This window comes from Bdellovibrio sp. ArHS, assembly GCF_000786105.1.
Classification (GTDB): Bacteria; Bdellovibrionota; Bdellovibrionia; order Bdellovibrionales; family Bdellovibrionaceae; genus Bdellovibrio.
On record NZ_JTEV01000034.1, the window covers coordinates 1 to 41817 of the forward strand.

Below are 41817 nucleotides of genomic sequence, written 5' to 3' on the forward strand. Positions count from 1 at the left end.
TCAGAAGTTAAGTCCTCTTGCGGCGATGGTATTGCACGGGCGACCGTGTGGGAGAGTAGCACGATGCCAGCTCTATTTTACTTGAACCCGGGTTACGAAAGTAATCCGGGTTTTTTATTTTCTGCATACTGATTTCTTTCTTTCTTTCTCCTTGAACACCCGCAATCCCACTAATCCCTATAAAACTCAGACACTTTTAGATCCGGCGCTGCTCGCACGACCTAAACGCTTGCGCTTCATATTAACTTCTCCTCATCACAGATGATTCCACTGCCACCGTGGCAGTAAGAAGATGCGTTAAAACAGAGAAGCAATTTTTGACAGGAAAATTTACTAATTGCACGCAAGATTCCCTAGGCCGATCTATTGCGGACAATGGCTATTCGAAGAACGTTGTCGCTGACCTTTTCTGCTTAAATTATGAATTTGAAGTTTGCTATACTCACAGCATGAAACAAAATGTGGAAATTTGTTCTGGCTGCGTAGTCAGGTCTTCCCAGCAGACTGAAGAAAGTACCTTTCTGATCAAAAAGAAATTTTTGGAAGAGTTGAATGCTCGGTTAAGAGAACTCTGCCCGGAGGTCGAATGGAATGTTTCTTTCACGCCCTGCATGCGCTTTTGTCCCGAGGGTAAAATATCATTGGTCGTGAAGAATCAGATGGGTATGTCCGGCGGGACGGATATCGATATCGTCGCTCGTAATATCATTGCGCGGGGCACGCTGAACTGACTATAAATTTTTACTCAGTGCTCTCCAGAATGCTTCGAAATCCTCGATGAAAGGCATATGTCCCAAGCCTTTTAACTCGACTAGTTTCGCTTTCGGAATCATCTTTGCGACCTGTCGGCTGATGACGGGATAGTTGCCCATTTTCTTTTTCATGTCTTCGTTGGCCCAGGCCTTGCCGATAGCTGTTCGATCGCGATCTCCAATAATTAAGACGGTGGGGGATTTGATATTTTTAAACTCGTAATAGACCGGTTGTGTGAAGATCATGTCTGCAGTAAGTGCCGCATTCCAAGCGATAAGCGGATAGTCAGGGCCTTGCAACCAGCCTGTTGGAATTTCCAGCCACTTGTCGTATTCGGGTTTCCATTTCCCATCATAGTAACTATCCAACTGATACTGTTTTATTTTTTCAGGTGTCGTGGCGAGTTCGGCTTTGTACCCTTCGTCGATATTTCGATAAGAGGTCATGGTCTTCCAGTCCTCAAGACCAATTGGATTCACCAAGAAGAGTTTGGTCACTCTTTGTGGATACATCAAAGCAAAACGGGAACCCACCATTCCTCCCATAGAGTGGCCAAGAAGATAGAACTTTTCCACTTTTAAACTATCTAAAAGATTCGCTGTGTTTTGTGCCAGAGTTTGGAAGCTATATTGGTACTTAGATGGTTTGGACGACTTCCCGAAGCCCACTTGGTCCGGGACTATTACTCGGTAGCCTTCTTGATTTAAACCTAAAATCACTTGTTCGAAATATGCTCCCGGAAAGTTTTTTCCATGTAGAAGGACTATGACCTTCTCGCTCGGTTTTCCTGCGGGAATGTCCATGTAGGCCATCTTCAAATCTTGACCCTGAGATTTCAAAGAATGGTATTGAACGTGAAAAGGGTATTGATAGCCTGAAAGTTCCGCATCGAATCCCTTAACTAAGGATGCGCTTGCGGAATTTTCTTTTATGCTTTTACCAGCACAAGCAGTAAGAGCCAAAAAACCGGCAGTAGCTAACAAATACTTCATATTCGACACTCCTATTTCGCAGGGGCCGCGGGCGTGGCAGAGTTCGATTTTACATTCGCGGCTGGCGCTTGTTGAGCATTGTTGCTTTGACCTTGAACAGTCTCGGTCTTGGTATGCTGTCCCTGGGCAGGGCCGCCATCGGTGGTGTCAGTTTCTGCAGGGGCCACAGAATCGGCGTTGGCGCTCGGGGCCGGCGAGGCGATCGGTGTGGGAGCTGTCGGAACTTCCAAAGGGGTGATCTTATTCAGGTTGTCCATGGTGTAAGTGCGTCCCACTTCAAATATTTTATTTTTCGACTTTATATCAAAAAGGCTCGCCTGAATGATAATGCCCGGGTTTTCTTCATCCGGCAGATCCATGAACTCCATTTCTAGGAAAGCGGTGCCTTCTTTGACTCGCTGAATTTCGGGACGTTGTTTGCCTAAAATCGCTTTGGCGAGTTCCGAATTCATGCGGATTTCAACCGTGGCTATTGAATTCCATTGCGCAGGTAAAAGTTGGGCTTGAGCAAGAGCTTGAAAATCGGCATTGATCATTTGCGCTAATTGCTGAGCCGGTGTTAACTGCACGCACTCTGAAGCCTTTTTTTCGGGAGCTTTACCAAGAAGTCCGACATCCTCTTGCTGTAATGTGATGTAAGCCAGGACTCCCGCTGCCGCGATAATTAACACGCCTAAAATTTTATAAATCATTTAGCACCTCGCCTGACTATTATTGGAAAGTTTCAAGCCAGCCTCAAAGTCTTTCGGGAACAAGCTCAAAATCGCTTCTTCGGGCTAGGTGCCGGGAAAGGGATAAGTACTCGAAATATAAAGGCAAAAAAGTGTCCTTCGCGGGCTCTTGTCTAAGACTTCGACAATTGGGAAGTGCCACCATGAAAAATAGGTAAAGAGTAATTACAAGTAAAATCAAACACTTAGGGTTTTCATCTGAATCTGGCACTAGGCTTGGAAGTAATTGAGCGAGAGAGGTGTCTATGAATACGCTCACTAGAATGGCAGCATTGTCCTTTATGGTAGGACTTTATGTGGGATGTTCCCCTGTGAAGTTCTCTTTGGACGACAGCAAATGTAAAGATAGCGGCTGTGTGGTCGTTGATGGAAAGTATTCCTTCAACTATTCCGCGACGGCAGGCTATGGAAAAGTGGATATCTTGATTGTGAACGACAACTCTGCCTCGATGTCGTTTGAACAAGCACGCCTCGCTCCTCGCTTTCAAAACTTTATCTCGGACTTAGATAGTAAGAAAATTGACTACCGTATTGCTATGACGACTACGGATGTTTCAGGTTCTGGCGCAGGAGCGCTGATTCCCTTTAAGTCCGGTGTTAACTACATCACAAATCAGATGAGTGACCGCTATACTTTATTCTATTCAACGATTCAGAGACCGGAAACTTTGGCTTGTGAGAAATTCATTGCTAACTGGATCCGCAATAATGGTGGCAATACCGATTCTATTAACTCTTCCGCTTATTCCTCGGCGTACGCACAAAACTGTCCTTCGGGAGACGAGCGTGGCGTTTATGCTGCGAATTTAGTTGTGAACAACAATCCTTCTAGCTTTATCCGATCCGACGCGCACTTAGCAGTGATTTTTTTGGCGGACGAAGATGAAAGAAGTGGTCTGTATGGCAACCAAGGATATTACTTGGATCAAATGGATCAGCCAGCGTATTTGATTTCGAATGTGAAAAGCAGACTGGGTGATGATAAATACAACTCGCTCAGTGTTCATGCGATCGTGGTTAAGGACCCAAGCTGTTTGGCGCAACAAAACAGTCAAGCGTTGGACAATTATTCTGTGACGACGGGTTTGGTGACCGGCAGTATCGGAAGCGTTTACCTGGCTTTCACAAATCAAGGCTGGGGTAATGCCGCAGATATTTGTTCTTCTGATTATACGACTCAGCTTGGACAGATCCGCACGAAGATCACAGAGCGCATCAAGGATATTATCTTGAACTGTTCAAATCCGACAGATCTTGTTGTCACGGTTTCAGGAACCCCTGTATCGCACTACATGGATGGAAAGACGTTAAAGTTTAACCAGTACCTGACGCCAGGAACGAGCGTAAGCTTGTCTTATAAGTGTGAGTCTTTGCAATAAGACGGAACAAAATTAAATTAAGAACCACCCGGGGCTTCTTGCGAAAGAGGCCTCTTCTTTTTTTCGACATCAAGTCGTCCGTTCAACCACATACAAATTTTTTTATAATTGATCCCGCTATGAGACGTGATTTTTTTCGAGCAGATTTGAAAATGTGTCGCAATCTAGAACAAGAGGATTTGCCGCCGCACTAAATTCGGATCTCATCATATTTATTTTAGATCCTCCTTTAGTCCTGAAACTCAATTCCGATACATCTAAACATATGGGCATGTTAGACAGATACAAAAAAAAGGGCGGCTTTTATCAATTATTGCAGTTGTTGGAAACTTCACCGGCGGCAAAGCGGGAGCAGTTTCTATCACTTATTGCGGGGGAAAGTCCCGCATGGGAAGAAGCGCTTCGTAAGCGCATTCTTACTATCACCCGGGTTTATTCCTGGGACGGGCAGTATCTTGTCGAGATCTTCTCACGAGTGCAGCCTTTGACCTTGGCTAATGCAATGCATGGCAATCCTCCAGAGCAGGTGGAACAGCTCTTAGGCTGTTTGCCGCCGATCTCTAAGAGGAAGATCACAGATTTGATGGCAGAGTCTAATCCGACTCCGGCCGAAAAATCGACGTGTATTTCACGGATGCTTTCAGACGTTCGCGGGTTCATTTCGCAGGGGATTATTCGACTTGAAAAAATCGATCCCGAGCTTCACGTTCCCGAGAATATCGAGGAGATGCTGAACTTAAATGCATTCGCGGTTCCTACCTACGATTATGACGTGGCAAAAAAAGATGTTAAGCCTAATGTTGTTGGTGAGTCAGACGACGTGAATTCCCAAGAGGTTGATTTTCTGAAAAGGAAGATGAATCAGTTGGTGTCGGAAGTGAATGCGCTAAAGCATGAAAATTCCGTTTTAAAAGACAAGCTCGCACAGATTAAAAAAATTGCGTAGTAGTTGTATCAGCGAAATTTTTAGGAAAAGGTGAAGTGAATAACTTCACCTTTTTTGTTTTTGGCGGAATTGTTTTTTATGGGATGTATAACGGACTGGCCTTTGGTTGACTAGTGCTTGTGCTCCATTGCTTCCTAGGCGGCTGGTGGAAAGTTGCCTTTTTCCCTCTAGGAAAATGTGAAACAAACAAAAATCAAAGAGATCCAAGGGGATGAACTTCATTCCTGTAATAGCGGTGAGTCCGTCCTGATTTGAAACGAAATTCCATTAATTTCCAGCAAAAAGTCCCTTATTTTGTACAGTCTTTTGACGAATCTGATTTTTTCTAAACCTCGACGAAATCCTAGTCGATAGACCTCATGAAGTACGTGAGGTGTACAATGTCAGCTAAGATTTTCAGCATGTGTTTTGGAACGTTATTGTCGGCAACTGCGATGGCTCAAACTCAATCTGTCATACAGGTGGGAGTTGACGCTGAAGCTCGTTTTTACCAAGAGTTGGCCAAGGAGTCTGGGGAAGATGTGCCCAAGGTTCAAGGTTTGATGGACGAAGTGCCAAATGGCTTGAGCACGAAAGATATCAGTCCGGAGTGTGATCCGCGCCGCTTTGAAGACAGCGTCGTCGGCAAAAAACTGACGACGGGTCAATACTACGCAAACGTAAACAAATATTTTAAAAAATGTTCCTCGGAACTGACTCGTCGATCGACTTTGGGTATTTTGGGACTGTTGAAATACTCCAGCTATCAGTATCCTTTGCTTTCGCATCCGCAGGTGAAGCAGGTGACAATCAAGCTTGCTGACGGAACAAAGGTTCCCGCAATTTTGGCATTAAAACAGGATTCTCGCCCTCGTCCTCTGGTAATTGTTCGTTGTGGCGTATTCTGTTCTGCAGTTCAGTCGGCGTCGATCAAGGCCTATTCGATGATGCTCTTCGATCAAAGCCCATTCAACTTGCTCTTCTTGGCAAATCAGACCGGCATGGACTATATTTATACCAACAAGCGTGTGACTTTAGGCGGTTGGGATGAGGGCTATGAGTCGTTGCAAATTGGCAAATGGATGCTTGAAAAATGGGAGCATAAAGACCGCGTCTCGAGTGTTCACTTCATGGGGATCAGCTTGGGCGGCAATGCCGCTGTTTTAGGGGCGGCCTTCAATGACAGGTATCCTCTTCAGAGCGGCAAAAAAATATTTAACTCCGTCACCGCGATTTGTCCGGTGGTGAGCCTGCGTCCTACTTTGGATAAGCTCTATAGCGGTCAAATTGTTGGGCGTATCTTCACGAAGATGACGAAAGATCACTTCAATGAGGCTCGTCATTATGTCTCAGACGTTCCTGATTTGATCACCGATGACAATATTCCAGACAGTCGTCGTAATATGCCAGATTATATTGGATTGCTAGCGTCGACGTCTTTGCAGCGTCGGGGAATTGCCAGCACTCCGGATTCCTTTTTTAAGAGCAATAACTTCTGGAACTGGAAAGACGACGTGAAAACGCCGTTGATGTTGTGGGCTTCACGTGACGACATGGTTGTTAACAACAAAATCAATACTGAGGTAGTTGAATACAGCGATCGTTACGAAAGCTCCGATATTGTTGGAACTTTGAACTTGAACTATGGAAACCACTGCGGCTTTTCGTCAGCTTATGGTATGGCCGCTTCCGCGGCAGTTCTAAGAACTTTCGTTTTGAACCACAGTCCCGAGTTCGTGGATAGTTACAATCAAAAGAAAGAACTTCCTTGGACATTTGGCTTCAAAAAGATCGGAACGACTCAAGAACATGTGGGGCAAAGCTTCACTTTCTATTCTCAGTCTGAAGAAGTCAAAGTGACGTTCCGCTTATTCAACTGGAATGGTTCAGAAAACTGCTCTAGCGAGGGTCCTTGGAATGCATCAGGCTCGTGCGTGCAGGAGCGCGAGTATTGGGTGCCGATTTCCAGTTTGAAATCTCTGGGCGCGCGAGTGCCGCGCAATTCTGCGGAAGCACAAGCCTTAACACGTGAATTTAATACGAAAGTGGAATTCCGTATCAAAGGTCATCCGTTAAATGGTACAAGCAGTAATGATTTTTATATGACATGGAGAAATCACTTCGAATGAGTAAAATCCTGATAACGGGGTTTCGTCCCTTCTTAGGAGAAAAAGTGAATCCCAGTGAAATCCTTCTTGAGTGGCTCAAGAAGGATTTTGCCCATTTGACGGAGACGCTTTTGTTGCCAGTGTCTTTTTCGGAGGCTCCTCAACAGCTTCAGAGTCATTTACAGAAAAATTCCTACGCAGCCATTCTAATGTTGGGCCAGGCCGGAGGACGCAGTAAGGTTTCGCTGGAACGTGTGGCTTTAAACTGGACTGAAACAGAGCATCCCGATGAAGACGGATTTAAGCCGTCGCGAGGAGTGATTCAACAAGGGTCGGAAAGTGCTCTGTTTACTGCGCTGCCTGTCAGCGAATGGAAAGAGGACTTGCTACAAAAGAACCTTCCCGTCGAGATTTCCTTGAGTGCCGGTGGTTATGTTTGCAACTATACCTACTACCACACTCTGAACTGGCTTAAAATGCACGATAAGGCCCTGTCCGCTTGCTTTATTCACGTCCCCTACCTCAAGCAGCAGTTGGCAGACAAGGCTCAGACGACGCCGTCTATGGAGTTAGAGACGATGAAGACAGTTCTAGCTGAAATTCTTTTTAAGTTGGCATAAATATCAAATTGAGAAAAATTAAAATGAACCTTTCAGCCCCTCCGAGCGTCTAAGGGGCAAAGAGGAGGAACAATGAAGTTCAATCAATTTCTTGCGTCCGTCATGGTCTTAACGATGATTTCTACCACAGCCTTGGCCCGAAGTCCGGGAAGAGAGGCGCGTCACAAGGGCGATGAAATCCTGCCCATGGAAAAGCACTTTAATCCTGAGAAAATGAAAGAGTTAGGACTGACCGACGAGCAATCGGCAAAATTGAAATCGCTGCGGGAATCCAAAAAAGCCGAGTTTGAAAAGTTGCGTGAAGAGATGAAAGAGGCTCGTCATAAGTTTAAACAGATGATTCGTTCCAATGCTTCTCGGGAAGAAGTCCAAAAGGCCTTTCAGTTAATGTTTGCTAAGAAAGAGCAGTTGGCGCAAGGAAGATTGCAAAGCATTTTAGACGCGCGGGACCTCTTGACCGAAGAACAGAAAGTGAAACTTTTTAGCCAGGGAAAATAAGCGCCGTGAGTGTAAAGTCCTCGGAATCTTTTCAGCATTTCTATGAAGCTCACGCCGCAAAGGTGCGTGGGCTTCTGTTTCGTCTGGCGGGAGAGGATCCTTTAAAAGATCTGACGCAAGAAGCATTCATGAAAGCTTGGGAACACCGGGCTAAGTTTCGAGAAGAGAGCACGGCTTCCACCTGGATCTTTAGAATTGCCTACAATTGTGCTGTGGACTATCTGCGAAAAAACAGAAAGCTGGACGAACTTCCCACCATCGCAGTGGCCAACTCATTAGAGTCCGATCTTTCCAATCGCCAGTTAGTCGATTTGATGCTTTCCTCTTTGAGTGTCGAGAATCGGGCGGTGGTGGTTCTTTATTATTTGGAAGATCAAAGTATCAAGGAAATTTCAGAAGCTCTGAGTATTCCGGAAGGAACCGTTAAATCACGTTTAAGCCAGGCGCGGTCGAAAATGACAGAGCTATTGGAACGGAAAGGAGTACGACTATGAGTGACGACTCTTTAAAAAAGTTTTTGAAAGCCAACGCGAGCAGAACTCCTGAAGCGGATTTTGCGGAAGGACCTCGTATTTGGCGACATATTCAGGCGGGGGGCGCGCGCCGCTGGCAGTGGTTGCTGGTACCCGTGTTAGCGGCGTCGTTGGTGGCAGTGATCTTTTTAAAATATGAAAAGCCGGCGACATATCTCAACGACGAAGAACTTTATCTGCAACAAGAGTGGGCCGAGATGCAAAGCGAAGTCGACGCTGAGGTCGATCAGGAATTTGTCACGGTTTTTGAAAAATAAAAGATCTGGTTTTTATCCCAGATCTTTTATCCGTCATGTCTTCAATGATTATTCAATCGTTGAAAGGGCATCACGTAGCTTCGCTTCATCTTTGACACCAATGAATATGACTTCAGCGCGACGATCTGCCGCTTGCATGCCGGTTGAATCGGCTGTGCCTTTGCCGACGGCGGTCACATCGACGTCCTTAAGTCCATTTTGCTGTAAGATGGAACGAACTTGTTCGGCACGTTGTTTCGAAATTTGTTTGTTGAATTCTTCGCTGCCGGATGAATCTGCATAACCGCGAATTTCCACGCGATCATACAAGTCTTTATTTTCTTCGAGAACGGCAGCCATGCTTGCAAGTTTTTCCTTGTCGTCTGGCGAGACAGTGGCTTGCGCGGTTGGGAACTCAACGTTGTTTTCTCCGGGAACTAAAGCCGTCAGACCCACGGCCTCTAAAGCAGAGCTAGGTGCCGTTTTGGCGACGGGACGGGCTGGCTCGATGACTTCTGTTTCATCGACAATCATTTCTTCAGTTTGCATCGGATTTTCCGTGGTTCTGACTGAAGTACGGTACGCTGAAGGATTCCAACCGATTTGTAAGTCAATCAGGTACATGTAAACATTGTTGTCGACAGTATTAGTCATCGCCATGGCACGTGCTCCTAAGCGGGCTAGCCAACTTGCGGAAAGATTGAATTCTTTCAACGCCTGCAAGCCGACGAAGTGAGCATCACCTTGGTCTGCGCCGAAGTCGGGACCTTGCTCATATAATTGGTTGGCGACGATACCGCCTTGCCAGCGTGTGCTGTCCCAACGATAGCGAGCCGCAAATTCGAGAGCACCGCCGGTCATTGCGGTGTCTTCATTATTTCCCGCTTGTGTGAACTGCTGGTTGTTCACACCATAGCCCAGGTCAAAGACCACAGGTGCCTGTAGGTACCAAGAGCCTAACAGTTTAAGGGTTGCGGGGGTTCCTTCTACGGAGCCGTCTTCATCATATCCAGTGTAACCACCACCTAGCCCAATAAAGGGAAGGAGGCCTCGGGGGGCCGTTTCAGCTTCTTCTCGAGTGAACTCCATCGTACTGGATGTTGAATCTTGACGTGCTTGATTCGCGTAAGAAAAGGAACCAACACATAATATTGCAGTGAGGATCAGTGTTTTCATGGTAGTCTCCTTTTTTGTCAGCTCTAGTATTGACCTTGCATGCCCAGAAGCAAATTTTTGCAGGCCTAAAGAATGTGCGTTTGTTGGAATAAATGACGCAGACTAGGCATCGGTCCCAAATTGAAGTTACCGACACGTAATATCGATTCTGTATCATCCCGACACAGTTATGTCGCCTTGGTGCGTAGAACTTGAGCTTGAAATGACTTCTTGTCAGTTGGCCTGTTACAGTGAGTAAGCAAATCTGGTGGAGGATGTATGCGTAAGTTACTTTTGGCATGTGCTTTAATCTCGATGGCAGCTTGTTCTTCAAAACACAAAGCAAAGGACATTGATACCACTGTTGATATGTCATCACCCGTGCGTGGCGATTCTGTCGTCGGCGTTAAAGATGGGGATATGGTGTATCAACGCAAAGTTGTGATGAGCGAAGAGCTTCGTCGTCTGGAGCTGGATGTTTACGATCTAGAGGCCAAAGTTTTGGGCGGTCCTCGTTATCTGGACAATCGCGGGCTTTATGGTGTCTTGCGTGATTGCAGAGTGTCCCTAGGCAGTGTGGAAAACAGTGGGGATGGGAAGGTCCGCTGGACTGAATCCAGACAGTATGTGACTCCGGACGACGACTTTTCATCTATTGGCGTAGAAGATAAAAAACGTATCGTGGGTGTTTCCGAAGAATATTTGAAAGACCGTTTAGCCCGCTTTAAGGAATATAGAAATACCTTGGAAAAACGTCAGGACGAATACGAAACCAAGGTGAAGGTTTGTGAGCTTGAACTAGCGGCGCAAAAGAAAAAAGGCAAAGGTTCCGCCGCAAAGAACGAATAAGCGGCTACAGACGCGCCCATATCAAAATTCTTTTAAACGGATAGAAAAAGGGTTTATCATCGGGCAGTTCCTGAAAAAGGCTTTCGCGATATTCCGTCAGGAAGGTCGCGAAGTCCTCAGGGGAAAGTTGACTCTGGAAGTAAGTTAAAAGACTTCCTTGCACCCAACTGATTACATCCTCGCGCGAGGTCATGACGTGGGCATAAATCCGTTGAAGGACTTTCTGCTCTTTAAATCCCAACTTAAAAAGAAGAGTGGCGTAACCTTCGGGAGGCAGCATCGTCAGATGCTGCCGGTATGAGTTCCCTTGAAGAAGATTTTTCCAATGATTTTCCTCGCTCATCCTTACCGCCAACAGGTGAGTCGCATAGTCATGATTCATCGGCATTTGCACGGCAAGCTGTCCCTGAGGTTGTAACGAGTCTTTTAAATCATGGAAAAGTTTTGGATGATTCTCACACCATTGAAGAGCGGCATTTGAAAATATAAGATCAAATTTTCCATGCTGGCGGATATTTTCAATGGATTCTTTTGCAAAGTGAAGACCTTCCGAAGAAAGCTTCTGGGCTTTTTCCAGCATCGCTTCTGATGTATCAAAACCCCAGGTTTCTTGCGCATGCACTTTCTGATGAAGAACTTCAGTCAAGTCACCCGCACCGCAACCTAAATCCACGACACGTCTTAGGGAAGATTTGCTATCGATCATGTCCATAAGGTCAAAGAATGGCAGGGAACGCTCATTTAGGAATTTATGATATTGCTGGGGATTCCAAGTATCTTTACGCATAGACAATATCCTCGGTTTCAGTGATACTTCCATCATGCCTCATATCCGCACGCGTGCAATAAAAACAGAAGTTGTAAGTCAAATGAGTAAAGAACTGCCAAAGCTATTAGCGGCGGAAATGAATACCGCAGAAGATAACTTTACCTTTGAGGCGGTCTCAACTCAGTTTTTTAATCAGGGAGTGACCGAAGAATCGTACCCTTTTGTGGAAGTGCTGTGGTTCGCGCGTAGCCAAGAGGTTCAGGATCGCTGCGCGCAAATTCTAACAGAGAAAATCAAAGAACTGACGCCGGCCCCGGATGTTGTCGTTGTTTTTCAGGTTTTGGAAAAAAACGCCTACTACGAAAATGGAAAACATTTTTAAGGTGTTTTAATCCACGGCAAGGGACGTTTAGTTCCGGCATTTTCTTGCGTGACAAGAACTTCGGCGACGCCGATTTCGGATGTATAAATCACGACGCTACTGGCTCCGCCCGTGACCCAACTGAACCAATCGACGCCTTTGAATAAGACGGCTTCCAGCTCATGGGTCTTCATGAGTTTGCGCACAATTTCAATTTTTTTGACTGCCTCACTCCTATATTCAGTTTAGTCACACGTTCTTACAAACAATTCTTGAGCGATTTTTTGCAGAGATAAAGACGTGTGACTGTCAATTCGGGACTAAGTCTTTTTAGAATAGATAAACCAAAGTTCCCATAGTGCGGGATTCTTTGCCTTTCGCCGATGCCTGTCCATTGGCGGAGCCTTCGCGGACGATGGTTTCTTGCGAAAGCTGAAAGCTTAGATTTTTTGTCAGACGGAATCTTACGTAAATCTTATGCGAGACAAAGGAGTCACTAAAATCAGCGGGGTCTTGAATATCCTGCTGATTGCGGTGACGCGACTTTATGTCCGAGGCCTGGGATGATTGCAATTCATATCCGAACTTTACCCGGCCTTGTTCAGCGGAAAGGGCGGCTAACGTCGTCGTTCCCAGACCCCAATAGTAACCGCGTTTTTGTATGACGCCTGATTGCCCCGCAAGGGAGCCGCCATTTTGCGTTTGGAAGTCATTGAGGGCCCAGGATTTCACCATGGCGAAGTCTCCATAGAAACCGAACTCCGCCTGGATATTCATGCCTTTGTAATAGATGTTAGCGCGAGCTGTTGCGCCCAAAATGTTGATCGTTCCGTAGAAGTCTTCATGCCCCGAGCCTTTGTCTGATCCTCGATCATGAAATGTGGTGCCCGAGCCGACACCAAGAATTAGATCATAACCGCGCAGCTGCCCGCGAGCATCCAGTTCCACATTCTTTTTGTAATAAGCGGCCATCGTGACTTGGGCGATGAGTTTTAAATCGCCCATCCCGTCGCCGCCGTTGTTTTCCAAGATGGCTTTCACCATGGCTGTATCATAGACCATTTTGGCTTCGTGTCCGGGCTTTGCGTAGTTTTCAATATTAACAACATCGGCACTTAAACCGACGACGTAGGTGTTTTCAGCCGTGGGCTTAAAGGCTTTTTGATTTTTTTCCAGGCCAATGTACATAGAAATATCCGACCATCGTGGTTTTTTACAATCCGGCTGAGAGGCGTATTTATCGCCAGTTTTAATTTTGTCGATCGCATGATTCAAAGCCAAACCGGGATTGATTCCATAAGCCAAAACTTTTCCCGCAGTGGTGCCTTTGGCCAGCAAGGCACACGAGATTTGATAGGTCGCTTCGCCGATAACATAGCCACCGACCGGGGTCATAATCTGATCGTTTAAAGAAAAGACCTCGTGATACTCCATGAATTCCCAAACTGCGGAAGAGGCAAAGCTGACGAGGAAAGATTCCAGAGCATTATAGCCGTTAGAGCGCGCCACTTGATAGTAAAGCACTCCAGCAAAAATATGACCGACGTTGGCAAATTTATCATTGTCATCGAAAAGAATGGCTTCGCCGTTCAGCTTTTTGCGAAGGCCGTCACCCAGCGTGTAGTCGAAATCCTGTCGATTGTACGCAAGGTTTTTATAATAAAGCGCCAGAGCCGCGGAAAGAGTCACACCAATTTCAGTAGCGGTTCGTAGATAGTTTTTCTTGCGTGGACTTTCTCCTTCAAAGCGGCGATAGGCTTGATCGATCGTTAAGGGCTCGTTGGTCAGCTTGTCCAGGAACAGACCTTGCTTCTGATCATAGATGATCTCTGAGGATTCTGCAGCCCCATTGACCAAAAGCCCTGCCTTAAAACTTTCTTCATTGGTCGCATAAACGAAGAAATTTACGACGGCTTTTGCCAAGGCCTCACTTTGTATTTTATCGATCGTGGACTTTTTGAAACTCCAGCTCACGCTTTCAAAATCTGTTTCATAGTTGCGACGCCAGTTGGCCGCATCCATGCTGATGCTGCCATCTTTGTTTCGAGTCAGACGTAGGTGGTAGTCATTATGGCGACGCAGTTCTTCCAGTTCCTTGTCTAAAAAATCAGCCGTATCAAAACTACGGCAGGTGACATTGACGGCAACGTCACTGACTTGATTGGCAATGGTATGGATTAAGGCACAGGTTTCTTTGCGCCAGCGCAGACTGTAATTTTCTTGAATGTCGCCTACGGAAACCAGAATTTTTCTAGGCTCTTTCGAGGCTTGGGCTGCAAAGCTTGAAAAGCCGACGGTTAGAAAAGCAATAAGCATGACTATTTTTAATCTTTTCATCGACCGGCTCCTTTAAAAGACATTCCTGTAATCAAAATCGATTGCAATGAATTTGCCAGCCGGGGCGTCCTCATGAGCCATTTATTTCGCGCCCTAAGATCCAGATTGAAGCAAAGCCGAAAATTGCTCGACAGTTGCAAGAAGTCTTAAAAAGAGACAGGCGGAATATGGGCAATATTTCTTGTCAGAAATTATTCCCACGCGGCCCGAGTGACATCGAATCCATAATCCGTCACGCTTCCGTCAGAGGTAAAAACGATTTTGACATAGTCGCCGTCCACGGGAAGTGAATACTCACCGTCGTGTTTGCCAAATACTTCATAAACTCTCTCGCCCCGGCGATTCAAGAGTTCCACTTTGTCTAGATCCACTTCCGTCTTAAACTTGGCGAAATACAAAGCGATGCGTTTGGCTCCGGGAATATACACCGCAAATTCCTGAGAGGCGTTGTTAAGGTAGGGATGAGTTGTCGAGATCTTTACTGCAAGCTGCTTCCATGAGCGCGGATCATCGGGGTCGGGATTGGTGATGGCGTTTTGCAAAGCCGCTGGGGCATAAGCTAAACCACGGCGAATGCGGGCCCCGCCTAAAAGGTTTTTGGTCGTGCTCATAATCCGACTGCGAATAGTCGTGTTTTTAAGTTCGGGATTTTTGCTCCAGAGGAGGACCGCAATACCTGAAATATGGGGAACGGCCATCGATGTGCCTGATAGAATCGTGTATCCTCCATAGAGATCGGTTGAAAGAATATTTTCCCCGGGAGCCGCGACGTCCACGGAGTAGCGACCATAGTTAGAAAAGTCGGAAAGTCTTCCGCGATTGTTCATAGAACCTACCGCGATTACATTCGCCACGGGATAACTGGCGGGGTACTCAGGAATTTCATCGTTATTGGACGAATCATTGCCTGCGGAAGCGACAAAGACGCCACCGGTTTGCGAGGTCATTTCGATAGCTTGTTTTAAGTTCTCCGAATATCCGCCGCCGCCCCATGAATTTGAATAGATTTTTGCCCCCATCGACCGGGCGTAGTGAATGGCTTTGATAGCGCTGGTCAGTTGCCCAGTTCCGTTTTCATTTAAAAACTTCACAGGAAGTAGCTTTACATGCCAAGCGGTTCCAGAGACGCCTTGACCATTGAAGGACTGAGCGCCGATTGTGCCGGAAACATGGGTGCCATGGCCATAATCATCCATGGGGTCTCCAGTAGGATGGGCTGAATCAACAAAATTTGCCCCGAAAATGTCGTCAACAATTCCGTTTTGATCATCATCAACTCCCTCTTTCCCAGAAAGTTCTTTCTGGTTGGTCCAAAGGTTTCCTTGAAGATCGGGGTGATAGTAATCGATACCTGAATCGACAACAGCCACGATCATGTTCTTGGAGCCGGTCGTTATATCCCAAGCTTTAAGGGCGCCGATATCCATTCCGCGAATGCCGGAAGTGAGATCCGCATCTGTTTGGCCATAATTATAAAGGCCCCACTGCTGAAGAAACATCGGATCATTGGGCGTCCGGTGCGCCTGATAAATGAAATTTGGTTCGGCAATTTCGACAAGCTTGTTTTCGGCAAGAAGTTTGAGGGCGACTTGCGGGTCCTCAAAGCTAGCTCTTTGAATAACGACAATGTTTTGTTCCGGAATAATATCTTTGACTGTCGCCCCTAGAGACTGTTCTAAACGAGACCAAGAAGTGGTTTGCACGGAAACATTTTTCTTTAACCTTACGACGAACTCGCCCGGCACAAACGAGGCGGGCGCAGAGAAAGAAGACGTTGGCCAAAACAGAATGAAAAGCAGAACGTATTTCATAGAGAGCTTCCTTTTTTTAGAATGGTAGCTCTTGAAAAAAACCAGTGGCTAAAGAAAATCTTACAGGTCGTTAAATCGCACTTCTTCCGCAGTGTCGTCAGGCACTTTACTTTCTCAATCGAAGTAACGCTGTTTTGGTGTCGTCATTGATTTGTCGCAATTTAAACTCCATTTTTGGGAAGACCAGACCTCCGCCTAAGCCGACCTTGATGGCGACATGAAATATATCATGTTTTCTGTTTTTTGCCGGAAGCCAGGAACCTTCCAATCCCAAAAGAGCATCGGCAACTAAGCCAAGGCCTCTTCCGTAAATGCCCCCATGCAGTTCATCGACGTTCACGCCACTTGGTATGAACGTAAACATCCACTTGTAGGCCACTTCGAATTTAAAACCGCCATTGTGAAAGTCGCACAGAAAAAGGTCTTTCAGGTCGACAAGTTCCCTGGTGTTAGGATCTCGGATCGTAGCATCAAATAGCCAGGTATCATGATCGATCAATAAGGCCCAATTCATGCCGGAAGAGTAAAGGTAACCCTGAATAGGAATTTTCTGTTCTGGCTTGATGCCAAACTGTTGGCGCAGTGTCTCAACCAGTGCGTCAATTTGTTCTTTACTGAGATCCGTGTTTTTAGCCAGGGAATTTGTCAGCTGTTCTTTGGAAATGCCGGTATCACTGTCAAAGCTAGCTGCTAAAGCTAGAGTTGGGTGAAGCAGGTAACAGAATACCAGTGCAATGAAACGCCGCCAAAAGACTTGATTCATGGTGGACCTCCGCGGGTCATCTTAGACTTTTCTTAGAAAAAAGCCAAAGACTCTTAAGGAAACTCATTTGCTGAAACGCACGGAATATTTTCTTCAAGCGTTGGTGCTTATCTTTTTTCTTGTTGAGTTCGAGAAGTCGTTTTTATTCACCAGTAATATTTCATTCAACCTTAGAACTCCGAAATCTCTTTTGAGGTAGTCTTAGATTTTCCGAATCTCATTCTGAGCACTTTTGAAATAGGAGAAAGCGCCTGGCGTTTATTAAATCAAGATTTTCCTTCTAAGCGAATTTTAATTTTTTACACCCCAAAGCAGTGAGATTATGAATGTGGAGCATTTGCTCTAGAGAGATTAACCTACGGAAGGGGTACGTTTATGGCATCCGTTTCACAGCCCTCGTCGGCATCGACGAATAATATCTGGAAGGTGATTAGCGCCTCAAGTGCGGGAACTCTGATCGAGTGGTATGACTTTTATATTTTCGGGTCACTTGCAACTATCATCTCCACTTTGTTTTTTCCGAAGGGCCATGAAACTGTAGCTCTTCTGAGTACGCTGGCGACATTTGCAACAGGTTTTATTGTAAGACCTTTCGGAGCCTTGCTTTTCGGGCGTATTGGTGACGTCGTCGGGCGTAAGTACGCTTTTATGGTGACTCTTCTTATTATGGGAGGAGCGACAACGGCGATTGGTCTTTTGCCGACCTACGAGCAGGTGGGAATGTTGGCTCCCGTGGGACTTCTAATTCTACGTCTTCTTCAAGGACTGGCACTGGGTGGAGAGTACGGTGGCGCAGCGACCTACGTGGCGGAACATAGCCCCGATGGTCAAAGAGGATTTTACACCAGCTTTATTCAGACGACGGCCACACTGGGATTGTTTATTTCGTTGGGCGTGATTCTTACCACGCGAATGTCCTTAGGCGAAGCCGCCTTTGCCGAATGGGGTTGGCGAATTCCGTTTATTCTTTCTGTCGCTTTGGTGATATTCAGCTACTTCATTCGCAAACGCATGAGTGAGTCTCCGGTTTTTCAAGAGATGAAGGCCAGCGGGAAGGCTTCGAAATCGCCTTTGCGTGACAGCTTTTTAAATCCAGAGAATCGTCGCATGGTGATTCTTGCCTTGTTCGGAGCAACCGCAGGGCAGGGCGTGGTGTGGTACACCGGACAATTCTATGCTCTTTATTATCTGCAGACAGTTTTAAAAGTCGACTTCGTCGTAGCAAATTCCATCATTGCTGTTGCGTTGTTGCTGGGAACTCCGTTCTTCATATTTTTCGGAGCTTTGTCTGACAAAATAGGACGAAAGAAAATCATGTTGTCAGGAATGGTGATTGCGGCTTTAAGTTACTTGCCACTTTATAAGGCCATGGAGCATTTCTCCGGTTGGACACCCGAGGCGGGGTCACCTCATCCTAATGTCGTAATGTTGACGGTTCTGGTTTTTATTCAAGTTATTTTTGTGACGATGGTTTATGGTCCGATCGCGGCCTTCTTAGTGGAACTCTTCCCCACGTCTATTCGTTACACGTCGATGTCTCTTCCATACCACATCGGTAACGGTGTGTTCGGCGGCTTGGTCCCTTTTATTGGTACAGCCCTTGTGGCCACGACAGGCAATCACTTTGCGGGTCTGATTTATCCGATTGGCATTGCCCTGGTGACCGCCGTGATAGGCTTCTTTTATATCAAGGAAAAGCGGGATACGAAGTGGTTTTCTAAAGACGAGGCGGCTTAGGGGGAGATATGAAAACATCGAATCACTTGCGTGAAGTGGTTTCTGTTCCCGCTGCATTTTCTTCAGAAGCCAACTTGAATTATGAAAAGTATCAATCCATGTATGAGCACTCCATTTCTGATCCGGAGTCTTTTTGGGCGGAGCAAGCCGAAAGCGTGGCGTGGTTTAAAAAGTGGAGACGCTTGAAAGACACCTCTTTCCATAAGCCTGTGCGAGTCAGTTGGTTTGTGGGTGGAGAACTCAATGTGGCGTACAACTGCATTGATCATCATCTGCATAAAAATGGCAATAAAGTGGCGTTGATCTGGGAGCCCGACAATCCTCAAAAAGAAAGTATTCGGGTCACGTATCTGGAGCTTTATGACAAGGTGAATGTCTTTGCCAACACCTTGAAGAAGATGGGAGTAGAAAAAGGGGATCGTGTTGTGATCTATATGCCCATGATTCTTGAAAGCGCTTACGCGATGCTTGCGTGCGCCCGTATCGGGGCTATTCATTCGGTTATTTTTGCGGGGTTTTCTCCTGATGCCATTTCTGATCGCATCAATGATTGCGAAGCCCGATTCGTCATTACTGCTGATGGCGGGTATCGCGGCGGAAAAGATGTTCCCTTGAAAGATAACATGGATGTGGCTCTTCAAAAGACTCCGGGTGTTGAAAGAGTTCTGGTAGTTCAGAACTCCCAGATTGCCGTTTCGATGCAGAGTGATCGGGATCTTTGGTATCATGAGTTTTCCCGCGACGTGGATACTTATTGTCCTCCGGAAAGAATGAATTCGGAAGATCCTCTTTTTATTCTTTACACGTCGGGATCGACGAATAAGCCCAAGGGAGTTTTACACTCCACCGGTGGTTATCTGGTCTATGCCAGCGTGACTCATCGATATGCCTTTGATTTAAAGGATGATGACGTCTATTGGTGTTCGGCGGATATTGGTTGGGTGACGGGACACAGCTACCTTCTTTATGGGCCTTTAAGTAACGGCGCGACCACGTTGATGTTTGAAGGAGTCCCCACTTATCCGACACCTTCCAGATTTTGGGAGGTCATCGACAAGCATTCAGTCACGATTTTCTATACGGCGCCAACAGCAATTCGCGCTTTGATGAAAGAAGGGGATCAACACGTTTTCCGAACTGATCGAAGTTCATTGCGACTTTTAGGATCGGTGGGGGAACCCATTAATCCGGAGGCTTGGAAGTGGTATCATCTGGTGGTTGGCGAAGGCCGTTGCCCTATTGTGGATACCTGGTGGCAAACCGAAACCGGCGGGGTTCTTATTGCGCCTTTGCCCGGAGTGTCGGGAATGAAGCCTGGCTCTGCCAGTTTGCCGTTCTTCGGGATAAAACCCAAAATTCTGACTCCGGAGGGGAAGGAAATAGACGGTCCCGGCGAAGGCGTTCTGGTTCTTGAGGATTCGTGGCCAGGGCAGATGACGACAATCTATGGTGCTCACGAGCGCTTTGAAGAAACCTATTTTTCGACGTATCCAGGTTACTATTTTACCGGAGATGGTTGCCGTCGTGATGCCGAGGGTGACTATTGGATCACAGGTCGGGTGGATGATGTAATCAATGTCAGTGGGCATCGCATCGGGACAGCGGAAGTTGAAAGCGCCTTTGTTGCTCACAACGCTGTCGCAGAAGCGGCTGTTGTTGGTGTGCCTCACGATATCAAAGGGCAGGCGATTTATGCCTATGTCACTTTGAAAGAAGGGCAAGAGTACTCTGAGAAGTTACGCAAAGAACTTGTGCAATGGGTGCGCAAAGAGATCGGTGCTTTTGCTGCTCCCGAAGTGGTGCAGTGGGCTCCGAGGTTGCCGAAGACTCGATCAGGCAAAATCATGCGGCGGATTCTACGAAAAATCGCCGAAGGAAATCTGGATGGCCTTGGAGACACTTCGACATTGGCAGACCCATCGGTTGTTGATGATTTAATACAGGAAAAGGAGGCCTTGAAAAAGGCCTCTTAGATGGATCTTCCTTTCATTCATAAAAGCGAAGACTTTGTTAGCAATTATCTATTATCTGAATGAAGTGAACTTTGCTAATTTGGTTTGGAAGAAAGAGAGGTCTTATGAAATGCCCGCACTGCAAAGATAAAGATCTGGTCATGAGCGAGAGAAAAGGTGTCGAAATCGACTACTGTCCCGAATGCCGAGGCATCTGGCTGGACAAAGGCGAGTTGGATAAAATTTTAGACAGATCCCAGGAAGAAGAAAAGCGTTCACAAGCTTCACAAGAGGTCTATGTGCCTTCAAATCCGTACGGACACAAAGCGTACAAGAAAAGAAAATCCTTCTTTGAAGAGCTTTTTGACTAGAACGTTGTCTAGCGAAGGGGCTGGGTCGTATTATCGAAAGACCACTTCAAAGTCCCAAAACGAAAAAAGCCGACTGACATCTGTGATGGCACTCGGCTTTTTTAAAAATTGGTCGCCATAGCTTAACTCTAAACGCACTCGTCCAAGTGCATGAAATCATTGAGAAACAGTTCAATAAAAAGGCCGACATTTCAGCCGAAATTGCCCAACTTTATGAAAATGGCTTGTCCCTCCGCGATATAGGCAAAGAGTTGAATCTTTCAAAAACCAAAGTAAGAACCGAGTTGCAGAAGGCCGGTGTGGAACTGCGCCCTAAAGATCCGACCCCGAAAGAGGTTGCTCGCTGGCGCATTCGGAAGACAAAAGCGCCGCCACCTTTTGGTTATTGTTACTTCCAGGGTGACCTTGTGAAGAACCCCATCGAGTACGACGTCTTACTTAAGATCCATCGCCAATGGAAACAGGGCGTGGATGCCAATGAAATAACCCGTTACTTAAATGCGAAGAAGCTCAAGCCTCGTAAGGCCAAGGCTTGGCATAACAAGGCGGTTAAAAAGATCGTGGCAAGGTTTGAATCAAAGAAAATTGTCATTAAAGGAGAACATATATGAACCTATCTGGGCTAATTTTTTGGAGCGCGACAGTCATTGCGGGGCTTACGGGGATGTACAACATGGAGGGCATTCAAAGAGCCATTTGGCGGGCTCAAGCGAGGATTCTCTATGAATCACGCACAGAGACGTGGGGATCACCGAGATTCCTTGAAATAAAGCTTCAAGATAATGGAAAGACGAATTCTAAGTCGCTGAAGCGCTAGTTGCCGGAGTTGGTTAAAGAACCTGTGAAATTGGCCATGGAAGCAAGAAATATGAGTATTTCCATGGTGAAAACTTGACGAAATGCAAATCAGACTCAAGTTTTAATTTCTGAGTCTTCTGGAATGGGTTCGAAGGGCTCAAGTGTGTGTCTTTTTAGATTAGCCGGAGGGAAAATGGCAGAATCGACTTGGTCAGGCGCATTTGGCAGCCTTTTTGAAAATAGAAGTTCGACAGATAAACTGGAGCAAAAATTAAGAAAATGGGCTCAGTCCCCAAGTGAATCGGAAATAGAGAAATGTGATCGCGCTGTCCGTATGATTAAAGCAGCGATTGATGCAGACGAAAAACTGTCCAAGATGGACATTTCTGTTTTTGCCAAAGGCTCTTATGCAAACCGGACCAATATTCCTTCAGACAGCGACGTTGATGTCGTAGTTCGTTTAAATACTCTTTATTACAATATTTATCCAGAGGGCACCACGCCTCAAACCTTCGGATTTGTCACAGCCACATACATTTACGAGCATTTTAAGGCAGATATCGCTGCAGCAATTGTTAACTATTTTGGCTCTGGTCAAGTTACTATTGGCAATAAGGCGATCCAAGTACATGCAAATACGGTCAGGGTAGATGCTGACGTAGTTCCTCACGCTGTTCATCGACATTACCATGCTGATTTTAGTTATCATGAAGGCGTAGCCTTAAAATCGAAAGATGGGCAGGTTATCTATAACTGGCCCAAACAAGACTATGATAATGGTGTGAAAAAAAATGAGACTACAGGAAAACGCTATAAAGCGATCACGCGAATTTTTAAGAACCTTCGCTGTGAAATGAAAGAACAAGGTTATGATTCAGCAGATTCTGCTGCATCTTATCTTTTGGCCTGTCTTGCGTACAATATTCCAGACTATATCTACGATGACGAATCATATGTCAAAATGACAGAAGACTGTTTGATTTTCTTGGTCCAACAAACTTCTGATCTGAACACTGTTGCCCATTGGAATGAAGTGAATGAACGAAAGAAGCTTTTTGGTTCGCATCAAGGATGGAAGTTCGATGAGGTTCACACGTTTATTTGTGATGCTTACCGGTACTTTCAAGGACTTAAGTGATGAAATCTCAGATGGACGTAAAAGTCACCGCGGGTCTTGCCATTATTATTTTTGGATTAATGGCAGTGTTTAAGGGTTCCGATTTTTCAAAAGATCTTGTGTCCTTAATTTCAAGCGCAATTTCTTGGACTGTAATTGTAAGGCTACTTTTCGTGAAATGGGCTTGGAAGTGGAAGCTGTTCAAAATATTAGAAAGGCTTCACAAAGTTCCTAATCTCGAGGGGAAGTGGAAAGGCCAGTTCAATTCAACTGGCAATTCTAATACTCCGAGTGATCGTTTGAATGGAAAGGTTGAAGTCGAAATTTGTCAGCCGGATATTCATACCATCAAAGTAGTGCGAAAATCGGATGAGTCTACGAGTCGTTCGTTTGGGGAAATGTTTGAAGTATCGGACGATGGCCTCATTCACTTTACCTACTCGTATGTAAGTGAGCCCAAGGCTACTGTTCGTGATCGAAGTCCTATCAGTTATGGAACCGTAAGACTTGTCTTGAGTCGGACTCCAGCTCTTGCTCTGGAGGGTAACTATTGGACTGATCAGAAGACAACAGGAACTTACAACCTAAAGAAGACTAAATGATCGCATGTCCGTTGTGCCTAAAGCAGGTCCCGCATTTAAAAACAAATAGCCACATCTTACCTCGGTGGATGCTTGCAGCCATCAAGCAAAATGGAAAGCTTATTAAAGTTGATGTTAAGAATAAGGTCGTGGTGCGTGCGCAGTCAGATACAGTGGCCGATATCGTGTGCGAGGATTGTGAAGGCCTTTTTACTGAATGTGATACGTTCGCTGACCAATTCTTTAAATACAAAAAATTTCAGTTGCCGGATATGGTGGTACAAAGTGGAAATGAGAAAGTAACTCTCGAGGTTCACAAAGAAGAGGCAAAGCCTTTGCTCATTCGCTTCGTTGCGAGTGTCATGATTCGGCAGCATTTATATCAGGTTCAAAATGGCGATTTATCACCTTCATCGTATTTCGAGCGGCTTCGAGAGAACTTTGTTAACAAAATTTCGTTAGATGATTTGAAGATTCAAATTGCGAAGCATGTAGAGCTTCCAAATTTGCATTCATACAGAGCAATTTCTGAAAGTTCATCAGACTCTTTTGAGCTGACTACATTTGGTTATCGGTCGACTCTCTATTTCGGACACGTTCCTGCTGAATATCTTGTGATAACGGAATATCCGGAAATCTTGATAACGCTGATTCTGGGGAAGGACAATGCTCTTCACCAGAATCTCGGTCAGTTTGCCTCGGAGAATCCAGTTCAAAATGGTCAAAGAAAGCCGGAAAAGTCCTAGTTCTTATTAAATCTAAGCTTTTTATGTTTTAGGTTAACTTGCTTTGGATATCTTGAGAATTCGGATTCCTCCGCGTAGAACAATGATAGCAATGATAAGTCCCACGATTAGATCGGGCCAGTTAGATTGGAACGTCCAAACAAGAGCGCCAGCTATTATTACCCCTAAATTTGCAATGACATCATTGGTAGAGAAGATCCAGCTCGCCTTCATATGCACTTCTCCGTCGCGGTGTTTTGAAAGCAACCAAAGACAAATAGTATTCGCGACCAGAGCTATCGCGGCTACACACATCATCAAATATTCTTCGGGCTCGCTTCCAAAAATAAGTCTTCGTGAGACCTCCACTAGCGCACCGACCGCAAGAAGAATTTGAAGATACCCACTTAGATGAGCAGCTTTCTTCTTTAATTGAATTGTCTTTCCCACGGCATAAAGACTTAATCCATAGACCGCGGCATCGGCGAACATATCTAAAGAATCTGCGATCAAGCCTGTCGATTGAGCGTAGAGTCCTATTGAAAGTTCAACAATGAACATGATGGCATTAATTGCCAGAAGTTGTCGCAAGACTCTCGATTCGTAAGCTGTCGAGGTGTCGTGCTTTTCTTTTGGGATAAGTAAGGCTTCTTCCATTTCCGAAAGTTCCCTTGAATTGGAAATCTTCGCTCCAAACCCCAAAGGCTCTAAAGCCTCTAAAAGTTTACTTGAGTCGCCCTCATGCGCAACAGTGAGCTGTCGACTTTTGAGGTTGAAGTCTAAATTCATAACAGCTTCATTTCCATCAAGCGCCATGCGAATAATTTTTTCCTCAGATGGGCAATCCATCCGAGGAATATCAAAGACTGTTTGTTTCAACGTGATTCTCCCTAGTGGGTCTCTGCGCCTTCGCCTTTTTCTTTAGCTTGTGCAGCCTCATATTTCTCATTTACTTCCCAGCATTGAGATTTTCTGAAATCTTTATTGAGTCTGCCTTTCTTCTCGGCGCATTTGTGGGCCTCTTCATTATTTGTTGCTTTAGGGCAAGCCTTCTTGCAAGCAGCGACGACGTCAGCACTTTCCTGAGCGTAAGATGAAAGTGAAATGAGAAGAGATAGAGATGTTAATATAAGTTTAGCTTTCAAAATGAGACTCCTTTTTTTGGTTTTCATTAAGGTTCGGTTTCTTGACTTTTTACCACACTTGCATAATGGTGCAAGTATGCACTCAATTAATATAGAACCTACGGCGCTGCTCCAAGCAATTGCGGATAAAACAAGACTGCGAATTCTTCGCATATTGGTTACTCTTCCTAGGGAAGAAGCCTGTCTATGTGATTTAACGGATAGCTTACAAGAACCAGAGTATAATGTTTCAAGACATCTCAAAGTTCTAAGAAACGCAGGACTTTTGAGTTCTCGTAAAGAAGGTCGCTGGGTCTATCAGCGATTGAGTTCTGAAAAAGCAGTGAAGCCTTTTTATAGGCTTATTGCAGAGATTCCAGATTTAGACGATACATTTTCTGAAGATTTGAAGCGGTTTAAGGATGAGATCGCAAAACGTGGCAATAAAACTTGCACCAAAGATGGATCTGACTTTGAACGTCAAGCACGTCGCTCAACCCGCAAAGTATCCGTATGAAAAATACAGCAATTATTTTAACACTTATCTTTTCTTCTCAAAGTCAGGCTGCGTGTCTCGAGCCTCTCAAGTCAGGTCTTGAAGCCTATCAATGTATTTTGGAGCAAAGTCCAAGCATTCAAGCTTTAACATTCAGAGCGGAAGAAAATCAAGCACTTACTGCTAAAGCTAAACAAATCCCGAATCCTGAATTGGATGCAGGCCTTCAGTTTACCGGAGAGAAAAAACTCGAAGTGAGTCTCCTTCAGCCTCTTGAAATCGGAGGGAAGAGAGGCGCTCGAGTAGAACGGGCTCAAGCCGAAAGCTCGTTTTTGTCTGCAAAGGATCTCGAGACTCGGATAGAGGCCTCAAATATGGCTTTGGAATCTTTAATTCGACTTCGGCAGCTCAAAATCGAAAGTGATCTTGTGAAAGAGAGCCTTTCTATTTTAGATCGAGTGAATCGGAAGTTGAAGGCTCGGCCAGCTCTTGCGCCTGAACAAAGAACCACACTCCGTTTATTTTCGACATTTGAAAAGACTTTGCGATTTAGACAACTAAATATCGAAAGAGATTTTCAGAAGACAAATGCCTTTATTGAGGGAGCTATAGGAAGACCCCTCACGAAGAGCGATCATATTTCCGTGGAAACTTTTAAAAAGTGGCCTTCCCTGGACGTAGGCACATCGAGCGTACAAACGGCGGCACTCAAAATTTCGATGGCTGAGCTGGAGCTCGCAAAAGCCGAAGTAAAGGAAGCTCAAAGTGAAGGCTGGCCAGAGTTCCGAATTGGACCGAGTTTTGAGCGTGATCCAGAACAAAGCGAGACGTCCTGGGGTGTAAAAGTTGGTTTGACAATTCCATTGTGGAATCTAAACGGCGCAGGAAAAAATCTTGCAAAAGCCCGCATGAACTCTGCGCAGGCGACACATGAAGCAACGAAACGTCAGCAAGTAAGTCAGTTCAGTGTTCTTCAAAAACAGTATGTGGACCTAACAAAGATTCTTAGTGAGACTGAGCCTGTTTCGGAGATCGTTCGTTCCACTAAAGAGAGTGAACGTCTTTTTGATCGATCGCTCATCGCGCCTGCGTCTCTCATTGAAATGTACCGCTCTACATTTGAGCTTATTGAGGAAATTCACCGGAACGAAATTCAGGCGATGCTAACTTGGGCAACAGTCGAGAATTTAAAAGGTTCATCTCCAAAGGAACTACCATGAAACATTTAGTACTTGTCGCATGTCTTCTTTTTACTATTAAAGGTTTCTCAGAAGAAGCAGAAGAAGGAAAAAAAGGGCGAGTTGGCCCTGGAAAAGCTGTGATTGAAGCTTCCGAAAAAGTAGGTCTCAAGCTTTCAGAAAAAGCACTCAAGAATTTGGAACTTGAGTTTCAAAAAGTATCTGACAAAGCAACGGTTGTAGTTCCGGTATCGTCATTGGTCCACTTCCAAGACTTTGCCGCAATATATAGGGAGCGAGCGGGTTGGTTTAAAATGGTGGAAATCGAGCCTATCATCCATGGATCATCTGTTCATTTCGCTTCGAAAGATATTTTGCCTGGAGATCGTATCGTCACAAAGAACCCAGGGTTAATTCGAGTGATTGATCTCGATGTTTTTGGACCCGAAGCTGATGCTTGTGCGGATTAATTTATGATAAATCGAATTATTCACTTCTCTGTCTATCATAGGGGCGTTGTTCTCTTCATGACCGCACTTCTTGCGGGCTTGGGATGGTATAGCTTTAACCACCTTTCAATTGATGCGGTTCCAGATATTACTGATACACAGGTTCAAGTCTTTTCGACTGTAGGTGGTTTATCTGCTGAAGAAGTCGAAAGGAATGTTACATTCCCCGTCGAAAACTCAATGGCTGGAATAGCTGGAGTCCGACAGGTTCGCTCATTGAGTCGCTTTGGCTTATCAGTGGTGACGGTTGTCTTCAACGATGGGGCTGATATCTACCGCGCCCGACAAATGGTCTCCGAGCGCCTACAAGGTCTTTCAAATGAACTTCCCAAAAGTGTTCATCCAAAGCTGGGGCCTATTAGCACAGGGCTGGGAGAGGTCTTCTTTTACTCCATTGAGTCTAAGAATCCGGAAAAAGGTGAAAAGCGACTGGCTCAGTTGATGGAAGAAAGATCCATCCAGGAGTGGTATGTAAAGCCACGACTCTTAACAGTGCCGGGAGTTGCCGAAATCAATACTATTGGCGGTTTCGAGAAACAGTACCATGTTCAGCCAGATCCCGTGAAACTTGCTCGCTATGGAATTAGTTTTCATGAGATCGTTGAAGCCCTCAATGCCACAAATCAGAATGTTGGCGGTGGATATATTCAACAGACAAGCGAACAGTTTTTAGTTCAAGGAAGTGGCCTTCTTTCGGACATAGATGAAATTGAAAATACTCCAGTCAAAAATCTAGATGCACTAAGGACTATTCTTATCAAGGATGTTGCAAAGGTTACTTTGGCTTCTGAACTAAGAACAGGTGCAGCGATCATCGGTTCTAATGAAGCAGTTCTCGGCACTGTTCTCATGCTAATGGGAGAAAATAGTCGTGATGTTTCTATTAGGGTAGCTGAGCGCCTTGAGGAGATTAAGAAAGGTTTGCCCGAAGGAGTGGAGATCAAAGTGCTTTATGATCGCTCAGAGCTTGTGAATAAGACTCTAGGGACGATTGAGCATAACCTCCTTTTTGGTGCGAGCCTTGTGATAATTGTTCTTTTGCTTCTTCTGGGTAACATTCGTGCCGCAGTTATCACGGCATTCGTTATTCCACTTTCGCTTCTTATAACTTTTATCGCGATGAAGTATTTTGGGATTTCTGGTAACCTTTTGAGCCTGGGAGCACTGGATTTTGGGATCATCGTTGATGGTGCTGTTATTGTTCTCGATCACTGTGTGCGAAAAATTCATGATGGTGTAAAATCACGCAATCGAAGCCTGACCAAGGAAGAAGTTCAATCAACAGTTTACGAAGCAACAGTTGAAATTCGGACAGCGGCTGGCTTCGGAGAACTTATTGTTGTCGTGGTTTTCCTTCCAGTACTCGCTCTAGCCGGGATTGAGGGGAAAATGTTTAAGCCGATGGCGGCCACATTCGCCATTGCCGTCTGCTCAGCGCTTGTTCTGTCGTTTTCTACAGTTCCTGCTCTTGCAAGCCTTTGGCTTGGGGGAAGTGCAAAAGAAAAAGATCCCTGGCTGATGAGGCAGGCAGAGAGATTCTATCGTCCTATACTTAATTTTTTCTTAGGGCAGAGACTTGTTACGATTGGCGTCGGTATTCTGTCGATAATTGTCGCTGGAATCCTTTTTTCAACTCTCGGGGGAGAGTTTGTCCCGCAAATGGATGAGGCTTCCAGAACGATTCAGTTCGTCCGACCTGTCAATATTGGGCTTGATAAGTCCATTGAGTTCCAACGGAAGTCTCAAAAAATCATCGAAGAGTTTCCTCAGGTCGAATCCGTTTTTAGTCGAATCGGTACTGGTGAAGTAGCTACCGATCCGATGGGTGTAAATCTATCGGACACTTTTGTGATGTTTAAGGATCGTTCATTATGGCCTAAGGGTAGGGGGACATCAAAGACATGGTCTGAGGTTACGCAAAATATTGTGGAGCGGCTGGAAGAGGAAATTCCCGGTCAGCGTGTGCTTGTGAGTCAGCCTATTCAAATGCGTTTTAACGAAATGTTAGAGGGCACTAGAGCTGACATCTCAGTAAAAGTATTTGGTGACGATATGGAGAAGTTGACTGAGTTGACCCAAAAACTTGCGGATGTTATCCGAAAAGTTCCGGGAGCTGGTGACGTAGAGGCGGAGATGCAGGGAACATCGCCTATTCTAAAGATCAGCCCAGATACGAGTCTCCTAGCAAATCTTGGAGTGCCAAAGCGCGAAGTTTTAGAAACGGTGCAGATTGCTCTAGGTGGTGAAGAGGCCGGTTTTCTATTTGATGGAGTGAGACGCTTTCCGATTCTTGTCCGCCTCAATGAGGAAGATCGATCTGACTTGGTAAAATTAAAGACTCTTCCTGTCCAGATCGGCGATCGTTCTACGATCCCACTTCGTCAGGTGGCTGCAATACAGTTTGATGAGACTTATGGAGTTATCAACCGCGAGCAATCAAAGCGCAGAGCAGCCGTAATGATTAATCCTCGTGGGGTAGATACTGAAACTTTCGTCAAAAACGCACAAGCAATAGTGGATAAAGAACTAAAGCTTCCGCCTGGCTATTATATGGAATGGGGTGGAAACTTTCAGAACCTTCAGGAGGCCCGTACAAGACTATTGATTTTTGCTCCGGTCGCTCTCTTCCTCGTTCTGGCGATGGTTTTTTGGGCATTTGGAAGTGCCGCGCAGACCATTTTAGTTTTTGTTGGTGTTCCGCTTGCCTTGGTGGGCGGAGTATTGGGCCTTAAACTTAATGGGCTTCCGTTTAGTATCTCAGCAGGGATCGGGTTCATTGCACTTTCTGGTATTTCAGTTTTGAATGGTGTCGTTCTTGTGAACTGTTTCAACGATTTGCAACGCCAGGGCCTCAGTGGACTTGAGCTTGTACGACGGGGTACTTCTTTGCGAATTCGACCCGTCTTGATGACCGCTTTAGTTGCTATTTTTGGTTTTATCCCGATGATGCTTTCCACAGGTGTTGGCGCTGAAGTTCAGCGCCCCCTAGCAAGTGTCGTCATTGGAGGATTATTTTCTGCAACAATTCTGACTTTGGTCGTTTTACCGGTGCTGTACTTGATGTGCGAAAGGTATATGAAAAATCAGTTTGAGTGAAGCTGGGTTTTCCAGTGCAAACACTAGTCTCTTTGCCAAAGGTGTCCTAAAAAAGCATCGATAAAAAATCGATGCTTTTTTAGGATGCCGATCAAAGGTACGCTTCTTCGGCAAAATGAAGGAGCAACAATGGAGATACTTTTTGTACATGACTTAATTCCTTGGCCTAAACCGCTGAAGAAAACTCGCTCACGCGTAATCGCATTAAAGAACCAAGGTTGTTTCCATTCAGAAATTGCAAAGCGCGTTTGCATTACAAAAAGCACGTCCGTTGAAATCTGCAAACGAAATGCTTCAGAAATTAAGTTTCTTAAAACATTTAAAGGGACAAGTCCCTTTGGTTACATCCATTTCAAAGGAAAGCTTTTGATGGAAACCAGAGAGATGATTGTTGTGCATAATATTTTGCAACTTCATCAATCTGGCTATGGCCTCTCTGCGATTACTCAAAATTTAAATGATAAAAAAGTGAAGCCTCGAAGTGGGATCACTCTTCCATTCGGAAGATCATTGAGCGATACGATAGTGATTTGGAATTGATTGAAGGTTTTTTAGCAAAGTGCGTTTGAGAAAAGTGGTGGTCCACTCTTAACTCTAAACGAACTCGTACCTTCGGTGTTCTTCTGTGGCTGTATTTGAATTGACTGGTAAATAATTGGGATAAGACGGACAAGAGTTCGTTTTTGAAAATGGTCGGGGAGATAGGATTCGAACCTACGACCCTCTGGTCCCAAACCAGATGCGCTACCAGACTGCGCTACTCCCCGACGAGGAATGGACAATAAATAATTAGTGGCCCTGTTGTCAAATCACTAGATAGTAACGCACGACATTGCTATTCTTTTTTTCATGGAAAACTTCATCAATTCGCTTCCTAAACCGGTTCTCGCATTTTTAGCCATATTAGTAGGCATTGGCGTGTTTATGCTGATCAGTCCACCGCACACCGTGTGTGATTCGCAGCAGGTGACTTTTCAAGAGCTGCAAAAGGGAAATATCTTTCCTACAGAGCTGAAAAAGAACAAGATTCCCCCTACAATTGTTCGCGCTAAAGAGGCCTGCCAGCTCGGCAATAGTGCGGGTTCTTGCTACGAGTACTTTATGGTGCTTAAAAAAGTAGCAGATGACATCGGTAAGGCTTCCAGCGAATGTACGGGGCAGCTTTTCAATCTTACCGAGGTGCGCTCGGCGATGAACGATGGGATCGAATTGATGGTACGTCTGGCCTGGGGGATCAAACCGCCCGAGCCGGGCCTGGAAAGGTTCGGTTGGATGCAAGAGGCGGAAATCGCGATCTTCTGTCGACTGAAAAACATCTATATCCGCGCCAACGGAGAAGAAGCCTGGAGCACTCTGCGCCGAAATATCTATGGCAAGTTGCCAGGGGAAGAAGTGCCGATGGCCACAGATCCTGCCCAAGTGACCGTCGAGCCTCGTAAGGCCAATCAACTTTACAATGAGCAGGATATTTTCAATCGCAGTTTGTTCTCGGTCCGCTGCGAGGCTTTCTAGAGCGAGTACACCTCTAAAGATTTCCATTGCGGCTTGCGGTTGCGATACTCAAGCCGCCCATACAGCGCAAAAGATTCATCTGCTCTGTTCTGGACCAGAAAATTCAAAGCCTGCAAGCGGCAGATACTCCATTCTGCGGGATTCAATCCAAAGTTTTTCAGTTGATTGCGAAGAAGTTCCAGAGTCATTTCGTTTTTCATAAGTGTCCTTTTTAAGAGTTGTTCCTCGCGGGACCTCTTGTGCAAGGCGAACGCCGGATTGTTGCAGCCTTTAGTTGCAGTGTATTGGTTTTGAGATGCTCCAGGTCTTGAGTTGTCTGTTGTCGTGGACTAACTTCTTGGACATGAGACGTAACGCTTTTTCAAAATACCTATTGGCCCAGGCGATTGTGATCGCTTTAGTAATGACTATTTTTAAGGTGATTGCGGACCGTCAGACGGCGGCCACGGTTGCAGGTGTTCTTTTTGTTTTATTGCCGGCGACTTTGCTGGCTTTTGAATATCGTCGAGCCCGCTTTCAGCACATCGTTTGGTTTGCGGCCGTTTTGCAGTTTTGGATTCTATTCGCTTTGCCGATTCTGGGAATTCGCCTTTTTAATTGGGGAGTGCCGTTTGATCAGCTTTCCTTTATGGGCGTGCCCGGACCGACTTTGCATCAATGGTCTAGTAAAAGTTACATGGTCATGATGATCGTAACTCTCTTCGTGTCCTGGAAACGCCCGCGTAGCTAGAGGGGATGTTGGCTATCGAGGCTTCATCTCCCCAATAGATTGTTAAATGTTTTCGAAGGCCCTTTAAATCTAGCGAATAGAGCTTGCCGCCACCGTGGCGGTAAGCAAATGCGTCACAAATGAGCCTGCGTAATAGGGGCCATTCCTCATATCAGTCTAGAATCGAAAGTCAGAAGTTAAGACGGGACCGCGTTTAAATGGTATCGAGGCGGCGGGCAGTCTGGAAATAAGGTATTTGGGGCATAAAAAAAGCCGGTTTTCACCGGCTTTTTTGTTTTTCCAACAGGAAATCTAGTATTTCAGCAGTCTTATCGGGATTAGATCTCGAAAGGAACTGGAGAAATTGCTTCAGCTCTGTGGAATGTGTCGTAAGCGTCTGAACCAGAAGGCAATAGCGCTAGGTTACGAGCTTTTTTAACGGCAGCAGCTACTTTCTTTTGTTGAGCTACTGATAGTTTAGAGATGCGAGATGGAGTGATTTTACCACCGTCACCGATGAAACGAGTCAAAGATGCTGGATCTTTATAATCGAATACGTGGTCGCCGGAGAATTCTTGACGGTATTTGCTACGAGTTGTCTTTTTCATTACTATCCTCTTTATTAGATTTCCTGGTTAGCGAGTTAATGTGTGTACAAGAAAAAAGAGTTGCCATCAAGTGTCTTTTTACTTTATATGGTTACTTCTTGTTTGCGGCGCCCCTATTTAATTTGAAGGATGGCGTTGACCCAGACTTGTAGCCAGACTGTATTAGAGGAGCTTCGTATGAGTAAATGTGAAATTACTGGAAAAGGCCCTGTTGTAAAAAACTTGGTGTCTCACTCCAACATCAAAACTAAATCAACAGCTCAACCAAATGTTCAAAAAAAACGCATCTTTAGCCGTGTTTTGAACCAAATGGTGAGATTGCAAATTGCAACTAGCGCGATCCGTGACATGGAGCACATGGGCGGTTTCGACAACTTTATTCTTAATTCTGACGACGCTAAGCTTTCAAAAAGAGCTATGGCGGTTAAATTGAGAATCAAAAAGAAAATCTCTACTAAGAAGTAATTAAGAGGCCGCAAATGAAATTGAAAATCAAAAAAGGCGCAACTGTACAAGTTATCTCTGGATCTGACAAAGGTAAGAAGGGTTCAGTTTTGTCTGTAGACGCTAAAAACATGAAAATCCAAGTTCAAGGTGTGAAAGTACAAACACACTATGACAAAAAAGATGGTCTTTTGAAAAAAGAAGGCTTTATCGACTACTCAAATGTGAAGTTGGTAGAAGCTGCTTCTAAAGAAAAGAAGACTTCTAAAAAAGCTACTAAGTCTAAATCAGCTTAGTCATCTCTGAAGGTGCTGTCGTCCTGACAGCACCCTGGCTTTGCCTGGCGGCAAAGTTTTCCTAAGACAAAGTCTAAATTTGGTCCTTACGAAGATCTCTTCGTTTTAGTATCCCTTTGAGCTGCGTAAAATCAAAGTTGGGTTTAGCAGTATGTTTTAACCTAAACTTTCAAAGAGGAGAGCAGCTTGAAAAGAGACCAAATCTCAGCACTAAGAAGCAAACTAGCACTGTTCTCGGCAACGACAATCGTTCTTTTTTTCACGTCGTTGGCGATCGCAGATCTTGGTGATTCTTTGGTATTGTGCAAGCACAATAAAACGGTTCGCACGTTGCGTGTGGAAATGGGCGATGATTCAAAATGCCGCGCGATTTACACGAAGCAGGGTGTGGACGAAACGATTGGTTCAGGGCTCAATCCGAACTCTTGCGTTGAATTCGTATCAAATGTTCGTAAGAATCTTGAAGAAGCAAAATGGAATTGCCGCGAGGTCAAAGAGGCCCGCACTTCCAATGTTCTTATCGATTCTGCGGAGTAAAAAATGACTTCTTCTCCTGAGTTGGTGGTCGCAGCCGTGCAGATGACATCGATTGACGATGTCGACGCCAATCTTATGCAGATGGAAGCTCTTCTGGAAGAAGCCTTCCAAAATTCTCAACCGCGTCTGGTATGCTTCCCTGAAAACTGCCTTTACTTGCGACTGGTCGAAGGAGAAAAAATCGAGGGCTTTGCGCTGGACCATTCGGCCTTAAAAGCTCTCGCAGAATCGGCAAAAAAGTATAATACCTTTTTGCATCTAGGATCGGTTCCTCTTTTTGTTGAGGGTCATCTTTATAACTCGTCGGTGTTGATTACCCCTCTGGGGGAAATTCGCGCCACTTATCAAAAACTTCATCTTTTCGATATCCAACTGGAAGGCCAAAAGCCTCTGCGCGAGTCTGATGTTTTCCGTCATGGACAGCGTCCCAATATTTTGGAAGTTGACGGTTGGAGGATCGGCGAGGCCATCTGTTATGACGTGCGCTTTGCCGAACTTTTTTCTCAGTACGCGCGAAAAGAAGTCGATGTTATTTTGCTCCCGGCGGCTTTCCTGGTTAAAACCGGTGAGGCGCATTGGGAAATTCTTTTGCGAGCCAGAGCGATTGAGAATCAATCTTATGTGGTCGCTGCAGCACAAGGTGGCACTCATACGGGGACTCGTGGCGGTACACGTGAAACTTACGGTCATTCTTTGATGATTGACCCTTGGGGCGGCGTCATCGGACAAGTCGAAAAGCGGGCTCCGGGTGTGGTGCTTGCGACGTTTACGAAAGAGCGCATCGAAAAGGTGCGGGCTCAGATCCCGATGAAATTTCATCGCCGTCTGCCGGTAGGCTAAGAGTTGCCTAAACTCTAGAAATCTTGCACTATTTCAATGACAATTTTCTCAATTAGCTTTTAATATGCGCTTAAAGCGCGCTAACAGGGAGCTGGACTATGATCCGAGTTTTCTTAGTTTTATTGCTGCTCACGTCTTTGACGGGTTTCCAAACCTTTGCTCAGGAAAGCTCTGCGGAGTCTCAGTATGATGAAGCCCGCGAAGCCGAAATTGCTCAGAAGGCCAAGAAACGCATTTATCCGGGTGGCCGCGATGAAGAAGACCTCAAAGTCCAAAGCCAGCTTACGACACCTGTTCGCAAGTTGTCGCCGCAAGCTGAAGTGAAAGAAGAAGCGACAGAGGAATAAGGCCCGCGACAGCCGATGAGCTGAGCGCATTTGATTTTTTGTTTTGAAATTTTTTGGAGTATCTATGTCAATCTATACTGAACTACCGGAAGGCGTAACTCGCGAAACTATGGACGTTGACGTTTTGATCGTCGGCGGCGGAGCTGCGGGTCTGTCTTGCGCACTTCATCTACAAAACCAAATTCAAAAACACAATGAAGACGTTTCCGCGGGTCGCAAACAAGGCGAACAGATTCCAGATCAAATGATCGTGGTTCTGGAAAAAGCTTCTGAAATCGGCGCTCACAGTTTTTCTGGAGCGGTTCTGAACCCCAAAGCGTTGAGTGAACTTATTCCCAACTTCAAAGACGAAGGCTGCCCGATTGATTCGGAAGTGAAGAAGGATGCGGTTTATTATCTGGGTTCTGATTTTTCGTTCAAACTTCCGATCACGCCTCCGCCATTTCACAATGAAGGCAACTACATCATTTCGTTAAGCAAGTTCAATCGTTGGTTGGCAACGAAATGTGAAGAAAAAGGTATCAATATCTTCCCGGGCTTTGCGGCCGTGGAAGCGCTTTATGAAGGCAATAAAATTGTCGGTGTTCGCACCGGCGATAAAGGCCGCGATAAGAATGGCAAACCCAAAGTGAATTTTGAACCGGGTCTGATTTTAAAATCTAAAGTCACGATCTTCGCAGAAGGAACTCGCGGATCCTTGTTCAAACAAGTGGAAAAGAAACTGAACCTTCGCGCTGGAAAAAATCCTGACGTTTATGAAGAGGGTGTTAAAGAGGTTATCCAGATGCCTGCCGGAACGGTTGAAGCAGGTCAGGTGATTCATACCTTGGGCTTCCCTCTTTCCAAATCTATCGGTGGAACTTTCATTTACACTCTTCCAGGCGATAAAATTATTGTCGGTCTTGTGGCGTACCTTGATTCCGAGGATCCTTTGTTGGACCCACATCGCGAATTGCAAAAATTGAAAACTCATCCGTTCCTGCAAGACATGCTTAGAGGCGGCAAAGTGATCGCCTATGGTGGTAAGACATTGCCTGCGGGTGGTTGGTATTCCATGCCAAAACTTTATGGTGATGGCTTCATGGTTTGTGGTGATTCTGCCAGCATGGTGGATGTGCAAAAGCTGAAGGGCATCCATTTGGCGATGAAGTCGGGCATGCAAGCCGCGGACACAATCCTTGAAGGTTTGACGAAGGGCGCAGAGTTCTCTGAGTCCGTCACTCAAGGTTATGAAAAGCGCGTTGAATCCAGTTATGTGAAAGATGATCTTTACCGGGTTCGTAACTTCCATCAAACCCTGAGCAAAGGCATGTTTTCTTCAATGCCTCTATTGGCTTTGCAAGAGATCACTGGCGGCCGGGGGCTTCAGGACTTCATGAAGATCGAGCATATCGACGCTGACACAACTGAAAAGGTGATCGATGTTTGGGGTCCCTATGGCTTGGATCATGAAGATAACAAGCTGCCCAAGCCCGATGGCCAGCTTTTCTTCGACAAGCTTTCCAGCGTGTATTTGACGGGGACCATGCATGATGAGGACTCTCCGAACCATTTGATTCTTAAGGACGGCGATATCTGCCGTACGGTATGTGAGCCGCAGTATAAATCACCTTGTAATCATTTCTGTCCCGCTTCGGTCTATGAGATGGTGCCATCCACAGTTGAGGCAGGTAAGAAGGACTTACAAATTAATTATACGAACTGTATTCACTGTAAAACTTGTGATATTAAGTGCCCATTCGAAAACATCGAGTGGACCGTTCCTGAAGGGGGCGGGGGACCACAATATCGCGAAACATGACCAACAGGTCGCCTAGCGGAAGGCCCTTCAGGGCCTGACGCCGAAGCAGCGGTATTTAGATGGAAACCTAGCGAGGGACTAGGTTTCTTTAACCAACGGAAAGGAACCGTTTATGCCTCAATTTTTTGCCTCTACAGCCCGTGGCCTCGTTGAACCTCTTGAGCAAGAGTTAAAAGATCTTGGTCTTCAAGTGACTGGAAAATACATCGGGGGCGTTTTCTTCGAAAGCAATTGGGAAGGTTGTTATAAAGCCAATCTTCAATCTCGCTTAGCGAGCCGTATTTTGAAACCCGTTTTGGATTTCACCGCTTACCAACCTGAAGAATTGTACAATCAGATTCTACGTCACGATTTCACCAAGTATATTAAACCGACACAGACTATTTCAATCGATGCCAGCGTTTCTGATTCGAAAATGCGCGATCAACGTTTTGTGGCGATGAAGGTGAAAGATGCTATCGTCGATCAATTCCGTGAAAAATTCGGAGTTCGCCCGGATGTTGACAATGAAAACCCGGCTTTAAGAATTCACGTGCGTGCGATTAAAAATAAATTCAACATTGCCATCGATACGTCTGGCGACAGCTTGTTTAAGCGTGGCTATCGTAAAGAGGTGGGCGACGCTCCTTTGAAGGAAAACTTGGCGGCGGGACTTATTAAGGTTGCAGAATGGGATCAAAAAACACCGATCATCGATTTGATGTGTGGCTCTGGAACCTTTTTGATCGAAGCGGCGATGATGGCTTTGAATATCGCTCCCGGTTTGAACCGTGTCCGTTTCGGTTTCCAAAACTGGTTGAATTACGACAAAGAAGTCTGGGAAAAAGTGGTGCAAGAGGCGATGGATGCGGAAAAGGAAGAGCTTGATTTCAAGTTCTACGGCTACGACATCGACAATCGCGTGATTAAAAATGCCAAAGACAACGCCAAACGAGCTGGTGTCGACCAAGTCATCGAGTTCAAAAAAGAATCGGTAGCGACAGTAGAACCCCCTGTTGAAAAGGGTTTGATTATCGTCAATCCTCCTTATGGAGCGCGTATCGGGGATGAAGACAATCTTCGTGACGTGTATCGTGACCTCAGTTTTACCTTGAAACATCGGTTTAAGGGCTGGGATGCGTGGGTGCTTTCGGGGAACAAAGATCTGATTTCGGACTTAAAGCTGAAGTCGACGAAGAAGCACTTTGTTTTTAACGGCAACATCGAGTGCCGTTTCCTTAAGTACAGCATGTTCTAGTTTTTCGAAGGCGGAGGGGGCTTTTATGAAATCACTTGCTATATTTTTGTTCGCACTACCGGGTATCTGCCAAGCGGCGATGCCGGTTCTGGAATATAAAAGCCTTCACTGTCGTTACTACGAAAATGAAAAGCTTGTGAAAGAGCAGTCTGCCGCCTTTATGACTTTGATTATTGAGGACAGCATCGGCCGTTTTGTGCAAATGCAGTTCGGCGATGAGACAAAAAAGATCCAATATCAAATTCTGGTCGAAGACGATATCAAGTCAAAAGACAGTGTTTTGATTTTGCAGAATCTCATGATTGATTCTTTGGAAAGTTCTTCAGAGCTTTCTGGAAAAGAAGTAAGCTGGGTTCGTATCGCTCAAGGCACACACAGTGTCTCGTGCGATTTGAAGCCATGAATGAAAAACCTGCCTTTTTAGTCGATGAAAATTTATTGGGGTTGGTGCGCTGGTTGCGCATGATGGGATTTGATACGGCGAGCTTCAAATCTTTGGCTGACGATGAGCTTCTAAAAATCGCGACCCACCAAAAGCGGATTCTCTTAACAAGGGACCGCCTTTTTTTTGCCCGTTTGCCGAAAAACAAGGGTTACTTCGTAGTCAGCGAAGATCCTGAAGCCCAACTGCGAGAAGTTCTAAAAAATCTGCACATTATCCCGGACGATCAGGCACTTTCCCGGTGTTTTATCTGTAATACGCCCATAGAAAAAGTGGACCGCGAACAGATCAAAGACAAAGTGGACGGCAAAACCTATGCTTTGTATGAAACCTTCTATTGGTGTCCCCATTGCCAGAAGGTGTACTGGGAGGGCTCGCATTTCTCTAAAATGTTGAATAAAGTTGAAGAAATCCGCAGGGCTTGTAAATCCTAGTGTCTAAAAAAATGACAGCGGTGATTTTCCGTAAAGAATGTTAAAGTGCCGCAGATAAAAATTGAGGGGATCGTATGAAGTCGTTGTTAGTCATGGCGATGTGGGTGCTGGTCAGTTTCTGGGGCTTGCCGTCTCAGGCTCAGGACATGGATGCCATACCAGGGGCCGCCGTCTATGAAAATGAAAGCCGAATCACTCTTCTTATTTATGGCTATCAGGTCGAATCAATCGAGCAAATTCATGAAATCTTCGCACAGGCTTTCAAATTACCTCAGTCCTATGGCGGAAATCTTGATGCTCTTTATGATGTGCTCACAGATCCATCGGTTCTTAAAAAGAATTGGGATATTACGATCATTTCCGGCGCGGAGTTAAGAGTGAATATTGGGGACGAAAAGGTCGACGCTCTTTTAGATGTTCTTAATGAGGCGGCCGCGCAGGACCCGACGAACTCGGTGAGCTGGTGGAATTGAGCTTTTAAGGGAAAACCGTGCAAATGTTCTCTCAATAAAAAAGCCTTTGGTGAGGACCAAAGGCTTTTTGTTTTTTCGATTTACGCAAGGAAACTAAAATGGTTTCGTGATTGCGATATAGGCTGCAGAGCCACCTAAAATCCAAAGCAGGATCGCCACGGGCCAACCGAAGTTGCCTTTTCTTTTAACCAAAGAAATCGCCACTCCCAGAAGAAGCCAGATTCCAATTTTCGCTTGCACCCATGTTGGAAGTCCTTGAACCATTCCCAAGCGCGCGGCCATGCCGAAGCCGCTGACTAAAACGAAAAGCAGACCGATGCCGTGTGTGGCATAGGCCATGATGCGGGCGCCTTTAGTCAAAGTGAGTTTTGCAAACGCTGGAATCAGAAGTCCTCCGAAACCAAAAAACATGATCATGAAGCCCAGCATGTGCAGGACTTTATAAAACTGATAGGACATTGATGTGTCTCCTTATTCTTCGTCTTTGAGGCCCAGGTGTTTCAGCACGCGGGACAGGTCTTTCCTGATACGGGTCAGGTGGGCCTTGTTGGCCAGGGTTTTTAATGAGTCACGCAAGGGCTCTAGTGGGTAGCCTCCATAAGCCCCTGGTTGAAGGACGTCGTTTGTGACGGCGGCACGGCCGGCTAACATTACTTTGTCAGTGACATGAATATGATCTGAAATCGCCGCTTCGCCACCGAACATGCAGTTATTGCCGATGGTGCTAGAGCCCGCGACCTTAAAGCCCGCGGCTATCACACAATTGTCGCCGATCACAACATTGTGAGCGACATGGCAGAAGTTATCCATTTTCGTACCGTTGCCAATGCGTGTTTCCGTCAAGGCGGCGCGATCGATGGCGCAATTGGCACCTAGTTCGACGTGATTGCCGATCACCACGCGGCCGATCTGTGGGATCTTTTTGTGAGTTCCATCTTTTGCCATTGCGAAAGAAAATCCGTCGGCGCCAATGGTGGTATGAGGGTGAATTTCACAATGAGAGCCTAGTGTGCAATAAGCTCCGATAAACACCTGGGGATGCAAAATCGTGTGATCGCCGATTTCGGCAAAACACTCGATAACGGTGTGTGCGCCAATGGTGCAGCCATCGCCGATTTTAGCCTGCTCGCCGATCACGGCAAAGGGACCGACACCGACGTTTTTTCCCAGGTGAGCCGTCGGGTGAACGAAGGCTGTCGGGTGAATTTTCGTCTCTTGATTGAAGCGGTTCATCTTTCCATCGAACAAAGGAAGAATGGCGGCCATGGCCAGTTGCACATTCGGTGTTTGAAAGAAAGTGGCTTTACTGTCGGCGGGAAGCGCCAGCGATTTATGCGCAACGATGATCGGGGCCTCTGCATTCAGTGCGGCCTCGAGCTGCTCCTTTTTAGAGACAAAAATCAAACTTTGCTTGTCAGCCTTTTCAGGGGGGAGGACTTTGACCGCCACAGCCTGCAAGGTTCCGGAAACGAAAGAAAGATCGGAAGAATTTAGTTCTTTTATAACGTCTGCTGTAATCATAGTGATGCCTCGCGCTAACACTTTACTATTATTTTTTTGATGTCAAGACACTGGGTGATAGTATAAACGTGCTTATTAAACACTTTTGATTCTTTCTCACCTTTAATTTTAG

48 protein-coding genes and 1 tRNA gene are annotated in these 41817 nt (G+C 45.6%); 34 read left to right on the top strand and 15 right to left on the bottom strand.

The window, feature by feature from the left end; genetic code table 11:
* The first annotated feature begins 449 nt into the window (after positions 1–449).
* Positions 450–731, top strand: coding sequence for a hypothetical protein (locus OM95_RS15520; RefSeq protein WP_291516601.1), 282 nt, complete (start codon positions 450–452; stop codon positions 729–731).
* Here the strand turns inward: OM95_RS15520 and OM95_RS15525 are convergent, their stop codons facing one another.
* Together OM95_RS15525 and OM95_RS15530 are read right to left on the bottom strand one after the other, a co-directional pair.
* Complete coding sequence (locus OM95_RS15525) at positions 732–1745, bottom strand: alpha/beta hydrolase (protein WP_041875802.1); 1014 nt, start codon at positions 1743–1745, stop codon at positions 732–734. It lies immediately after the preceding gene.
* An 11-nt stretch (positions 1746–1756) separates the two neighbouring features.
* A complete protein-coding gene (locus OM95_RS15530; RefSeq protein ID WP_291516603.1) occupies positions 1757–2437 on the bottom strand; it encodes a hypothetical protein in 681 nt (226 codons plus the stop codon).
* A gap of 284 nt (positions 2438–2721) precedes the next feature.
* Between OM95_RS15530 and OM95_RS15535 the strand changes: the two genes are divergently transcribed.
* From OM95_RS15535 to OM95_RS15565, 7 genes are all read left to right on the top strand, one after another.
* Positions 2722–3855, top strand: coding sequence for a hypothetical protein (locus OM95_RS15535; RefSeq protein ID WP_291516605.1), 1134 nt, complete (start codon positions 2722–2724; stop codon positions 3853–3855).
* Positions 3856–4126: 271 nt separating this feature from the next.
* Positions 4127–4801, top strand: a complete 675-nt coding sequence (locus tag OM95_RS15540) for a FliG C-terminal domain-containing protein (protein WP_291516607.1) — start codon at positions 4127–4129, stop codon at positions 4799–4801.
* A gap of 380 nt (positions 4802–5181) precedes the next feature.
* Positions 5182–6909: a hypothetical protein gene (locus OM95_RS15545; RefSeq protein ID WP_041875808.1), complete on the top strand. Its 1728-nt coding sequence runs from the start codon at positions 5182–5184 to the stop codon at positions 6907–6909.
* The gene (locus tag OM95_RS15550; protein ID WP_041875810.1) at positions 6906–7508 is read left to right on the top strand and encodes a pyroglutamyl-peptidase I; all 603 of its coding nucleotides are present in this window, start codon (positions 6906–6908) and stop codon (positions 7506–7508) included. The genes OM95_RS15545 and OM95_RS15550 overlap by 4 nt, the downstream gene beginning before the upstream one ends.
* Positions 7509–7580: 72 nt before the next feature.
* Positions 7581–8006, top strand: coding sequence for a Spy/CpxP family protein refolding chaperone (locus tag OM95_RS15555; RefSeq protein ID WP_041875813.1), 426 nt, complete (start codon positions 7581–7583; stop codon positions 8004–8006).
* Positions 8007–8011: 5 nt separating this feature from the next.
* Positions 8012–8500 carry a sigma-70 family RNA polymerase sigma factor gene (locus tag OM95_RS15560; protein WP_041875815.1) on the top strand — a complete coding sequence of 163 codons (489 nt, stop codon included), beginning with the start codon at positions 8012–8014 and terminating at the stop codon, positions 8498–8500.
* Positions 8497–8796: a hypothetical protein gene (locus OM95_RS15565; protein ID WP_041875818.1), complete on the top strand. Its 300-nt coding sequence runs from the start codon at positions 8497–8499 to the stop codon at positions 8794–8796. Before OM95_RS15560 ends, OM95_RS15565 begins: the two co-directional genes overlap by 4 nt.
* A 48-nt stretch (positions 8797–8844) precedes the next feature.
* Here OM95_RS15565 and OM95_RS15570 read toward each other — a convergent pair whose 3' ends face one another.
* The gene (locus tag OM95_RS15570; protein ID WP_041875820.1) at positions 8845–9951 is read right to left on the bottom strand and encodes an OmpA family protein; all 1107 of its coding nucleotides are present in this window, start codon (positions 9949–9951) and stop codon (positions 8845–8847) included.
* A 258-nt stretch (positions 9952–10209) separates the two neighbouring features.
* Between OM95_RS15570 and OM95_RS15575 the strand changes: the two genes are divergently transcribed.
* Positions 10210–10779 carry a hypothetical protein gene (locus OM95_RS15575; protein ID WP_041875823.1) on the top strand — a complete coding sequence of 190 codons (570 nt, stop codon included), beginning with the start codon at positions 10210–10212 and terminating at the stop codon, positions 10777–10779.
* 4 nt (positions 10780–10783) lie between these two features.
* On the opposite strand, the gene OM95_RS15580 is transcribed toward OM95_RS15575, so the two are convergent.
* Entirely contained in the window at positions 10784–11566 is a 783-nt protein-coding gene (locus OM95_RS15580) for a methyltransferase domain-containing protein (protein WP_041875825.1), read from the bottom strand.
* A gap of 34 nt (positions 11567–11600) precedes the next feature.
* Between OM95_RS15580 and OM95_RS15585 the strand changes: the two genes are divergently transcribed.
* Positions 11601–11930: a DUF1904 domain-containing protein gene (locus tag OM95_RS15585; protein WP_041875827.1), complete on the top strand. Its 330-nt coding sequence runs from the start codon at positions 11601–11603 to the stop codon at positions 11928–11930.
* On the opposite strand, the gene OM95_RS17430 is transcribed toward OM95_RS15585, so the two are convergent.
* The 4 genes from OM95_RS17430 to OM95_RS15600 form a co-directional block, all read right to left on the bottom strand.
* The gene (locus OM95_RS17430) at positions 11927–12115 is read right to left on the bottom strand and encodes a hypothetical protein (protein WP_291516609.1); all 189 of its coding nucleotides are present in this window, start codon (positions 12113–12115) and stop codon (positions 11927–11929) included. The two genes, OM95_RS15585 and OM95_RS17430, sit on opposite strands and share 4 nt — an antisense overlap.
* A 124-nt stretch (positions 12116–12239) precedes the next feature.
* On the bottom strand, positions 12240–14246 hold the full coding sequence (locus tag OM95_RS15590) for a DUF3943 domain-containing protein (protein ID WP_041875830.1): 2007 nt from the start codon (positions 14244–14246) through the stop codon (positions 12240–12242).
* A 191-nt stretch (positions 14247–14437) separates the two neighbouring features.
* Positions 14438–16057, bottom strand: a complete 1620-nt coding sequence (locus OM95_RS15595) for a S8 family serine peptidase (protein ID WP_291516610.1) — start codon at positions 16055–16057, stop codon at positions 14438–14440.
* 106 nt (positions 16058–16163) lie between these two features.
* Positions 16164–16820 (bottom strand): hypothetical protein, encoded by a 657-nt coding sequence (locus tag OM95_RS15600; RefSeq protein WP_291516612.1) that lies wholly within the window; start codon positions 16818–16820, stop codon positions 16164–16166.
* A 375-nt stretch (positions 16821–17195) separates the two neighbouring features.
* Between OM95_RS15600 and OM95_RS15605 the strand changes: the two genes are divergently transcribed.
* The 7 genes from OM95_RS15605 to OM95_RS15640 all read left to right on the top strand — a co-directional run bounded on the left by OM95_RS15605 (position 17196) and on the right by OM95_RS15640 (position 24122).
* Positions 17196–18557 carry an MFS transporter gene (locus OM95_RS15605; protein WP_041875832.1) on the top strand — a complete coding sequence of 454 codons (1362 nt, stop codon included), beginning with the start codon at positions 17196–17198 and terminating at the stop codon, positions 18555–18557.
* 8 nt (positions 18558–18565) lie between these two features.
* Positions 18566–20530: an acetate--CoA ligase gene (gene acs / locus OM95_RS15610; RefSeq protein ID WP_041875834.1), complete on the top strand. Its 1965-nt coding sequence runs from the start codon at positions 18566–18568 to the stop codon at positions 20528–20530.
* Positions 20531–20634: 104 nt separating this feature from the next.
* Complete coding sequence (locus OM95_RS15615; RefSeq protein ID WP_041875837.1) at positions 20635–20880, top strand: zf-TFIIB domain-containing protein; 246 nt, start codon at positions 20635–20637, stop codon at positions 20878–20880.
* A gap of 146 nt (positions 20881–21026) precedes the next feature.
* Complete coding sequence (locus tag OM95_RS15620; RefSeq protein WP_041875840.1) at positions 21027–21491, top strand: helix-turn-helix domain-containing protein; 465 nt, start codon at positions 21027–21029, stop codon at positions 21489–21491.
* A 380-nt stretch (positions 21492–21871) separates the two neighbouring features.
* Positions 21872–22816, top strand: coding sequence for a nucleotidyltransferase (locus OM95_RS15630; protein WP_041875844.1), 945 nt, complete (start codon positions 21872–21874; stop codon positions 22814–22816).
* Complete coding sequence (locus OM95_RS17435) at positions 22816–23397, top strand: hypothetical protein (RefSeq protein WP_291516614.1); 582 nt, start codon at positions 22816–22818, stop codon at positions 23395–23397. The genes OM95_RS15630 and OM95_RS17435 overlap by 1 nt, the downstream gene beginning before the upstream one ends.
* A 68-nt stretch (positions 23398–23465) precedes the next feature.
* Complete coding sequence (locus OM95_RS15640; protein WP_291516616.1) at positions 23466–24122, top strand: hypothetical protein; 657 nt, start codon at positions 23466–23468, stop codon at positions 24120–24122.
* Positions 24123–24155: 33 nt separating this feature from the next.
* On the opposite strand, the gene OM95_RS15645 is transcribed toward OM95_RS15640, so the two are convergent.
* The gene (locus tag OM95_RS15645; RefSeq protein ID WP_291516618.1) at positions 24156–24980 is read right to left on the bottom strand and encodes a cation transporter; all 825 of its coding nucleotides are present in this window, start codon (positions 24978–24980) and stop codon (positions 24156–24158) included.
* Between the two features lie 11 nt (positions 24981–24991).
* Complete coding sequence (locus OM95_RS15650; RefSeq protein ID WP_041875849.1) at positions 24992–25246, bottom strand: hypothetical protein; 255 nt, start codon at positions 25244–25246, stop codon at positions 24992–24994.
* Between the two features lie 76 nt (positions 25247–25322).
* Between OM95_RS15650 and OM95_RS17440 the strand changes: the two genes are divergently transcribed.
* From OM95_RS17440 to OM95_RS15675, 5 genes are all read left to right on the top strand, one after another.
* Positions 25323–25742 carry a metalloregulator ArsR/SmtB family transcription factor gene (locus OM95_RS17440; RefSeq protein WP_291516620.1) on the top strand — a complete coding sequence of 140 codons (420 nt, stop codon included), beginning with the start codon at positions 25323–25325 and terminating at the stop codon, positions 25740–25742.
* On the top strand, positions 25739–26941 hold the full coding sequence (locus OM95_RS15660) for a TolC family protein (protein WP_041875851.1): 1203 nt from the start codon (positions 25739–25741) through the stop codon (positions 26939–26941). Before OM95_RS17440 ends, OM95_RS15660 begins: the two co-directional genes overlap by 4 nt.
* Positions 26938–27369 (top strand): hypothetical protein, encoded by a 432-nt coding sequence (locus OM95_RS15665; RefSeq protein WP_041875853.1) that lies wholly within the window; start codon positions 26938–26940, stop codon positions 27367–27369. The genes OM95_RS15660 and OM95_RS15665 overlap by 4 nt, the downstream gene beginning before the upstream one ends.
* Positions 27370–27372: 3 nt before the next feature.
* Entirely contained in the window at positions 27373–30504 is a 3132-nt protein-coding gene (locus OM95_RS15670; RefSeq protein ID WP_041875855.1) for a CusA/CzcA family heavy metal efflux RND transporter, read from the top strand.
* Between the two features lie 129 nt (positions 30505–30633).
* Entirely contained in the window at positions 30634–31044 is a 411-nt protein-coding gene (locus OM95_RS15675) for a hypothetical protein (RefSeq protein WP_041875857.1), read from the top strand.
* Between the two features lie 150 nt (positions 31045–31194).
* Here OM95_RS15675 and OM95_RS15680 read toward each other — a convergent pair.
* Positions 31195–31271: transfer RNA gene (locus tag OM95_RS15680), tRNA-Pro, on the bottom strand.
* Between the two features lie 82 nt (positions 31272–31353).
* On the opposite strand from OM95_RS15680, the gene OM95_RS15685 reads away from it, so the two are divergent.
* Positions 31354–32016 carry a hypothetical protein gene (locus OM95_RS15685; RefSeq protein WP_041875858.1) on the top strand — a complete coding sequence of 221 codons (663 nt, stop codon included), beginning with the start codon at positions 31354–31356 and terminating at the stop codon, positions 32014–32016.
* Here OM95_RS15685 and OM95_RS15690 read toward each other — a convergent pair.
* On the bottom strand, positions 32013–32216 hold the full coding sequence (locus tag OM95_RS15690) for a hypothetical protein (RefSeq protein WP_041875861.1): 204 nt from the start codon (positions 32214–32216) through the stop codon (positions 32013–32015). The genes OM95_RS15685 and OM95_RS15690 overlap by 4 nt on opposite strands.
* A 143-nt stretch (positions 32217–32359) precedes the next feature.
* On the opposite strand from OM95_RS15690, the gene OM95_RS15695 reads away from it, so the two are divergent.
* A complete protein-coding gene (locus OM95_RS15695) occupies positions 32360–32746 on the top strand; it encodes a hypothetical protein (protein ID WP_291516622.1) in 387 nt (128 codons plus the stop codon).
* 317 nt (positions 32747–33063) lie between these two features.
* Here OM95_RS15695 and rpsR read toward each other — a convergent pair whose 3' ends face one another.
* Positions 33064–33333, bottom strand: coding sequence for a 30S ribosomal protein S18 (gene rpsR, locus OM95_RS15700; RefSeq protein ID WP_063208708.1), 270 nt, complete (start codon positions 33331–33333; stop codon positions 33064–33066).
* Between the two features lie 177 nt (positions 33334–33510).
* Between rpsR and rpmB the strand changes: the two genes are divergently transcribed.
* The 10 genes from rpmB to OM95_RS15750 all read left to right on the top strand — a co-directional run bounded on the left by rpmB (position 33511) and on the right by OM95_RS15750 (position 40184).
* Positions 33511–33798 (top strand): 50S ribosomal protein L28, encoded by a 288-nt coding sequence (gene rpmB / locus OM95_RS15705; protein WP_041875865.1) that lies wholly within the window; start codon positions 33511–33513, stop codon positions 33796–33798.
* Positions 33799–33812: 14 nt separating this feature from the next.
* Positions 33813–34073, top strand: coding sequence for a KOW motif domain-containing protein (locus OM95_RS15710; protein WP_041875866.1), 261 nt, complete (start codon positions 33813–33815; stop codon positions 34071–34073).
* A 186-nt stretch (positions 34074–34259) separates the two neighbouring features.
* Positions 34260–34610: a hypothetical protein gene (locus OM95_RS15715; RefSeq protein WP_041875872.1), complete on the top strand. Its 351-nt coding sequence runs from the start codon at positions 34260–34262 to the stop codon at positions 34608–34610.
* 3 nt (positions 34611–34613) lie between these two features.
* Positions 34614–35450 (top strand): carbon-nitrogen hydrolase family protein, encoded by an 837-nt coding sequence (locus OM95_RS15720; protein WP_041875876.1) that lies wholly within the window; start codon positions 34614–34616, stop codon positions 35448–35450.
* Positions 35451–35548: 98 nt separating this feature from the next.
* Positions 35549–35797, top strand: coding sequence for a hypothetical protein (locus tag OM95_RS15725; protein WP_041875878.1), 249 nt, complete (start codon positions 35549–35551; stop codon positions 35795–35797).
* A 64-nt stretch (positions 35798–35861) separates the two neighbouring features.
* Complete coding sequence (locus OM95_RS15730) at positions 35862–37598, top strand: electron transfer flavoprotein-ubiquinone oxidoreductase (RefSeq protein ID WP_041875884.1); 1737 nt, start codon at positions 35862–35864, stop codon at positions 37596–37598.
* A gap of 112 nt (positions 37599–37710) precedes the next feature.
* Positions 37711–38835, top strand: coding sequence for a THUMP domain-containing protein (locus tag OM95_RS15735; RefSeq protein ID WP_041875887.1), 1125 nt, complete (start codon positions 37711–37713; stop codon positions 38833–38835).
* Positions 38836–38860: 25 nt separating this feature from the next.
* Positions 38861–39238 carry a hypothetical protein gene (locus tag OM95_RS15740; protein ID WP_041875888.1) on the top strand — a complete coding sequence of 126 codons (378 nt, stop codon included), beginning with the start codon at positions 38861–38863 and terminating at the stop codon, positions 39236–39238.
* Positions 39235–39711: a Mut7-C RNAse domain-containing protein gene (locus OM95_RS15745; protein WP_041875890.1), complete on the top strand. Its 477-nt coding sequence runs from the start codon at positions 39235–39237 to the stop codon at positions 39709–39711. Before OM95_RS15740 ends, OM95_RS15745 begins: the two co-directional genes overlap by 4 nt.
* 74 nt (positions 39712–39785) lie before the next feature.
* Positions 39786–40184: a barstar family protein gene (locus OM95_RS15750; RefSeq protein ID WP_041875892.1), complete on the top strand. Its 399-nt coding sequence runs from the start codon at positions 39786–39788 to the stop codon at positions 40182–40184.
* A 93-nt stretch (positions 40185–40277) separates the two neighbouring features.
* Here the strand turns inward: OM95_RS15750 and OM95_RS15755 are convergent, their stop codons facing one another.
* Entirely contained in the window at positions 40278–40643 is a 366-nt protein-coding gene (locus tag OM95_RS15755; protein ID WP_041875895.1) for a hypothetical protein, read from the bottom strand.
* A 12-nt stretch (positions 40644–40655) separates the two neighbouring features.
* Positions 40656–41705 carry a UDP-3-O-(3-hydroxymyristoyl)glucosamine N-acyltransferase gene (lpxD, locus tag OM95_RS15760; RefSeq protein ID WP_041875897.1) on the bottom strand — a complete coding sequence of 350 codons (1050 nt, stop codon included), beginning with the start codon at positions 41703–41705 and terminating at the stop codon, positions 40656–40658.
* Positions 41706–41817 lie beyond the last annotated feature (112 nt).

Bases quoted from the DNA above. Each gene is read 5' to 3' on its own strand.
- OM95_RS15535 (WP_291516605.1), top strand. From the start codon at position 2,722: ATGAATACGCTCACTAGAATGGCAGCATTGTCCTTTATGGTAGGACTT.
- OM95_RS15745 (WP_041875890.1), top strand. From the start codon at position 39,235: ATGAATGAAAAACCTGCCTTTTTAGTCGATGAAAATTTATTGGGGTTG.
- OM95_RS15590 (WP_041875830.1), bottom strand. From the start codon at position 14,246: ATGAAAAGATTAAAAATAGTCATGCTTATTGCTTTTCTAACCGTCGGC.
- OM95_RS15690 (WP_041875861.1), bottom strand. From the start codon at position 32,216: ATGAAAAACGAAATGACTCTGGAACTTCTTCGCAATCAACTGAAAAAC.
- OM95_RS15530 (WP_291516603.1), bottom strand. From the start codon at position 2,437: ATGATTTATAAAATTTTAGGCGTGTTAATTATCGCGGCAGCGGGAGTC.
- OM95_RS15570 (WP_041875820.1), bottom strand. From the start codon at position 9,951: ATGAAAACACTGATCCTCACTGCAATATTATGTGTTGGTTCCTTTTCT.
- OM95_RS15615 (WP_041875837.1), top strand. From the start codon at position 20,635: ATGAAATGCCCGCACTGCAAAGATAAAGATCTGGTCATGAGCGAGAGA.
- OM95_RS15725 (WP_041875878.1), top strand. From the start codon at position 35,549: ATGATCCGAGTTTTCTTAGTTTTATTGCTGCTCACGTCTTTGACGGGT.
- OM95_RS15755 (WP_041875895.1), bottom strand. From the start codon at position 40,643: ATGTCCTATCAGTTTTATAAAGTCCTGCACATGCTGGGCTTCATGATC.
- OM95_RS17440 (WP_291516620.1), top strand. From the start codon at position 25,323: ATGCACTCAATTAATATAGAACCTACGGCGCTGCTCCAAGCAATTGCG.
- OM95_RS15640 (WP_291516616.1), top strand. From the start codon at position 23,466: ATGCTTGCAGCCATCAAGCAAAATGGAAAGCTTATTAAAGTTGATGTT.
- OM95_RS17435 (WP_291516614.1), top strand. From the start codon at position 22,816: ATGAAATCTCAGATGGACGTAAAAGTCACCGCGGGTCTTGCCATTATT.
- OM95_RS15520 (WP_291516601.1), top strand. From the start codon at position 450: ATGAAACAAAATGTGGAAATTTGTTCTGGCTGCGTAGTCAGGTCTTCC.
- OM95_RS15605 (WP_041875832.1), top strand. From the start codon at position 17,196: ATGGCATCCGTTTCACAGCCCTCGTCGGCATCGACGAATAATATCTGG.
- OM95_RS15670 (WP_041875855.1), top strand. From the start codon at position 27,373: ATGATAAATCGAATTATTCACTTCTCTGTCTATCATAGGGGCGTTGTT.
- OM95_RS15750 (WP_041875892.1), top strand. From the start codon at position 39,786: ATGAAGTCGTTGTTAGTCATGGCGATGTGGGTGCTGGTCAGTTTCTGG.
- OM95_RS15735 (WP_041875887.1), top strand. From the start codon at position 37,711: ATGCCTCAATTTTTTGCCTCTACAGCCCGTGGCCTCGTTGAACCTCTT.
- OM95_RS15600 (WP_291516612.1), bottom strand. From the start codon at position 16,820: ATGAATCAAGTCTTTTGGCGGCGTTTCATTGCACTGGTATTCTGTTAC.
- OM95_RS15595 (WP_291516610.1), bottom strand. From the start codon at position 16,057: ATGAAATACGTTCTGCTTTTCATTCTGTTTTGGCCAACGTCTTCTTTC.
- OM95_RS15730 (WP_041875884.1), top strand. From the start codon at position 35,862: ATGTCAATCTATACTGAACTACCGGAAGGCGTAACTCGCGAAACTATG.
- OM95_RS15695 (WP_291516622.1), top strand. From the start codon at position 32,360: ATGAGACGTAACGCTTTTTCAAAATACCTATTGGCCCAGGCGATTGTG.
- OM95_RS15545 (WP_041875808.1), top strand. From the start codon at position 5,182: ATGTCAGCTAAGATTTTCAGCATGTGTTTTGGAACGTTATTGTCGGCA.
- OM95_RS15665 (WP_041875853.1), top strand. From the start codon at position 26,938: ATGAAACATTTAGTACTTGTCGCATGTCTTCTTTTTACTATTAAAGGT.
- rpmB (WP_041875865.1), top strand. From the start codon at position 33,511: ATGAGTAAATGTGAAATTACTGGAAAAGGCCCTGTTGTAAAAAACTTG.
- OM95_RS15710 (WP_041875866.1), top strand. From the start codon at position 33,813: ATGAAATTGAAAATCAAAAAAGGCGCAACTGTACAAGTTATCTCTGGA.
- OM95_RS15685 (WP_041875858.1), top strand. From the start codon at position 31,354: ATGGAAAACTTCATCAATTCGCTTCCTAAACCGGTTCTCGCATTTTTA.
- acs (WP_041875834.1), top strand. From the start codon at position 18,566: ATGAAAACATCGAATCACTTGCGTGAAGTGGTTTCTGTTCCCGCTGCA.
- OM95_RS15565 (WP_041875818.1), top strand. From the start codon at position 8,497: ATGAGTGACGACTCTTTAAAAAAGTTTTTGAAAGCCAACGCGAGCAGA.
- OM95_RS15540 (WP_291516607.1), top strand. From the start codon at position 4,127: ATGTTAGACAGATACAAAAAAAAGGGCGGCTTTTATCAATTATTGCAG.
- OM95_RS15585 (WP_041875827.1), top strand. From the start codon at position 11,601: ATGCCTCATATCCGCACGCGTGCAATAAAAACAGAAGTTGTAAGTCAA.
- OM95_RS15740 (WP_041875888.1), top strand. From the start codon at position 38,861: ATGAAATCACTTGCTATATTTTTGTTCGCACTACCGGGTATCTGCCAA.
- rpsR (WP_063208708.1), bottom strand. From the start codon at position 33,333: ATGAAAAAGACAACTCGTAGCAAATACCGTCAAGAATTCTCCGGCGAC.
- OM95_RS15630 (WP_041875844.1), top strand. From the start codon at position 21,872: ATGGCAGAATCGACTTGGTCAGGCGCATTTGGCAGCCTTTTTGAAAAT.
- lpxD (WP_041875897.1), bottom strand. From the start codon at position 41,705: ATGATTACAGCAGACGTTATAAAAGAACTAAATTCTTCCGATCTTTCT.
- OM95_RS15525 (WP_041875802.1), bottom strand. From the start codon at position 1,745: ATGAAGTATTTGTTAGCTACTGCCGGTTTTTTGGCTCTTACTGCTTGT.
- OM95_RS15550 (WP_041875810.1), top strand. From the start codon at position 6,906: ATGAGTAAAATCCTGATAACGGGGTTTCGTCCCTTCTTAGGAGAAAAA.
- OM95_RS15575 (WP_041875823.1), top strand. From the start codon at position 10,210: ATGCGTAAGTTACTTTTGGCATGTGCTTTAATCTCGATGGCAGCTTGT.
- OM95_RS15555 (WP_041875813.1), top strand. From the start codon at position 7,581: ATGAAGTTCAATCAATTTCTTGCGTCCGTCATGGTCTTAACGATGATT.
- OM95_RS15580 (WP_041875825.1), bottom strand. From the start codon at position 11,566: ATGCGTAAAGATACTTGGAATCCCCAGCAATATCATAAATTCCTAAAT.
- OM95_RS15660 (WP_041875851.1), top strand. From the start codon at position 25,739: ATGAAAAATACAGCAATTATTTTAACACTTATCTTTTCTTCTCAAAGT.
- OM95_RS15675 (WP_041875857.1), top strand. From the start codon at position 30,634: ATGGAGATACTTTTTGTACATGACTTAATTCCTTGGCCTAAACCGCTG.
- OM95_RS15720 (WP_041875876.1), top strand. From the start codon at position 34,614: ATGACTTCTTCTCCTGAGTTGGTGGTCGCAGCCGTGCAGATGACATCG.